We start from the raw sequence: 56,806 nt of genomic DNA on the forward strand, positions 1-56,806 counted from the left end.
GGTCGCATAGCGCGGATCGTCGATCAGGTCCGCGCGGCCGATCGCGCGGAACAGCCGCTCGGCCATCGCCTGCGTCGAACTCGACAGGCACAGCCATTTACCGTCACGGGTGCGATACGCATTGCGCGGCGCGGTGTTCGTCGAGCGGCTGCCGGTGCGCGGCTTGATCTCGCCGGTCATCACGTAGTTCGCCGCGGCCGGCCCGAGGATCGACAACAGCGGCTCGAACAGCGACACGTCGATCACCTGCCCGGCCGCACGCCGCGCGCCGCGCGCATGCAGCGCGACCAGCACGGCGAGCGCGCCGGACATCCCGGCCGTCATGTCGGCGAGAAACATCGGCGGAAGCACCGGCTCGCGATCGGCGAACCCGTTGATCGCCGCGAAGCCCGCATAGCCTTCGGCGAGCGTGCCGAAGCCCGGCTTGTGGCGATACGGCCCGGTCTGCCCCCAGCCGGAAATCCGCGCGATCACCAGTTCCGGGCGGATCGCGAGCAGGTCGTCGGGGCCGAGCCCCATCCGCTCCGCGACGCCGGGCTTGAAGCTTTCGACGAACACGTCCGCGTCGCGCACCAGCCGGCGCACGATGTCGACGCCCTCCGGCGTGCGCAGATCGACGCACACACTGCGCTTGTTGCGTCCGTACACCTTCCAGTTCGTGCTGATGCCGCCCGCGCCGACCGCGCGCAGCGTATCGCCGCGCTCGCTTTCGACCTTCACGACGTCCGCGCCGAAGTCGGCCAGCTGCACGCTCAGCATGTTGCCGGCCATCAGCCGCGACAGATCGACCACGCGCACGCCGGACAGCGGCCCGGCGGCGTCAGCATCGAACGATTTCGGATGGATCGGGCCGGTGGGCGCGCGACGATGCGCGCCGGCCGCGCGCGCGGCCTGCGGGTCGGGTACGGACATGATGTCTCCTGGTAGTTATCGGTCGGTGGGTCACGGATGCGCGCGCCGCGCGCCGGCGCTACTCGAACAGCACACCAAGCTGGTCGGTTGCGGGAAACGCCGCGCCCGTCGCGGGCAGATCGCCGCCGAGCGCGTGCGTCAGCTCGGCGGCGGCAGCCTGCACATGGGGCAGGTAATCGGCCAGCACTTTCTTGTTGAAGCGATAGCGCGGCACGCCGAGCGAGATCGCCCCGCTCAGCACGCGGCCGACGCCGAACGCCGGGCACGCGATCGCCGCGCTCTCCGGATCGCGCTCGGCAATCGACACCGCATAGCCCTGCTCGGCCGTCTTCTCGTACTCGCCGCCGCGCGTGCCGGAAAACGCGAGCAGCACGCGCCCCGCCGCGCCGACGTCGAGCGCAAAGCGGTCGCCTTCGCGCAGATGCGTGCTCACCGCGCGCTGCGCCTGGATGCGGAACAGGCAGACGCGCTGGTCGCCTTCGCGCACGTAGAGCGCGGCGGTCTCGCCGGTCTGCGCCGACAGCGTCGACAGGATCGGCATCACGTGCTCGCGCAACTGGAACGACTCGCGGTACATCACGCCGAGCTGGAAGACGGCCGGCCCCAGCACGTAGCGCCCGTCGGGCAGACGCTTGATGAAACGGAACTGTTCGAGGGATTCGAACATCCGCAGCAGCGTGCTCATGTTGAGCCCCGTCACGTCGCTGACCTGCGCGAGCATCAGCCCGCCGGGCGCGCCGGAGAAGGCCAGCAGCGCGGTCAGCGCGCGATTGACCGCGGCCACGCCGCCTTCTGCCTGATTGCTCGTCTCCACCTTGCTCATGTCCGCCTCGCGCTGGGCCGGGCGGCGTGAACGGCGCACCCGGAGCCCATCTAAAAATGAAAGTGACTTTCATTATACGCAGGACGGCCGTGACATCAACATGAATTCGCACAACGTCATTCGTTCATCTTCTTTCAATTTCTCTTAAATATAGGCGTTAACGATAATCTTGACGAATGGGCCCATCGATCACAAAAATAAAAGTGACTTTCATTTTCAGAGAACAACGATGAATTCCTCTTCCCAACCGGTCTGGCGCTCGCTTCTCTACGTCCCTGCCCACGTCCCCCGCTTCGTCGAGAAGGCCGCGACCAGCGCAGCCGATGCGCTGATCCTCGACCTGGAAGACAGCGTCCCGTTCGCGTGCAAGCACGACGCCCGCGACGGCCTCGCCGACGCCGTGCCGAGGCTGCGCGCCGCCGGCCGCGACGTGCTGGTCCGCGCCAACGGCCCGCTCGACCTGCTGGTGCCGGACCTGCGTGCGGCCGTGCAGGCGGGCGTGCACGGCATCGTGCTGCCGAAGGTGCGCGGCGGCTCGCATGTCGAGGCGATCGACGAACTGCTGGCCACGCTCGAGGATGAAGCCGGCGCCGCGCCCGGCAGCACCCGCATCGTCGCGATCATCGAAACGCCGCGTGCGTTCCAGGCGATGGACCGGATCCCGCGCGCGTCGCCGCGCGTCGTCGCGATGATGCTCGGCGGCGCCGACTTCGCGTTGAACTGCGAAAGCGGCACCGGCGCCGACGTGCTGCGCGTGCCGAAGCAGTTGCTGATCATCGCCGCGCGCGCGGCCGGCATCCTGCCGCTCGGCCTGCTCGGCGGCCTCGACGAACTGCGCGACCTCGATGCATTCGAGCGCATCGCGCGCACCTCTGCGGCGTTCGGCTACGCGGGCGCGACCTGCATCCATCCGCTGCAGGTCGATGCGCTGAACCGCGCGTTCCGGCCCGACGACGACGCGGTGCGCGACGCGCGCGCCGTGCTCGCCGCGTACGACGACGCGCGCGCCAACGGCCGCGGCGCGCTGCGCATCGACGGCCGAATGGTCGACGCGGCAGGCGTCGCGCAGGCGACGCGCGTACTCGCGCGCGACGCAGCCGTGCGGGCACGCGCGCGCTGACGATGCGCACGCCTCATCGCCGGCCCCCGCTGCCGAACGCCGTCCGCGTGCGTCGTGCGACGCACGCGAGCGGCCCGGCACGGCACGCGCCGTTCGTCGTCCGCCCCGGATAGCGACGCCGCGCCGCGCGCCCCGACCCGCGCGGCGCTCATGACGAACAACAATCCCAAAACAAGGAGACAGCCCCATGGGCAAGCGAATGTCCGCATTGTGCGGACTGGGCCTCGTATCGGCCGGCGCCTGCGCGCAGACCAGCCTCACGCTGTACGGCGTCGCCGACGTCTACACCGAATTTCTCACCGGCCAGGCCGCGCCCGACGGCAAGTCGTCGGCATCCCTCGCGCGGATGGCCTCGGGCGGCAAGAGCGGATCACGCTGGGGCCTGAAGGGCGTCGAGGCTCTCGGCGGCGGCTGGCAGGCGGCGTTTCGCGTCGAGAGCAGCATCAACCTGACCAACGGCGCCGGAGCCGGCACGGGCGGCTTCGACCGCTCCGCGTGGGTCGCGCTGCAACACGAGCGCTGGGGCGCGCTGCGGCTCGGCCGCCAGTACACGACGCTGTTCGACATCATGGAGCGCTATTCACCGACGGGCGCCTATTCGACGCTGTACGAGCCGGACGGCGCGATCGTCGGCATCAACTATCGCGAGAACAACGTCGTCAAGTATCTGGCGAAGCTCGGCGCGCTGACGCTCGAGGCCCACTATGCGTTCGGCGGCACGGCCGGCGCATTCCAGTCGAACGCCGCGTACGGCGCGGGCTTCGACTATGCGGGTAGCGCGTTCTCGTTCGCCGCGGCGTTCGACGACGTCCACACGCCGAGGCCCGGCGGCTTCGCGCATTTCCGCCGCTACGCCGCTTCGACGCTCGTGCCGCTCGGGCGCGCGCAACTGCTGGCCGGCGTCGAGCACGCGCACAGCGACATCGCCGCGCCGTCGGTCGTGACGAACTTCACGTTCTGGTGGGTCGGCGTCCGTTATGGCATCACCGATTTCCTGCAGGCGATCGGCGCCGTCTATTACGAAAAAATCCGCGCACGGAATCCGGCGAATGCGCAAACGCCGGCATCGCGCCCCCTCAGTCCGCAGCAGGTCACGCTGCAACTGAACTACTTCGTGTCGAAGACGGTGACGCTGTACCTGGCGGCCGGCTACGCGCACCGCGCCGCGCTCGATTTCGACAACGACAACTACAACTTTCTGCACTATTCGCTCGCCGCCGGTCGCTCCGGCAGCGCGGGCGTCGCGCTCGGCCTGCGCAAGGCGTTCTGACCTTGCCGCCCTCTTCCCGCACCTGGAACCTTCGGAGTCCAAAATCATGAATCGCCGCCACTTTCTTTCCGCGCTGACCGGCGCTGCCGTCGCGTTGCCGTTCGCTCACGCCCGCGCGGCCGCAACCGCCGATACCCGCAACACCAGCGAGCCCGAGCTCGCCCGGCAGCTCGCCGACTACGCAGCCGGGCTGCAGTATCACGACCTCGACGCCGCGACCGTCGAAACGATCAAGGCGCATCTGATCGACGCACTGGGCTGCGCGATCGCCGCCCACGACGAACCACCGGTGCGGATCGCGCGCACCGCGGCGCTCGCGTCGCCCGGAGGCATCTCGACCGTGATCGGGACGAACCAGCGCACGAGCCCCGATCTCGCCGCGTTCGCGACCGGCACGGCGCTGCGCTACTTCGATTTCAACGATGCGTATGCCGGCAAGGAAACCGGCCATCCGAGCGACAACGTCGCCGCGTGTCTCGCGGTCGCCGAAGCGCAGCACGCTACCGGCCGCGACCTGATCCTGTCGATTGCGATCGCGTACGAAATCGCCTGCCGGCTGATGGACGCCGCCGCGATCAGCCCGCGCGGCTGGGATCACACCTGCTACAGCCTGCCGGCCGTCGCGCTCGCCGCGGGCAAGCTGATGCGCCTGCCCGCGCCGCAACTCGTGCAGGCGGTCAACCTGTCGATCAACAGCCATCTCGCGCTGAACCAGACGCGGGTGCAGCAGTTGACCAACTGGAAGGCATTCGCCGACGCCGACGCGGCGCGCAACGCGGTGTTTTCGACCGAACTCGCCCAGGCCGGCCTCACCGGCCCCGCGCCGATATTCGAAGGAGCGGCCGGGTTCTTCGCGCAGGTGTCCGGGCCGTTCACGCTCGACACCGGCGCATTCGGCGGGCGCGGCGGCACGTTCCGGATCGGCCGGTGCTTCGTGAAGTTCTATCCGGCGCAAGGGCTCACGCAAACCGCGATTCCGGCCGCGCTCGCGGTCGCCGCGCAGGTTGGCGACCTGCGGCGCATCCGGCGCATCGAGATCCACACGACCGAAGTCGGCTACGTGACGGCCGGCCGCGATCCGGAAAAATGGGCGCCGTCGACCCACGAAACCGCCGATCACAGCCTGCCCTACATCGTCGCGCGGGCGATGCTCGACGGCGACATCACGACCCGCAGCTATGCGGGCGCCGCGCTGCGCGACCCGGCATTGCGCGCGCTGATCGGCACCATCACGGTCAACGCGGATCCGGCGCTGACGGCCCGCTATCCCGCACATGCGCCGAATCGCGTGACGGCCGTGTGCGACGACGGCGCGATCTATACGAAGCAGGTGGACGATCTGCCGGGCTCACCGACGCAACCGATGCGGCGCGACGACTACGAAGCGAAGTTCACGAAGAACTGCCGCCAGCACTGGAGTGCGGCGCGGATGCGTGCCGCACTCGATTTCCTGTGGCGACTCGATGAACAGCCCGACGTCGCGACGCTGCCGCCGCTGTTCGTCGTCGGCTGACCCGCGCGCGGCCCGCGGCGCGCGCCATCGCGCTCAGCCCACGCTGCACGCGTCCGCCGTGACGTCGTCGACGACGGATTCCGCAGCCGCGATGATCGCGCGACGCATCCAGCCATGCGCGTTGCTGGCATCGTAGCGGCGATGCCAGTACAGCGACCACGTGACCGGCTCCATCGAGAGCGGCAGCTCGCGGATCACGAGACGCCGATCGCCGAGGCTCAGCGCGTGCCGCTCCGACATGATCACGGCGTACGGCAGCGCATCGAGCATGTTCGGCACGACGAGCCAGTGCGGCACGTTGAGCACGATGCGGCGCGTACAGCCCATGTTCGCGAGCAGGTTGTCGATCAGGCTGTGGTCGACCGGATTGATCGAGACGTTGAGGAAGTCGAGCGCGAGGAACCGTTCGAGCGTCAGCGGCTTGTCCGCATCGGGATGGTTGCGGCTCAGCATGCACACCATCCGGTCGTGAAACACGGTTTCCGACGACAGCGTGCCGGAATGCTCGAGGCCCGCGCTGATCGCCATGTCGAGCCGCCCCGCGTCGAGCGCTTCGGCCGTCTTGGCCGCGCTCGGGTGCACGACGTCCAGGCTGATATTCGGCGCCGTCGCGCGCATGCGCCGCAGCAACGCGGGCAGCAAAAGCAATTCGGTGAGATCCGACATCCGGACCGTAAAATGACGCTCCGAAGTAAAAGGGTTGAATTGATAATCCGATTCAAATAATTCTTCGATTTGTTGCATGATTTGCCGGACCGGTGCGATCAGCGCCTGGGCGCGTGGTGTCAATTCCATCCCGATCGTGCTGCGCGCGAGGATCTCGTCCTTGAACAGATACCGCAGGCGCGACAGCGCATTACTGACGGCCGGCTGGGTCAGGCCGACCTTCAGGCCGGCCCGCGTCACCTGTTTCTCCGTCAACAGCGCATCGAGTATGACCAGCAGGTTCAGGTCGATCGAACGTAGATTCATGATTGTGACCATCCACTAAACGGGTTAATCGCCCCCCGGTTCACGATTATCGCAATGGGGAAATCCCCTGATATTTAGTGCAATAAAAGAGAATAGTCCAATCTTGACGTTTCAATATTTTTTAGATATCTCCCGTCATTGATTCTGTTTTTGATTTGAATGACCCGATTTTCAGTCACTTTTTCGATAATCGGGTCAATCGACGATCCCGGATCGACGCGTGGAAACGGTTCACCCCGGCCGATCGCGCGCCGGCAGCCGCCGCCTGCGCGTCAGACTGTCGCGACCGGATTCACCGGCGCACCGACCAACCCACGGATATGCAACGGCGGTGCAGTGAGCAGGAAGCGGCTGCGCCGATGCGCGCGCAGCCAGTTCGCGAGCGGCGTCAGGTGCCACAGCTCGCCGAGATGGATGCCGAGCTTGAACAGGCACAGCTCGTGCAGCGGCATCAGCGCACCCGGTTGCGCGAGCGGCTGCGCATGCTGCGGCCGCTCCTCGATCGCGTGGTTGTCGGCCACGAGCGCCGCGAGCCGCGACTCGTCGATCCACTGCAGCAGGCGGGCGTCGCTGCTGTCCAGCACGCAGGCGCTCGCGACGGTCGCGGGCGACCCGCTCTCGTCGTTCAACAGCAAATCGGCGAAACCGGTGTGAAGGCAGACGATGTCGCCCTGCTCGACGTGCACGTCGTCTGCTTCCATCACGCGCATCAGCTGCGCGTAGCCGACTTTCGTGCGGGCGTCGCCGAAGTGATGCCGCAGGTCGATCAGCACGCCGCGCCCCTGCACGCCGGTCCGCGCCATCACCTCGATGCCGAGCGAGCGCGCGCCGCCGGTGGCGTCGCCCTCCTGCGGCACTCGCAGATGCTCGCCCATCCGGAAGCCGTTGTAGAACACGATTTCGGGCACGCCGTCATCGTCCGCGTCGAACAGGCCGCCCACGTGCGACAGGCCGTCCCACTGCGTCGAGAACTGCGAGTGCATGCAGAACGAGTCGTCGCACACCACATCGGTTGCGTTCGCAACCTGTTCGTCCGCGCGATAGCCGAAGTACGGCTTGCCGCCCAGCAGCGCCGGCATGATCGCCGGCGGCCGGCGGCGCGCGTTCAGGCCGCCGCCGCGCGGCACGTCGAGCGGCAGGCTCAGCGAGAACGACAGGCCTTCGCGCACCTCGGCGACGCCCTGCCGCACCTTGTCCGGCGTCAGCCAGTTCAACCGTCCCTTCTGATCGTCCGGGCCGAAATCACCCCAGTTCGAGCCGGGCGGCCGCTTGCTCCAGCGTGGTGCATTCAAGATGGCTCTCCTCCTTTCCGGTTCGGATGCACGCCGGACGTCAGCGCCGCCAGCACATCCAGCGGCGTGTCGTCGGCCAGCGCCTGCACCGCGTCGCGCAGTTCGAGCGCGCGCGGCATGCCGATCGTCGAACTCGCGGCGAGCACGAACTTCGCGACGCGTTCCTGTTCGGTCAGCGGCCGCGAACGGGTGCCCTTGCTCGACTCGACGCGCGCCTCGTACTCCTGCCCGTCGCGCAGCGTCACGCGCAGCACGGCAGGCAGGCATTGCGGGAACCGCGCGTCGCACCACGGATCGGCGACGCAGCGGACTTTGGCGGCCAGCGCCCGGCGCGCGGGATCCTGCACGAGCGCATCGTCGAAATCGTCGAACCAGACGCCGAGCCCGCCGCCGCCGAGCAGCGCGGCCGCGATCGTGTACGGCCCCGAGAACGCCGCCGCATAACCGTTTGGCGGATTGGCCTTCAACTCGGCGGGCTCGCCGATCGTGCGCAGCGTCGACGTCGCGACCCGCAGTTCGGCAGACACCACGTCGTCGGCCGTCACGCCCTGCGCCTTCAATTGCAGCGCCGCGTCGATGCCCGGATGCGTGAAGTGGTTGCACGGGTACGGCTTGAAGATGATCCGGCTCGTCTCCCAGTCGTCACCGAGGTCGCGCAGCACGGCGTCGACGTCGGCCAGTTCGCCGCACCATGCGTGAAAGAAGCCGAAGCGGCCTTCGAGCGCGGTCGGCGGCGCGGTCACGCCCGCGCCCGCCAGTTCCGCCGCGCTCACGCCCGCATGCGCGGCCCAGCCGCAGTGGATCCGTTTCACGGAGCCGCCGGTTCGATTGGCCTCGAGCAGGCCCGCGCCCATGCTCGCGGCGATCCCGAGCGCCGCGGCGATCTGCGCGGCGTCGAGCCCGAACAGCATCGCCGCGGCCGCGGCGGCGCCGACCGTCCCGCAAATCGACGTCGCGTGCTGGCCGCGCTCGAAGAACACCGAATTGCCGAGCCGCTCGTTGTAGGCGGCCACGCCGAGCCGGATGCAGATCTCCGTGCCGACCGTGATCGCATCGAGCAGCGCCGCGCCCGATGCGCCACTCGCCTGTGCGGCGGCGAGCGCGGCCGGAATCACCGACGCGCTCGGATGCAGCACCGACAGCATGTGCGAGTCGTCGAAATCCATCGCATGCGCGAGCGTGCCGTTGACGAGTGCGGCGCTCGCGGCCGGCAGCCGGTCGGGCGCGCCGATCACGCTCGCACGGCCGTGGCCGCCCCAGCGCCGCGCGACCTGCAGCACGGATTGCGCGACGGGTTCGTCGTGCGCGATCAGGCTGTTGCCGACCAGGTCGAGCACACGGGCGGCAGCCTCGACGCGCAGCGTGCGGTCGAGCCCGTCGACGCGCACCGCCGCCGCGAAGCGGCCGAGCGCGCCGACGATACCGTCCGGACTCGCGGGCTTGACGGCAGCAGCCGGCGCGGAAAGCGTATCGGGCGCGCTCATGCCGCGACTCCGTCGCGCCGCAGATGGGTCGCCAGCGCGAGCGTCACGCGTGCGTTCGCGATCAGCGGCGGCGCCACCACGCGGCCGTCGGGCAGCACGAACACCGACGATTGCTCGTCCGCCGCATCGACCGCCTCCAGCACGCGCTCGGCCGCGCGGATTTCTTCGTCCGACGGCGTGAACACCGCGTTGATGACCGGAAGCTGGGACGGATGGATCGCGAAGCGGCCGACGAATCCCATCGATTTCGCCCGCAACGTCGATTCCTTCAGGCCGTCGAGATCGCCCAGCGTGTGATAGACCGTCTGGATCGGCCCGTTCAGCCCTGCCGCGCGCGACGCCACCACGCAGCGCGCGCGGCACACCTCGAGCGTGAAGTTGTCGACGCCGATCCGCAGGTCGGCGCGCAGGTCGCTTTCGCCGAGCCCGATCCGTTCGAGCCGCGGCGACGCGGTCGCGAGCTGGTAAGCCGTCTCCACGCCATATGCCGATTCGATCAGGATCTGGATCCCGGCGTCGCTGCCGAGCGCATCGAGCCAGCCCGCGACTTCCTGGATATGCGCGGGGAAATCGCATTTCGGCAAACGCAGCGCCTGCAACGCGGGCAAGGCGATCGCCTCGACGTCGTCGCGGCACCACGGACTCCCGATCGGGTTGACGCGCACGTAGGTCGGCTTCGGCGGGCCGCCCGCGAGGATCGCGGCGGCGGCCTGGCGGGCGTCGACCTTGTGGCTTGCTGGCACGGCGTCCTCGAGATCCAGCACGATCGCGTCGGCCTCGCTCGCGTAGGCCTTCTCGACCACCTGCGTCTTGTGCGCGGGCACGTACAGGTAGCTGCGGCAGGTTGCGCTCTGTTTCAAATCACACCTCGTTCGGTCAGGTCGGCAAGGTCCTGCTGTTCCAGTCCCAATGCGCCGAATACTTCATCGTTGTGCGCGCCGCGCGACGGCCCGCCCCAGCGGATCGCGCCGGGGGTGTCGGACAGCCGGAACGGCACGTTGTGCGTGCGGAACGCGCCCAGTTCGGCGTCGGGCACCGAGACGACCGAGCCGAGCGCCGCGTACTGCGGATCGCGCAGCACGTCGGCGACGTCGTAGATCGGCGCGACGGCCGCCTCCGCGCGCTCGAACGCATCGATCACCTCGTCGCGCGTGCGCTGGCCGATCCAGCCGCCGACCGCCGCGTCGAGTTCGTCCGCATGCTTCGCGCGCTCGACGCCGCTCGCGAACCACGGCTGGTCGATGAGGTCCGCGCGGCCGACGAGCCGCATCACGCGCTCCGCGATGCTGTGCGCCGACGTCGACAGCGCGACCCACTTGCCGTCCGACGTGCGATACACGCCGCGCGGCGCATTGTTCGGCGAGCGGTTGCCGGCACGCTCCGGTACGCGCCCCGTCTGGTCGTAGCTCGCAACCTGCGCGCCCATCGCCGCGAGCATCGTCTCGATGATCGCGAGATCGACCACCTGCCCGCGTCCGGTGCGATCGCGCGCCTTCAGCGCCGTCATGATCGCGAACGCGGCGGTGAGCCCCGCCACCGTGTCCGCCAGTGGAAACGACGGCAGCAGCGGCGGCCCGTCCGCCTCGCCGGTGGCGGCCGCCAGCCCGCTCATCGCCTCCGCGAGCGTGCCGAAACCGGGGCGGCGCGCATACGGGCCGAACTGGCCGAAGCCCGTCACCCGAACCAGCACGAGCCGCGGATTGATCGCGGACAACACGTCGTAGCCGAGCCCCCAGCGCTCCAGCGTGCCGGGCCGGAAATTCTCGACCACCACGTCGGCCTGCGCGGCCAGCTCGCGAAAGATCCGCTGGCCGTCGGCCGTGCCGAGATTCAGCGTGACCGCCCGCTTGTTGCGCGCGACCACCTTCCACCACAACGGCACGTCGTCGCGACGCGCGCCGTACTTGCGCGCCGGATCGCCCGTCGGATGTTCCACCTTGATCACGTCGGCGCCGTAGTCGGCGAGCATCGTCGCCGCGAGCGGGCCGGCAAACAGCGTCGCGGCGTCGATCACGCGAATGCCGCCGAGCGGCGCGCGGCTTGAGGTGTCCGACGCCGTGCCGGCGTCGACCTCCCCGGTTTCCACAGAGGCCATGGCGTTCTCCTGCCAGATAGGTTGCACGGCGCGCCACGCGGCTTCATCGTTTGCATCACTAATCATCATGCAACGATGCAGGCGCGGCGCGCGACCCGCGGCTCAGACCGCGTTGATCCGATAGATCGGGAAATACGTCTCGATCTTCCCGCCAAGGTAATCGGATGCAAGCTTCGGCACGTCGTCGAAATCGAAGATTTCGGTCGGTTCCTGGCCGATCCAGCCGGTCGATTCCTGGAAGTCCCGAATCGTGATGCTGTCGTCGTAGCGCCACGCGTGCGTGTGAATGTGCAGACGGCGGTTGATGCATTCCGTCGCGCGCAGGTTCCACAGACGCATCCCGGTTTTCCAGCCGACCGTCGCGACGATGCCGGTGCGGCCCGTCACGCGCATCGTCGCGCGATACAGCGCGCCGCCGAGATTGTCGAGGAAGATCGCGACGCCGCGCCCGCCGCTCAACTCGGCGATCGTCTCGGCGAATATGCGCTCCGACTCGCGGTAGCGTGCCTGATAGTCCGGATCGGCCCGATAACGCGCCTCGTCATACGCGAGATCCGGAAACTTGCGGCGGTCGACCGGCGTGATGCCGAGCTTCGCGAGCTCCTCGAGCCGGCGGTCGTTGCTCGCCGTCATCGCGACGCGAAAGCCTTCGCGCTTCGCGAGCTGCAGCTCGGCCAGCGTCGTGCCGCCGCCCCAGCCGAACACCAGATAGTCGGCCGGATCGACGTCCGGCAATTGCGAACGCCAGCAGGTCGACGCGACCTTCCAGTTGTCCCATGCGGTGAAGTAGCGGCCGTAGGTCGCCCATTGCAGCAGCGAGTGGCGGCTGTCGGTCGGCACCGGCACCAGGTTGTCGGCGCGCATCTTGGTGCGCTGCGCCATCACGCCGATCGTGCCGGGCGCGTCGTACGCGTAGACGAGCTCGGCGAATCCGTATTCGTCGCGCTTGCCGAACGGCATCACCATGCAGATCTCGCCGTCCTTCAGCGCGTGGGCCGCACTTCCGCGCTCCACGACGCGTACCAGCGCGCCGTTGCCCAGCACGATCTTGTCCTCGCGGCGCTGGCGGCAGATATCGACCGGATTGCGCGACAGCGCATGGTCGAGGTTCGCTTCCCACGATCCGTACAGCGGCTCGACGAGCACCTCGTCGGCTTCGAGCGGGGAAAATTCGAAGGTTTCGCGGCGCAGCTCGCCCGCAACGGGCGGCTGCTGGCGGGTCGGCTCCGGTCCCGCATAGAGAACCCATGCATCGGTCTTGATCATCGTCATTCCTCGGTAAACGACTGGTATCTGAAAAAGCGCGCCGAACGAATCGCCGGCTTCAGCGCGACTGCGTCTGCTCCAGTGCCGCCTCCACGTCCGCCGCCGCGGCGACCTGCCCGAGCTTCGGGAAGATCTGGGTCAGCGCGAACGTCTGCGCATCGGCCGACGAGGTGCTGACCGCGTCGCTCACGATGACGACGTTGTAGTTGTTTTCGTATGCCTGGCGCGCCGTCGATTCCACGCCGATGTTGGTCGCGATTCCCGTCAGCACGATGTCGGTGATGCCGCGGCGACGCAGTTGCACGTCCAGGTCGGTGCCGGTGAACGCGCCCCACTGATGCTTCGTCACGACGAGGTCGGACGGCGACACGCCGAGCGCCGGCGCGAACGCGCTCCATTCGGGATCGAGATTCGGCGGCGACGACGGCGCATCCGTCTTCACCTTCAGCGCCACGCCGCCGTCGGGCCGGTAGCTCGTGTGCACGTAGATGACGGGCAGCCCCCGCGCGCGGAAAACCGCCGCCAGTTCGACCGTCTTCGCGACGACCTGCGCGCCGGTATAAGGCGTGACCGGCAGCGACACGATGCCGTTCTGCAGATCGATGGCGACGAGTGCGGCGGTGCGATTGAGCGTCGGAATGGACATGTATCACCCTCACTTTTGTTGTGGAACGGAAGAAACGGCGGCGTCGAGGTGCCGGCTCGATACCGCATTGAGCAACAGCAGCACGCTGATCACCGCCAGGACGACGGCCAGCTCGCGCAAGCCGCGGTCGCTCGCCGGATGGCCGAGCGCGAGACCGACGAGCGCGAACGACAGGCTGCCGCCGACGTACTGCGCGGTGCGGTACAGCCCGGAAGCCGTACCGATCCGGCCGTGCGGCGTGCTCTGGTAGAGCGTGGCCTGATTGCCGAGATTGTTGAAACCATTAGGAATACCGAACACGACGGACAGCAGGACGATTGCCGCGATCGGCAGGCTGCTCGTCATCTGGCTCATCACGACGCTGCCGATGCAGAGCAGCGCGGAACCGATGATCAGCACCGGACGCGCGCCGTGGCGGTGCACGATGCGGGTCGCGAGCATCGTCGTGACGGTGCCGATGCCGGCGACCGGCAGCATCACGAGGCCGGCGTCGGCGGCCGATAGCCCCCTCGCCTCCTGCAGCCACATCGGCAGCGCATAGAAGATCGCGTAGAACACCGCATAGGTGCCGACGCAGCGCAGATACGTGCCGAGCAGCGGACGGTTGTCGGCCAGCATCCGGATGTCGATCAGCGGCGCCGCGGCCTGCCGCTCGCGGCCGATCAGCAGCGGCACCAGCACCAGCGTCGCGGCCAGCAGCAGCCAGTCGGGTGCGCGCGACACCGACTGCAGGAACAGCAGCAGGCTCGCGAGCGTCAGCACGAACAACGCCACGCCCGGCAGATCCAGTTCCGTCAGCGTGGCGCGCCGCGTGCTGCGCGCCTGCGCGCCGCGATAGGCCGGGTCGGCCGGGATCCACAGCCATGCGAACAGGAAGGCGGCCAGCACGATCGGCACGTTGATCCAGAAGATCGCGCGCCAGCCGGCGAACTGCACGAGTGCGCCGCCGAGCGGCGGGCCGAACGCGACGGCCACCTGCGCCGCGATCGAAATCGCGCCGAGCCCGCCCGTCGGCGTCGCGCCGTTCGCGTGCTGCTGCGACCACGCGCGGATCATCGCCATGCCGGCCGGATAGGCGGCGGACGTGCCGATGCCGAGCGCGACGCGCGATGCGACCAGCCAGCCGAGCGTCGGCGCGAACGGCGCGAGCGACGACGCGACCAGCACGATCGCGAGGCCGATGCAGAAGATGCGCTTCGCACCGAAGCGATCGGCGAGCCGCCCCATCGTCGGCTGGCCGGCGGCCGTCGCGAGATAGAGCCCCGACACGAGCCACAGCGTATCGATGCGCGCGTGCGCGGCGCCGGGCGGCGCGAACGCCTGCTGGATGCTGACGAGTGCGACCGCGATCATCGACGAATTCAGCGCGTTGAGCAGCGTGCCGAGCACGATCGGGCCCACCAGCTTCGCCGGCAGGCGCAGACCTGCGTCGCGTCGGTCGCCACCGCCTTCGGGCGCGCCGCCGGCGGTCGCACGGGCCGTGTGGCCGGATCGATCGTGAGTCGTTTTCATGGCGTCTTCGCGTGATGGATGTGCATCGGTCGACGAATATCGAACGTGCGTTCACCTTACCGCTCCGATCGCCGCGGATGAAATGGATTGTTGCGATGCACACATTCGCAACTTGAATGGGGAGTGTGCGCGGGACGCATGCGAGCGATGTACGCCGGCATGACCGCGCAACGCGGGATACGCCCGTCAGCCTTGCGTGACGGGCGTAGGCGCAGGATTCGGGAGGAGGACTTCAGTCAGCGCGGCACGCAGCGCGCACCGTCACCGCGCGCGCGGCATGACAGTTTTATGCCGCGCCGCGGCACGGGATCAGAGGGTGGCCTCTACAGGGATCGCGTCAGTGCCGCATTCGTGCAGAAAATGTCGAGGGCTGCGTGGCAATAAACGACACGCTGCCCGATCTGCCGAAGCAAATTCGACGCAGCGTGCGGGGATTTCGCTACCGCCGCGGCCAGCGCGGCACGATCCGGTCAGTGCACCCCGCCGCTCACGACGACGTGCTCGCCGGTCAGCCAGCGCGCATCGTCCGATGCGAGGAACACGGCGACCGACGCGATGTCGTTCGGCTCGCCGAGGCGGCCGAGCGGCGTCTGGCCGAGCACCTGCGCTTCGAGATCGGAACCGATGATGCCCGCGCTGTGCGTGCCTTCGGTCACGACCATCCCCGGGTTGATCGCGTTCACGCGGATCTTGCGCGGGCCGAGTTCGAGCGCGAGCACGCCGGTGATCGCGTCGACCGCGCCCTTCGTGCCGCTGTATACGGCGCTGGCCGGCGGCGTGACGCTGGTCACCACCGAGCTGATGTTGATGATGCTCGCGCCTTCGCCGAGATGCTTGACCGCCGCCTGCGTGGTCAGCAATACGCCGAACACGTTCGTGTCGAACTGCCGGCGGTAGTGCTCTTCGGTGATCGCCTCGATCGGCGCGAATTCGTACACGCCGGAGTTGTTGACGAGCACGTCGAGACGACCATACGTTTCGATGGCGGTATCGACGATGCGCTGCGCATCGGCGGCCTTCGACACGTCGCCGCCGACCGCGACCGCGTGGCCGCCCGCTTCGGTGATCGCGCTCACGACCGCATCCGCGCCCGCCTTGCTGCTCGCGTAGTTGACGACGACCGATGCACCTTCGTCGGCCAGTGCCTTCGCGATTGCCGCGCCGATGCCCTTCGATGCGCCCGTGACGATCGCTACCTTGCCTGCCAGCTTGCTCATGGTTTCATTCCTCAGTCCGAAGACGTTCGATGGATGGCGCCGGTTGCCGCAGCGATGCGGTGATGCGTCGGATGCATCGATGTGTTGCGATGGCGACCGGCCTGACTGGCAATGTAGTGTGCGGCACCGCAGCGATAAAGCGGCTCGAAGCGAATTGACTGGCGGAGTTTGCCGAACAATCGACCGGGCGTCGTCAGCCGGCGCTCAGCCACGCGTGGGCGACCTCGCCGCCCAGCCCGTCGAGCCCGCCGTCGTAGACGATCCGTCCCCGCCCCATGACCGCCGCGCGTCGCGCGAGCCGCGGCGCAAGCTGCAGCCGCTGCTCGATCAGCACGATCGAAACGCCGTCGGCCTGCAGCGCGGCGAGGCACGCGCCGACTTCGTCGACCGCGAGCGGCGCGAGCCCTTCGGCCGGTTCGTCGACGATCAGCACGCGCGGGCGGCCGGCGAGTGCGCGCACCAGCGCGAGCACCTGCTGCTCGCCGCCCGACAGCCGCCCGGCTTTCACGTCCGCGCGCGCGGCCAGCAGCGGAAAACGCTCGAACAGGCGGTCGAGCGCCGCGCGTTCGGCTGCGCCGCTTGCGCCGCGCAAACCGAGCCGCAGGTTGTCGCGCACGGTCAGCAGCGGGAACACGTCGCGGCTTTCGGCCACGTAAGCGACGCCGCGCCGCGCGGTCTCGAACGTGCGCGCCCCCGCGCATTCGGCGCCGGCGATGCGCACCGAGCCGGCCGTGCGTACGAGCCCCATCACGGCCTTCGCGAGCGTCGAGCGCCCCGAGCCGTTGCGGCCGAGCAGCGCGAGCGTCTCGCCCGGCGCGAGCGCGAGATCGACGCCGTCGAGCACGGGCTGCAACCCGTACCACGCGCGCAGCCCGCGAATGTCGAGCACGGCGCTCATGCCGCGCCCTCGCCCAGGTACGCGGCCCGCACGCGCGGATCGGCGCGGATCGCGTCGGGCGCGCCGGTCGCGACCACCGCGCCGCGCACGAGCACCGTGATGCGTTCGGCGAAACCGAACACCGCGTCCATGTCGTGCTCGATCATCAGCACGGTGCGGCCCTGCGTCGTCGCTCGGATCAGCGCGATCATCCGCGCCGCCTGCGCGCGGCTCATGCCGGCCGTCGGCTCGTCGAGCAGCAGCGTACGCGCACCGCTCGCGAGCGCGATCCCGAGATCGAGCGCGCGCTGCTCCGCATAGCTCAGCTCGGCGGCCGGCGTGTCGCGCCGCGCGTCGAGGCCGATGTCGTGCAGCACGCGCGCGGCCGCAAGATCGACCGACGCCGATTCGCGCAGCCGGTTCCACCAGCGCCGCCGTTCGGCCGGCGCATGCAGCGCCGCGCAACGCAGGTTGTCGAATACGCTCAGGCGCGCGAACGCGCTCGTCTGCTGGAAACTGCGGCCGATGCCGAGGCGGCTCGCGACGACCGGCCCGCGCCCGCGCAGCTCGACGCCGTGCAGCACGATGCGCCCGCGCGTCGGCCGCGTCGCCCCGGCGATCACGCCGAACAGCGTGGACTTGCCCGCGCCGTTCGGCCCGATCAGCGCGTGGCGCTCGCCGGCCGCGATGCTCAGATCGACACCGTCGAGCACGGTCTGTGCGCCGAAGCGCTGCACGACGCCGTGAAGCGCGATCGCGTTGCCGTTCATCGCGCGTCCTCCTGCGTGGCGGCCGCCGCGCCATGCCCGAGCCGCGCGCGCCAGCCCCACAGCAGCGTGCCAATGCCGGCCGCCGAACCCGCGACGGCCCAGCCGATCGGCGTATCGGCATCGATGCCCCATGTGCCGAACGCGAGGCCCGTGCCGTCGTCCTGCGCGAAGCGCCATGCATAGCCGAGTTCGGCCGCGCAGACGATCGCGACGCTCCAGAACGCGCACGCACCGATGGCGCACAGCAGGCGCCACCGCTCGGTCGCCGGCGCGCCGCGCCGCAGCGCATGCGCGAGCGCCTGTACGATGCCCGCGATCCCGCCGGGCGCGGCCACGACGATCGCGACGAACAGCACGCCGAGATACAGCGCCCACGCGCGCGACGCGCCCGCGACGACGATACTCAGCGCGGTCAGCACGGCCGCGCCGGCCGCGGGCCCGAAGAATGCGCCGGTGCCGCCGATCACCGCGGCGATCAGCACGGTCGCCGAGCGCGCCATCGATACGCTGTCGGGCGTCGCGATCTCGACGTCGATCAGCGTCAGCGTGCCGGCGATACCCGCGAAGAACGATGCGCAGGTGACCATCGCGAGCCGCACGCGGCGCGGATCGGTGCCGAGCGCCGCGACGCGCGCCGGGTTGTCGCGCACCGCGTTCGCGAGCCGCGCAAGCGGCGTGCGCGTCAGCGCATGCATCGCCCACGCCGACACGACGCACCACGCGGCGATCAGCGCATACGCATGCGCCGGCGCGCCGAAATGCCCGTTGCCCCAGGGCGCGCCGCCCGCACGGTCGATCGGCACGCCGCCGATACCGCCGAACCATGCGGGCACGCTCCACGCGGCGGCCGCGACGCATTCGCCGAGCCCGAGCGTGATCATCGCGAACGCGGTGCCGGAACGGCGCGTCGCCAGCAGCCCGGCGACGAACCCGAAGCCCGCGCCGGCCGCGCCGCCGACGAGCGGCAACAGCGGCAGCGGGCCGCCGACGTGGTTGAACCAGTGGGCGGCCGCGAACGCGCCGAGGCCCGCGAACGCCGCATGCCCGAACGACAGCAGCCCGGTCGTGCCGAGCTGCAGGTTGTACGACAGCGCGAGCACGACGAGCGCGGCCGTCTGCGCGAGATAGCCGAGCACCGCGCCATGCGGCCACAGCCACGCGGGCAGCGCGACGCACGCGGCGAACAGCGCCCAGCGCACGCATCCGGCCAGTGCGCGGCTATGCATCGACACGCTCGCCGAACAGCCCGCGCGGCCGCGCGACCAGCACCGCGACGAGCAGCAGGTACGGCACCAGCGGCGCCAGTTGTGCGATCGACACCGCGGCGACGCTGTCGGGCAGCGCGATGCCGGTCCATTGCGCGAGGTCGCGCAGCGACGTGTCGCTCGCGGCCGCGAAGGTCTGCGCGAAGCCAACCGCGAGCGACGCGACGAACGCGCCGCCGAGCGAGCCCAAGCCGCCGATCACGACGACCGCGAACACGACCGATCCGACGGTTTCGGCGAGCGCCGGTTCGATCACCGCGAGCGGCGCGCCGATCACGCCGGCCAGCGCCGCGAGCGCGGTGCCCGCGCCGAACAGCGCCGTCATCACGCGCGGCACGTCGTAGCCGAGCGCCTCGACCGCCGCGCGATGCGTGAGCGCCGCGCGCACGACGAGCCCGATGCGCGATGCACGCAGCAGCCCGCCGAGCGCGACCAGCATCGTCGCGGACATCGCCATCATGAACAGCCGGTAACGCGGCAAAGCGAGACCGAACACGGTCACCGGCGCGCCGTCGAACAGCGGCGGCACGGGCGCCGGCAGCGGCGCGAGGCCCCACACGAGTTTCGCGCCCTCGCCGATCAGGTACGCGAGCCCGAAGGTCAGCAGCAGCTCGCTCGTATGGCCGCGCGCCTGCACGCGGCGCAGCAACATGCGTTCGCAGCCGGCGCCGAGCAGCCCGACCGCGAGCGGCGCGAGCACGAGCGCGGGCCAGAAGCCCGCCCAGGCCGCGATGCTGTAGCCGACGTACGCACCGAGCATGTAGAAGCTCGCATGCGCGAAGTTGAGCACGCCCTGCACGCTGAAGATCAGCGTGAGGCCGGCCGACAGCATGAACAGCAGCAAGCCGTAGCTGAGGCCGTTGAAGGCCTGGAGCGCGAACGCGTGCACCGCGTCGCGTCAGGCAGCGAGCGGTTCGAGCGCGGCGCGCAGCGCGTCGGGCAGCGGCACCGGGCGGCGCGTGCCGCGATCGACGTACACGTGCACGAAATGCCCCTGCGCGGCGGGCGACGCATCGCCTTGTGCGAACAGCCCGACTTCGTAGCGCACGCTCGACGCGCCGAGCTTCACGACGCGCAGGCCCGCGTCGACCGATTGCGGAAACACGAGCGGCGCGAAGTAGTTGCACTGCGTCTCGACGACCAGCCCGATCGTCTGCCCGTGCTCGACGTCGAGCACGCCCGCGCGGATCAGGTACTCGTTCACGACGGTGTCGAAGTAGCTGTAGTAGACGACGTTGTTCACGTGCCCGTAGACGTCGTTGTCCATCCAGCGGGTCGTGATCGGCAGGAAGTGGCGATAGGCGTCGCGCGGACGCGGCTGCGGCTTGTCGGACATGGCGATGGCGGTCAGTGCGATGGAAACGATGTGGACGATGAGGAGGACGCGCGGCGACCGGAGAACGCGGCGCGCCGGTAAAAAACGCAGCGCAGCGCCGCGATCGCGCGCGCCACGGCGGATGACACCCTGCGGGCAGGCCGGCCCGTCACTGCCCCGGCCGATCGACGAATTCGAAATCGAGGCCGCGCGCGCGCATCCAGTCGGCGAGCGCGATGCCCGTGCCGGCGCGCCACGGGCGCAGCAGCGGCGGATCGACGAGCTTGTATTCGAGCAGTTCCGGCGACAGCGACACCGTGCCCGACGCGCGCACGTGGTACGCGATGATCAGCTCGTTCTTGCGCATGAATTCGTACACGCCGACGAGCGATACGTGCTCGGCCTTCAGCGCGGTTTCCTCGAACACCTCGCGCGCGATGCCGTCCTCGGGCGTCTCGCCGTTTTCGAGGAAACCGGTGATCAGCGCGAACATCCCTTCGGGCCACGCCGCGTTGCGCGCCAGCAGGATCTTGCCGTCGAGTTCGACGATCGCGGCAACGACGGGCAGCGGGTTGTTCCAGTGCACGTAGCCGCAGGCATCGTCGGGGCAGGCCTGGCGGATGCGGCCGCCCTCATGGTCGGGATCGGCACGCTCGGTCAGCGGGCTCGCGCAGCGCGGGCAAAAGCGGTAGTCGGCGATGGTCATCGATGGAGATCTGGCGAGCGCCGGACGGCCGTCTGCCGGCTGCCCGCGCACCCGCTCGGCGCGGGAAAGGCTTCATTCTAGCGAGTTTGGCCGCGCCCGAGACGATCCGGCCCCACCGGCGTCAGGGCGACCCGCGCCCGCGTGCGACGGTCGCCGCAAAGCCGGCGGCGCCGATCAGCAGCGCGGCCACCGCGACCCACAGCGCGGGTGTAAACGACCCGAAGCGCGCGGCCAGCGGCGCCGCGACGAGCGGCCCGAGGATCTGCCCGACGCCGTACGATGCGGTCGCATAGCCCATCAGCCCGGCCGCGCGCTCGCCGTGCAGGCGCCGCGCCTCGCGCATCGCGAACAGCGTGATCGCGGTGAACGGCAGGCCGAGCAGCGCGCTGCCGATCGAGAAACCGGCCGCGTTCGGCCACACGATCCCGGCCGCGATGCCGAGCGCCTGCGTCGCGCAGCCGGCCGCCAGCAGCAGCCGGTTGTCCCAGTGCCCGGGCAGCCGCGCGGCGGTGATCGCGCCGACGATCAGCGCCGCGCCGAACATCGGCCAGAACAGGTCGGGCCATGGTGAGGCGGCCGGCAGCGCGGCGCGCGCGATCACCGGCAGGAACGTCGCGGTGATGATGTAGCCGAAGCCCGGTGCGCCGTACAGCACGACGAGCCACGCGGCGTCCGCGCGATGGCTTCGCGTGCCGGCCCGCGCCGCCGGGGTGGCGGGCGCGACGGTGGCCGCATGCGGCGCGGCGGCCGGCGGCGCTGCCTGCGCGTGCGCCGAAGTCGGCGCCGCACCGAACGTGCGCCAGATCGCGACCGACAGCACGGCCGACAATGCCGCGAAACCCTGCCAGCCCACCGCCGCACGCTGGCCGGCCAGCGCACTGCCGATCAGCCCCGTCACCACGATGCCGACGCCCGGCCCCGCATAGATCACCCCGCTCCATTCGGGCGCATGCAGCTCGGCCAGGCGTCGCAACCCCCATTGCGACATGAACACGAACGTCCACGCGCTGACGACGCCCGCGACGAAACGCACGACGAGCCACACCGGCAGCACGTGACCGACGCCCATCGCGGCGGTCAGCAGCACGGTCGCGACGAGCCCGAAGCGCACCATCCGCGCCGGCGAGACGCGCAGCGCCGCGCAACTGACCGCGCCGACGAAGTAGCCCGCATAGTTCGCCGACGCGAGCCAGCCGCCGCCTTTCAGGCCGATCGAGCCGTCCGCAAGCATCAGCGGCAACAGCGGCGTGAACGCGAAACGGCCGACGCCGAGCACGACGGCCAGGCCGACCATGCAGGCCAGCGCGGCCGCGCGGGCACGGCGGTCGGCCTGGTCGGACGAAAGCACGCGGGCGGCGGCGGTCGGAGCATCGAAGCGGGACATGGCGGCATGGGCCGGCGCGTCGCGCGCCGGCCGGATCGGAAATCGGAATGGGTCCATCCTAGCTTGACCAACCATTCTCGAAAAATGAATAATTGAGAATCGACCCATCCCCTGGAGAGAATCATGGACCTGGCGGCGCTGGCGATCTTCCGGGCGGTCGTGCGCGAGAACGGCGTGACGCGCGCGGCGGCCAAGCTCAATCGCGTGCAGTCGAACGTCACGACGCGCATCAAGCAGCTGGAGGAGGAACTCGGCGCGGCGCTGTTCGTGCGCGACGGCCGCCGGCTCGTGCTGACGCCGGCCGGGCATACGCTGCTGCCGTATGCGGAGCGCCTGCTCGCGCTCGCCGACGAGGCGCGCGACGCGGTGCGCGAAGACACGCCGCGCGGGCGGCTGCGGCTCGGCACGATGGAAAGCACGGCCGCGAGCCGGCTGCCGACCCTCCTCGCGCGCTACCACCATGCGTGGCCCGATGTGTCGCTCGAACTGCTGACGGGCACGACGGGCTGTCTGATCGACCGCGTGCGCGACTTCGAGATCGACGCCGCGCTGTTCGCGCGCCCGCCCGAGCCGGACACGCTGCCCGACACGTTCGAGACGGTGCCGATTTTCCGCGAGGATCTCGTGCTGCTCACCCCGCGCGGCCATCCGCCGGTGCGCACGCCGCGCGACGTGATCCTGCCGACGCTGATCGCGTTCGAGCGCGGCTGCGCGTATCGCAAGTACGTCGAGCAGTGGTATGCGGCGCACGGCGTGAAGCCGGCGCGCGTGCTCGAACTCGGCTCGTATCACGCGATCGTCGCGTGTGTCGCGGCCGGCGCGGGCGTCGCGGTCGCGCCGCGTTCGGTGCTCGATCTGCAGCCCGAGACCGGCAACATCGCCGCGCACGCGATTCCCGAACTCGAAGGCATCGACACGCTGCTTGCGTGGCGGCGGGGTTATGCGTCGGCGGCGCTCGCCGCGCTGCGCGATGCGCTCACCGACGCCGCGCGGCAGCCGGGCGACGTGGCGAAGCCGACCGTGTCCGTGCCGGCCTGACCCGGGTTCGCGTGTCGCCGCGGCGATCGACGCGCACAACCTGCACAAACAAAACGACCCGACCGGCACCTGCCGATCGGGTCGTTTTTCGATTCACGCGATGCCGTCAGTGCGGCGGCATCGCATCGGTCGTGCAACGATCAGAGCCGTTCTTCGACCCAGCCCTTCACGCCGGCCAGCGCGCCCGGCAGGTTCGCCGGCTCGGTGCCGCCAGCCTGCGCCATGTCCGGACGGCCGCCGCCCTTGCCGCCAACCTGCTGCGCGACGAAGTTCACGAGCTCGCCGGCCTTGACCTTCTTGCTCGCATCCGGCGTAACGCCCGCGATCAGGCTGACCTTGCCGCCTTCGACGGCCGCCAGCACGATCGCCGCGCTCTTCAGCTTGTCCTTCAGCTTGTCGACCGTTTCGCGCAGCGTCTTCGCGTCGGCGCCGTCGAGCGTCGCGGCCAGCACGTACACGCCGCCGATTTCGACGGCCTGCTGCGCGAGCTCGTCGCCCTGGCTCGACGCGAGCTTCGACTTCAGCGCGCCCAGCTCCTTCTCGAGCGACTTCACCTGCTCCTGCACCTGCGCGATGCGCTGCGTGAGTTCCGACGGCTGCGCCTTCAGCGCGGCCGCGGCTTCGTTCACGCGCGCGTCGAGCTCCTGCACGTAACGCACCGCGTTGTCGCCGGTGATCGCCTCGACGCGGCGGATGCCGGCCGCGACGCCGCCTTCGACGACGATCTTGAACAGGCCGATGTCGCCGGTGCGGTGCACGTGCGTGCCGCCGCACAGTTCGCGCGAGAAGCCGAGATCGAGCACGCGCACTTCATCGCCGTACTTCTCGCCGAACAGCGCCATCGCGCCGCCCTTCACCGCTTCGTCGTACGGCATCACGCGCACGATGCCCGGCGCGTTGGCCAGGATTTCGTTGTTGACGATCTGCTCGACGCGACGGATTTCGTCGTCGGTCATCGGCGCGTTGTGCGCGAAGTCGAAACGGGTCTTTTCCGCGTCGACGAGCGAACCCTTCTGCTGCACGTGCGCGCCGAGCACTTCGCGCAGCGCCTTGTGCATCAGGTGGGTGGCCGAGTGGTTGCGCTGCGTGCGGGCGCGGCGATGCGCGTCGATTTCCGCGCGCAGCACGTCGCCCACCTTCAGCGTGCCCTGCTCCAGCGTGCCGTGATGACCGACCACGTCGGCCTGCACCTTCAGCGTGTCGGCCACCGCGAAGCGCGTCGCGGCGTTCGCGAGCACGCCCTGGTCGCCGACCTGGCCGCCCGATTCCGCGTAGAACGGCGTGTGGTCGAGCACGACGACCGCATCCTGGCCGGCCTTCACTTCGTTGACGGCCGAACCGTCGACATACAGCGCGACGACCTTCGCGTCGTCGAACGCGATTTCCTCGTAACCGTGGAACGTGGTCTTCGCGCCCGAGTATTCGAGGCCCTGCGTGGCCTTGAACTTGCCGGCCGCGCGCGCCTGCTCGCGCTGACGCGCCATCGCGTCGTCGAATGCCGGCTCGTCGACCGTCATCCCGCGCTCGCGGCACACGTCGGCCGTCAGGTCCAGCGGGAAGCCGTACGTGTCGTGCAGCTTGAACGCGAGCTCGCCGTCGAGCACCTTGCCGCCCTTCGCTTCGACGTCGGCCAGCGCGGCCTCGAGGATCGACATGCCGTGCTCGATGGTTTCGAAGAAGCGCTCCTCTTCCTGGCGCAGCACGTCGGTCACGCGCTGTTCGGCTTCCTTCAGCTCCGGATAGGCCGTGCCCATCTCGGCGACGAGGTCGGCCACCAGCTTGTGGAAGAACGCACCCTTGCGGCCCAGCTTGTAGCCGTGGCGGATCGCGCGGCGCACGATCCGGCGCAGCACGTAGCCGCGGCCTTCGTTGCCGGGGATCACGCCGTCGACGATCAGGAACGAGCACGCGCGAATGTGATCGGCGATCACCTTCAGCGAGTTGTTCGTGAGGTCGCTGATGTCGGTCACGCGTGCGGCGGCCTTGATCAGGTTCTGGAACAGGTCGATCTCGTAGTTGCTGTGCACGTGCTGCAGCACCGCGGCGAGACGCTCGAGGCCCATGCCGGTGTCGACCGACTGCTTCGGCAGGCGCGTCATGTTGCCCTGCGCGTCGCGGTTGAACTGCATGAACACGAGGTTCCAGATCTCGATGTAGCGGTCGCCGTCTTCTTCAGGCGACCCCGGCGGGCCGCCCCATACGTCCGGGCCGTGGTCGTAGAAGATTTCGGTACACGGGCCGCACGGGCCGGTGTCGCCCATCGTCCAGAAGTTGTCCGACGCGTAGCGCGCGCCCTTGTTGTCGCCGATCCGGATGATCCGCTCGGTCGGCACGCCGACTTCCTTCGCCCAGATGTCGTACGCCTCGTCGTCTTCCTGGTAGACGGTCACCCACAGCTTGTCCTTCGGCAGCTGGTAGACCGTGGTCAGCAGCTCCCACGCGAACTTGATCGCGTCGTGCTTGAAGTAGTCGCCGAACGAGAAGTTGCCGAGCATCTCGAAGAACGTGTGGTGGCGCGCCGTGTAGCCGACGTTCTCGAGGTCGTTGTGCTTGCCGCCCGCGCGCACGCTGCGCTGCGCCGTGGTGGCGCGCGAGTACGGGCGCGGGTCCGTGCCGAGGAAGACGTCCTTGAACTGGACCATGCCCGAGTTCGTGAACATCAGCGTGGGGTCGTTACCGGGCACGAGGCTCGACGAGCGGACAATCGTGTGGCCCTTCGATTCGAAGAATTTGAGGAATTTCTCGCGGATTTCGGCAGCTTTCATGGCGTGCGGGGACAGTCTGGCAAAGACGGCTTCAAACGCCGGCGCCCCAGGCGGGGCGCGCGGCGGCATGGATTCGGAAACGATCGATTATACGATACAGGCCGTCCGCCCAAGCGGCAGCGGCCCGCTGCGCCGGGCGACCGGCGTGGGCGACCGGCGTGGGCGGCCGGCGTTGGCGACCGGCCTGGGCCACCCGCGCGGCCGATTCGCCTTAAGATGCTCGGCATGCCAATCGGCCGTGCCGGCCAAGGCAGGCCAGCCATGAAAGGAGACGATTCGACGATGGGTGCCCTGAGCCATATCCGCGTGCTGGACCTCACCCGCGTGCTCGCGGGCCCGTGGTGCGCGCAGACCCTTGCCGATTTCGGCGCGGACGTGATCAAGGTCGAGCGCCCCGGCGCCGGCGACGACACGCGCCACTGGGGGCCGCCGTACCTGAAGGACGCGGACGGCGCGGATACCGCCGAAGCCGCGTACTACCTCGCGGCGAACCGCAACAAGCGCTCGGTGACGATCGACATCGCGACGCCGGAGGGGCAGCAGATCGTGCGCGAGCTCGCCGCGCAGAGCGACGTCGTGCTCGAGAACTACAAGGTCGGCCAGTTGAAGAAATACGGGCTCGATTACGACTCGCTGCGCGCGGTGAAGCCCGATCTCGTCTACTGCTCGGTCACCGGCTTCGGCCAGACCGGCCCGTACGCGCATCGCGCGGGCTACGACTTCATCGTCCAGGGGACCGGCGGCTTCATGAGCATCACCGGCGAACGCGACGGCGAGCCGGGCGGCGGCCCGCAGAAGGCCGGCGTCGCGATCGCCGATCTCGCGACCGGCCTCTATTCGACGATCGCCGTGCTCGCCGCGCTCGCGCACCGCGACCGCACGGGCGAAGGCCAGTACATCGACATGGCGCTGCTCGACGTGCAGGTCGCGCTGCTCGCGAACATGAACACCAACTTCCTCGCGAGCGGCAAGCCGCCGGTGCGCTGGGGCAACGCGCATCCGAACATCGTGCCGTACCAGACGTTCCAGACGAGCGACGGCTGGATCATCGTCGCGGTCGGCAACGACGGGCAGTTCCGCAAGTTCGTCGAGGCCGGCGGGCGGCCCGAGCTGGCCGACGACGAGCGCTTCGCGACGAACCCGTCGCGCGTGCGTCACCGCGACACGCTGGTGCCGATCCTCGCGGAGATGGTGAAGGCGCGCGAGAAGGCCGACTGGATCGGCGCGCTCGAAGCGGCCGGCGTGCCGTGCGGGCCGATCAACGATCTCGACGAGGTGTTCGACAACGAGCAGGTGGTCGCGCGCGGAATGCAGGTATCGCTGCCGCATCCGTGCGGCGCGGACGTGAAGCTCGTGCGCAACCCGATCCGGATGAGCGCGACGCCGCCCGACGCGCGCACGGCCCCGCCGCTGCTCGGCGCGCAGACGGAAGACGTGCTGCGCGACATGCTCGGCTACGACGACGAGCGGATCGCGGCGTTGAAGGCGAAACAGGCGATTTGAGCGCGCGTGACACCCGGCCCGACTGCCCACGTAAGCAGCGTCGGCCGGGTATATCGGGGGTCAGCGCTGCGCAAGCGTGTCGCAACCGCCCGCAAGCAGTGCGAGCGCGGCACGCGCGGCCGGATCGACGACGATTGCGCGACCACCCGCGCCCGGCAGGCCGGCGACTGCCACCGTATCCGTATCGGCCGCCCCCCTGAATACCAATGTCGGAAGCGGTTCGGAGGCGATACGATCACGCATTTCCAGCGTGCCGAGCGGCGCCGGGAACGCCGTCGCGAGCTCGGCGCCGGACACGCTACCGCGCGCGATCAGCGTGGTGAGCGGCGCGAGCCGGTCGGCCAGCCCAGGTGGCGCGACACACTGCCGGGAAGCACGGCCATCGGCAAACGTGACGCGCACGGAGAACGGCGCCGCCGGCTGCACGCGATGCGCGTTCACGCTCAGCGTCTCCGCGGTGTAGACAAACGACATCAGCTCATCCGGCTGCACGCTGAGTATTTCGGTACCCGGCACGATCAGCGCGGGACTGCCGGCGCTTCCGACCATGCTTCGCCAAGCCAATCCGACGAGCACGGCGACGAACACCACGCCAGCCGCGCGTACGACCCAGCCTGTTGCCGCGCGCGTCATGACACCTGCACCATGGTTCCGACCGGCGTCCATTCGTACAGTTGCCGCGCATCGGCTTCGCTCAGCCGCACACATCCATGCGAGCCGAACCGGTCACTCACCGAATTGCGAGCCAGCCGCACGACGCCGAGCGGCATCGGTCCGTGGTATTGATGAAAAGCCTTGCCATCCGTGGTGAAGAACATTGCATAGTCCATCTGCACGTTATACATGCGACTGCGATAAGGGTGATGCTTGCGGAGGATTCTGAACGTGCCCCGATCGGTCGGGTGCTCACGGTCGCCTGTCACGCAGTCGAAGCGGAGCACGCAAACGCGCCCCTCGTACGCTTCCACGCATTGCCGTGACAGATCAACCTGAATCCGTTTCGTCGCGGCTCCGTTCTTTTCTTTGGTGCGGTCGGATCGTGCGGGCTGGACTGGCATGGAGGCTTTCCGTCTGTTCGAATTGCCCGCCAGACTACCTACTACCAACTTCAAGCGATATGGGACACGTCAGAAATTCGGAGCGCTATCCAACGGCAGATGGCCTGCCGCCGCGCACGCCCACCAAGCGATGAGCCCGGATGGTGCGACGTGCTTCGGGGCCTTCCGATGCGCACGGCTCCGCCGCTGCTCGGCTACAACGACGAACGGATCGCGGCGTTGAAGGCGAAGCAGACGATCTGACGGTCCTGCACGACACGGTCAACCTGCGACCGCCAGCCCATCGAGCCAGCCGCGCGCTTGCGGCCAGTCGCCGAGCCCGCTGTCCGCGTTGATGTGGCCGCGCGGGCCGAGGTCATGGAACGTGCTGCCCCACGCGTTCGCGCAGCCGCGTGCGAACGCGAGCGAACCGTACGGATCGTCGCTGCTCGCGACGACGCAGGTCGGAAACGGCAACCGCTCGTGCGGCACCGGGCCGAAGCCGTGCGCGTCGGCCGGAAACGCCGGCCCGGCCGGATCAGGCAGCGCAACCAGCAGCGCGCCGCGCACTTTCGCGAGCGCGGCCGGCCGCGCATAGCGGGTCGCCCACCATGCGGCGGTCAGCGTGCCGAGGCTGTGGCCGGCGATCAGCACCGGCCCGCGCGCGGCTTCGACCGCTCGGTCGAGCGCGAGACACCAGCCGTTGCGAAACGCGCGGCTCCAGTCGGGCATCGCGACCCGCGAGAAGCGCGCATCGGCGCGCTCCCAGCGGCTCTGCCAGTGGAACGGACCGGAGTTGCCGTAGCCCGGCAGCACAAATACGAGGGGGTCGCTCATGAAAGGATTCGTCGACGAATGAAGTCGTTATGTGGCGTCGACGAAGTGTCGCACACCCGTTCCTCCCTGATGTTGCCTGTCGAAAAACGGAAGGGGTGTGCGGGCGGGCCGTTACGCGTACGCAACGGCATCACGCCCGGCCGGCGATCGCGCGGGCACCGAGGCCCGCACGCGCCGGCGTGAATCAGCGCACGCCGGCGCCGACCAGGCCGCCTGCCGCCGCGCCGGCCACCGTGCCGACCGGGCCGCCCGTGATCAGGTAGCCGAGCGCGCCGCCCGCAGCCGCGCCGATACCGGCATTGCGCTGCGTATGCGTCATCGCGCATGCGCCGAGTTGCGACAGGGCCGCGACGATCACCGCGGTACGAACGAGAAAAGTGGTCTTCTTCATCATGATTATTGGCTTCCTCCCGCCACGCAAAAATTGCGAATGGCGGCATTGAATCGGTGAAGCCATCATAGGAAAAGCCGAACGGCGCCGGCAATCCGATTTACGTCGTGTTACAGCCGACACACACTCGATATATTGCGGTACGCATCGCGAACGGACCGCGCCCGACGGGCAGGCCGCGCGGGACGGACCCCGGTCAGGTAGAATTACAGGATTAAACCGGCGCGACGCGCCGACACAACCCTGACGCCAACCGCATGAGCACCGAACGCAACGACGCCCCCGCGGCTTCCAATTTCATCCGCAACATCATCGACGACGACAACCGCACCGGCAAATGGGGCGGGCGCGTCGAGACGCGCTTCCCGCCCGAGCCGAACGGCTATCTGCACATCGGCCACGCGAAGAGCATCTGCCTGAACTTCAGCGTCGCGCGCGACTACGGCGGCGTGTGCCACCTGCGCTTCGACGACACGAACCCGGAAAAGGAAAGCGTCGAATACGTCGACTCGATCGTCGACGCGGTGCGCTGGCTCGGCTTCGACTGGCGCAAGGACGCGGTCGATCATCAGTATTTCGCGAGCGATTACTACGACAAGCTGTACGAATTCGCCGAGCTGCTGATCCAGCGCGGCAAGGCGTACGTCGACAGCCAGAGCGCCGACGAAATGCGCGCGAGCCGCGGCTCGCTGACCGAAGGCGGCAAGCCGTCGCCGTTCCGCGACCGCTCGCCCGAGGAAAACCTCGACCTGTTCCGCCGCATGAAGGCCGGCGAGTTCAAGGAAGGCGAACACGTGCTGCGCGCGAAGATCGACATGGCTTCGCCGAACATGAACATGCGCGACCCGGTGATCTACCGGATCCGCTACGCGCACCACTACCGCACCGGCGACGCATGGTGCGTGTATCCGATGTACGACTACACGCACTGCATCTCGGATGCGCTCGAAGGCATCACGCATTCGCTGTGCACGCTCGAGTTCGAGGATCACCGCCCGCTGTACGACTGGGTGCTGAACGAACTCGCGGAAGCCGGCGTGTTCGCGCGTCCGCTGCCGCAACAGATCGAATTCTCGCGGCTGAACCTCACGTACGCGATCACCAGCAAGCGCAAGCTGCTGCAACTCGTCACCGAAGGCCACGTCGACGGCTGGGACGACCCGCGGATGCCGACGATCGTCGGCGTGCGCCGCCGCGGCTTCACGCCGGAAAGCATCCACCTGTTCTGCGAGCGGATCGGCGTGACGAAGATCGATTCGTGGATCGACATGAGCATCTTCGAAGGCGCACTGCGCGACGACCTCGACGACAAGGCCGCGCGTACGGTCGCGGTGCTCGATCCGCTGAAGCTCGTGATCGACAACTATCCGGAAGACCTCGAGGAAGCCTGCACGGCGCCCGTGCATCCGCACCATCCGGACCGCGGCGTGCGCACGTTCCCGATCTCGCGCGAACTGTGGATCGAGCGCGAGGATTTCGTCGAGAATCCGCCGAAGGGCTATTTCCGCCTGTTCCCGGGCAACAAGGTGCGCCTGCGCTACGGCTACGTGATCGAATGCACGGGCTTCGACAAGGACGCCGACGGCAACGTGACGGCCGTGCACTGCAACTACTTCCCGGACAGCAAGTCGGGCACCGAAGGCGCGAACACGTACAAGGTCAAGGGCAACATCCACTGGGTCAGCGCGAAGCACGCGCAGCCGGCCGAAGTGCGGATCTACGATCGCCTGTTCAAGGAGCCGCACCCGGACGCGGGCGGCGCGAACTTCCTCGAAGCGCTGAACCCCGATTCGAAGAAGATCGTGCAGGCGTACGTCGAGCCGGGCAACGGCGACGTCGCGCCGGAAACGCGCCTGCAGTTCGAGCGCCACGGCTACTTTGTTGCAGACCGTGTCGATTCGAAGCCGGGCAAGCCGGTGTTCAACCGGATCGTCGGGCTGCGCGACAGCTGGGGCAAGCCGGCCTGACGGCCTGCTCCGCGCGGGTAGCGTGCGGCGTCGCAAGCAAGCCGCCGCTGCCTGACCATTGAAAAAACCGGCTCCAGGGCCGGTTTTTTCATGGGCGCGCGCCGAAGAACGGCAGGCGACAGCGGAAGCCGCGGCACCTGTTCACGCGCCCGACAACCGCCGATGCAGCTCCACCAGCGACAGCTTCGTGCGAAACAGCCGCGCGAGACTGCGGCTCGCATAGGTGTCGATGTCGGCCGGCACGGTCCAGCGGTACGCATCCATCTCGGGAATCATCGAACCGTCGCGACGGCTCGGAAACAGCGACGTACACGTGCAGTGCGCGGGATCGATCTCGCCTTCGGCCACCTGCACCGCGAACAGGTGCAGGTCCTTGTCGTGCCGGTACGCGAAGCGGCCGAGATCGAGCAACCGTGCCGGCGCGAACTCGATGCCGGTTTCTTCCAGCAGTTCGCGCAGCGCGGCGTCGGCCGGCGTCTCGCCCGGTTCGCCCTGCCCCTTCGGGATATCCCAGTGCGTGGTGTCCGTCGCGTGCGCGAGGAACACGCGGCCGGCCGCATCGAGGATCACGACGCCGCACGACACCGTGCGCGGCGCGCCGCCCCGCTTCATCACGCGCGTGCTCAGCGCTTCTGCAGTTGCCACTTGCCCGCGGCCGTCTTGCAGTAGACGGGCTTGAGCGTCATCGTCTGACCCTTCGCGGTGATTTCGGTCGCGACTTCGCGGCAGGTCTTGCCGTCGGTCTCGGTCGTGCTCGGCGTGAGCTTCGCGTCGATCTGCGTGCCGCGGCCGCTGCTCTGCCACGTCGTGGTTTCGCCGTCCTTGCCTTCGTCGCGCGCCTGCACGACCGCCTTGGAGAGCGACGCGCGATCGGTCTTGCTGAAATAGCTGATCGGCGTGTCGTTCAGGAAGTTCAGGTTGTTCTGTGCATGGGCGGGCAGCATCGCGGCTGCGCACGCGGCGCCGGCCAGCACACGCGTGACGATGGAAAGGGATGCACGCATCGACATGTTTTTCTCCTTGGATGTTCGATCGAACGGCGCGGCGCATGCCGGCGAACCGGCGGCCGGCGCTCCGGCACGCGCCACGCCCGTCAGCGAGCGAGCATAGCATGCGTGCCGCAAGGAACGTCTTCTAGCGCGCGGCCGACGTGGCCGACCTGGCCGCCGGTTGATATCCGTCAGTCAGCGTGCCGAGGAACGCGATCACGTCCTTGATCTCGGCCGCGTTCAGCGCCGGCGCGTCGCCGCGCTTGCGGTCGAACGGCGGCTCGCGGTTGATGTTCGGCCAGTAGCGCTTCGGCAAATCGTCGTAGATCTGCACCTTGCCGTGCACGACCGGGTAGAACTTCTCCGGATGGATGTCGCGCTCGACGTAGAAGCGCATCACGTCCTCGAGCGAGTGATACACGCCGTTGTGGAAGAACGTCTTGCGCAGCGCGACGTTGCGCAGCGACGGCGTGCGGAACAGCCCGCAGAATTCGTCGCGCCCCTTCAGGTCGGTGCGCTCGGGGCCGCATGCGCCGAGATCGTAAAAGCGCGGGTCGCGATTGACGGGCAGCGCGCGGTTGCGCGGCACCGCGACCGCGATCAGCCCGAAATCGCTGAACTGCGGCGGGCCGCCTTCGAGCGTGCGCTGGCTGATGTGGCAGCTCGCGCAGTTGCCCTTCTTCTCGTCGTTGAACAACTGCAGCCCGTGCAACTCCGCGGGCGTGAGCTGCGCGTGGCCGGCCAGATACGCGTCGTACTTGCTCGTGTACGGATCGAACAGCGCCGGCTGCTGCTGGAATGCGTCGAGCGCGCGCAGCACCGCATTGAACGTCGCCTGGTCGTCGCCGAGCACCGGGTCGCCGAACGCCTTGCGGAACGCGTCGACATACGGTGCGGCGCGAACCGCCTTCGCGACCCTTGCGGGCGAGCTGCTCATCTCGAACGGCGACGTGAGCGGAATGCGCGCCTGCGCATCGCGCGTATCGACGCGACCGTCCCACGTCAGCCCGCCGGTCGGACCCGCGTCGATGCTTTCGTCACCTTCGTCCGGCGAATCGTGGAAGTGCTCGCTGAACGGCGGGATGCCGCGCAGGTACTTCAGCGACGGTACCGCGCGAAAGCCGGTACGGTGCATGTCGTCGCCGCCCAGCTGCACCGACAGCGCGTTCGGCGGCCCGAACGCATGCTCGGCGCTATGGCACGACGCGCAAGCGAGCTTGCCGGACCCGGACAGCGACGGATCGAAGAACAGCTGCTTGCCGAGTGCCGTCATCTGCTTCACGCCCTCGAACACCTGCGCGCGCGTCTGCGGCTGGCTGGCCGGCGCGACCGCCGGGGCGGCCGGTGCGGCCTGGGCCGCCGGTACGACGGACGCGGCCGACGCCGTCGTGCCGGGCTGCGCATCGCAACCGGCGAGCGCCGCGAGCGCGCCGACCATCGCGAGCGTCGCCGCGGCGGGAATCAGCGATCGCGCGGACGCGAAGGATTTCAAAAGGGTGTGCATCGTCGTTGTTCTAGTAGCGGTGGGCAATCGGCCGGAGCTTATGTCAGTTCCGTGACCGTTGAATGACGTTCGACCGACAGTCAATTGAAAGCGGCCCTACACCCGGCTGTCAAATCGGTTCCAGATAATGCGCGCAGCCGGGCGGTACCGCGAGGTTCGTGCGTCGGCCCTCCCGCCACCCGGTTCCCACACGCGACCAACGACGAATGAGAGAGAACATCGCATGAAGAAGCACGCCTGGATTCGTTACACGCCGATCGCCCTTGCGGCCGCGCTCAGCCTGACCGCCTGCGGCGGCGACGACGTCACGCAGCAGGGCCTGTCGGCCGTCAAGAACGTCGTCGTGATCTACGCGGAAAACCGCAGCTTCGACAACCTGTACGGCAACTTCCCGGGCGCGAACGGTCTGCAGAACGCGACGGCCGCGAACTCGGTGCAGAAGGATCGCGACGGCTCGACGATGGCGACGCTGCCGAAGATCTGGGGCGGCCTGACCGCGACCGGCATCACGCCGGCGGTGACCGAGGCGATGACGGCGAACCTGCCGAACACGCCGTTCGCGATCGACGATCCGAAAGGCTTCAACCAGTCGATGAGCATCGCGACGCGCGACATCGTGCACCGCTTCTACCAGGACCAGATGCAGATCAACGGCGGCAAGAACGACATGTACGCCGCATGGACCGACGCGGGCGGCCTGACGATGGGCCACTACACGGCCGATCCGGCGAAGCTGCCGCTGTGGAAGATCGCGCAGCAGTACGTGCTCGCGGACAACTTCTTCATGGGCGCGTTCGGCGGTTCGTTCCTGAACCACCAGTACCTGATCTGCGCGTGCGCACCGTACTACGCGAACGCCGACAAGAGCCCGGCGGCCGGCAAGATCGCAGTCCTGAACGCCGACGGCAAGTCGCTGAAGGTCGCGACGAACTCGCCGGCTTCCGCGCTGAGCGGCCCGCCGAAGTTCGTCAACGACGGCGCGCTCACGCCTGATTTCTACGGCATCAACACGATGCAGCCGGCGTATCAGCCGAGCGGCAACAAGGCAGCCACGGGCGGCGACCCGCTGCTCGCCGACCCGGCCAATCCGTCGACGATGCCGCCGCAGACGGCGACCAACATCGGCGACCTGATGACCAACGCGGGCGTGTCGTGGGCATGGTATGGCGGCGCATGGGGCCAGGCGCTGCAGGCGAGCCAGAACGGCACGTCGAACGTGATCTACGGCGCCGACCTGTCGACGCCGAACTTCCAGCCGCACCACCAGCCGTTCAACTACTTCGCGAACCAGGCGCCGGGCACCGCCAACCGTGCGCAGCACCTGCTCGACGGCGGCGCGAACGGCGCCGAGTTCATCAAGGCGATCGACGCGGGCACGCTGCCGCAGGTCGCGTTCTACAAGCCGCAAGGCAACCTGAACGAGCACCCGGGCTACACGGACGTGACATCCGGCGACCAGCACATCGCCGACGTGATCGCGCACCTGCAGGCCAGCCCGCAGTGGAAGAACATGGTCGTGGTCGTCACGTACGACGAAAACGGCGGCTTCTGGGATCATGCGACGCCGCCGAATGCCGATCGCTGGGGCCCGGGCACGCGCATTCCGGCGCTGATCGTGTCGCCGTATGCGAAGAAGGGCTTCGTCGACCACACGCAGTACGACACGGGCTCGATCCTGCGCTTCATCACGCGCCGCTTCTCGCTGCCGCGCCTCGCGGGCCTGCAGCAGCGCGACGACGCGCTGAAGGCGAACGGCGCGCAGCCGATGGGCGACCTGACGAACGCGCTCGCGCTGTCGCCCAACCTGTAACGGCATCGCCATCACCGCGAACGGGCCGGCCGAGCTGCCGGCCCGGACGAACGAAGGGCAGCCCCGCAGTTCACGGGGCTGCCCTTTTTCACGCCGCGTGCGGGTGGCCGCGCGCCGCCGTCACCAGCCGTACTTCAGCTCGACGCCGACGTAATCCGCGTTGTGCCCGCCCGCCTGCCGGATCGCGTCGCCGACCTGGAAATGCACGGCCTCGATCGCGCCGATCAGGTTCGCGGCGATCGTCCAGTCCGCGCGCAACTGCACGTACATGCCCGTCCACAACCCGCCCTTGCCTGCCGTGCCCGGCACCGGGATGTTCGGCTGCTGATAGACGGCGTCGCCGGTCGTCTCGCGCCACTGGAAACCCAGCGCGCCGAGCAGCGACAGGTTCGCCGTCGGCTTCAGCGTCACGGACGGCTTCACGTGAATCAGGTTCGCGTAACTCGTATAGCCGGCCAGCGTGAAGTAATAGCCGTTCGGAAACAGCGGATTGAAGGTGCCGACGCGGCCGTCGTGCGGATGGCGGTCGCCCGATGCCGCATCGACCTGCAGCGCGATGCGCGGCGACCACGGCGCATCGAGCTTGTAGCCGGCGATCGAGCCGACCGCCCATGCGCGGATCGTGTTGTTGCCCACGGTGCCGGTCTGCAGCATCGTTTCGAGATCCCAGTCGAAGCGGCCCTGCGTGCCCGTGTAGCGCACATCCCACACGTCGCGATGCTCGGGGCCGCTCGCATCGAGGAAACGCGCGTTGTTGCGGTTGTAGCGCGACCAATAGCCCGACAGGTCGCCCGGCCCGACCGACTGCCGCTCGAAGCGCACGCCGCTGAACGTGAGATCACGATTCGACACGTCGTCGAAATCGGACGCGTTGCGGTTCTGCACCGGCTGCGTCGCATAGCCGATGAAGCGCCACTTGCCGTATTCGTAATCGGCCCACACCGCATCGAACGCCAGCCGCACGTTCGGGCCGTCGCGCGCGGCGATGAAGCGCTGCAGGTCGAACGCCATCTCCTGACGGCCGACGCGGAACTTGACCGTGCCGCCGCCGAGCGCGCCCGTGTATGTCGCGAACGCCTGTTCGAGATCGAGCGGGTTCCTGTCGACCGGCGACACCGTGTTCTTGCCGAACGCGCGTGCGTCCTGCAATTGCGCGAAGAACTGCCAGTGCGGGCCGAGATGCGCATCGGCGTGCACTTCGACGCGCTGGATCAGGTACGTGTCCGATTGCGCGGAGCCGATGCCGAACAGCGGCGCGTCGTTGGTCTCCAGGCGTTCGCGCAGGTTCACGCCGAGTGATAGATAGGATGACGGATCGTCGCCGAGCCGCACGTATTTCAACGCGTCGAACGGCTTGCGCGGCACGCACGGATTCGCGAGCACCGACCAGTCTTCCTGCCAGCGGTTGAACAGCACCGTCGGCCGCTTGGCGGTGCACGTCGAGGCGGTGGTGGCTGCGGACGTCGAGGCCGGCGTCGAAGCCGATGACGCGGTCGACGCCGGCGTCGGTTCTTGCGTCGGAGTCGAGGCCGACGCATCTGCCGTTTCCGCGAACGCAGCGTCGGCGCCCGCGAACATCAGCCCCGCGACGACCGACACGCGCGCGGCCCGCTCGAAGCGGCGGCCGTGGCGCCGCCTCCGTCGCTCGATCATGCGCGCTCCTGCGTGGTCGTACCGGACGCTTGCGCCGCGCACAGCGCAAGCGTCGCGAGCGCACCGACGGGAACCAGCAGCGCCAGGAATCCGACGTAGCGGAACCCGAGCGCACCGCACGCCGCGCCGAGCGCGAACGCGACGATCGCCGGCAGCATCTTCGCGAAGCGTGCGCGCGCGGTGGCGCGCACGCTGTCCGCCGTACCGGGCGACAGCATGTCGACGGCATCCAGGATCGCCTGCGTGACGTTGCCGGTCATCACCGTATTCGGTACGCCGCCCGCGCGCGCGATCACGCGCGGATGCGCGTTCTGCACGCCCATCGCGAACGTGCCGACGATGCCGGCCACCAGCGCCGCCAGGCTGTCGGGCTGCGTGACGGGCGTCGCCCACACGCCGGCCGCGCAGAAGCCGAGCAGCAGCACGGCCTGCACCGTGTGCAGCACACGCGTGCCCTGCCAGGCGGGCCGCGCGGCCATCGACCGCGCGATCAGGCTGCTCGCGATCACGCCGCACACGAATGCGGGAAACACGCTGAGCTTCAGCACGACGCCCTGGCCGAAGCCCGCGATGCCCGCGCCGATCAGCACGAAGTTGCCGGTCACGTGCGCGGTGAACAGCCCGAACAGCGCGACGAAGCTCAGCGTGTCGACGAAGCCGGCCACCGCGGCTAGGATTGTGTCCTCGTGCTTCATCGCGCCGCGCTCGCGTGGATCTCGGCGACGTAGCCGCCCGGGAACTGCACGAGCGCCGCGTCGCGGCCATCCGACTTGAACGGCGGCACGAGCACGGTCACGCCCGCGGCTTCGGCCTGCTTCAGCATCGCGGTGAGATCGGATACTTCGTAGCCCGTCATTTCGCGCCCGAACGGGTAAGGCAGATGGCCGTCGGTCACCAGCACGGTCATCTTGCCGAAGCCCGATTCGATGCGAATGCGGCGGTAGGTATCGTCCGGCCGGCCGATCTCGACGCCCGGCGCCTTCAGGTTGTCGGACACCACCTTGCCTTTCGAGAACTTGACGAAATCGTGCACGAACTTGCGTACGCTTTGCGGCGACACGTACACGCGATTCTCGGGGATGGTCTGCAGCGCGTCGTAATGCGGCGCCTGGGTATGCCAGTAGAGCTGCATGTTCACGCCGCCCGCCCACGTGACGATCGCGTCGCGGCCGATCGGATCGGGAAACGTGTCGACGATCACGTCGGCACCGTGCTCGCGCGCGGACTTCACGGCGACGTCCATGTCGGTCACGAGATAGCCGGTGCGCTCCGCGCAGAACGGATACGGGATCGGCGTCTTGAAACCGAATACCGAGATCGTGCCGACCGGCGTCAGCACGAGTTGCGACATCGTCTGGCTCGGCGTCGGTGTAACCTGGAACACGCCCTGCTTCGACTTCTTGCCGCCGAACGTCGCGACGAAACTGTCGGTGAAGCGATCGAAGTCTTCGGGTGCGACGCACACGTGGGTCGTGTCGTACTGTGGACCGACCGCCACCGTCGGCGCGACTGCCGGCGGCACCGGCGGTTTCGCGAACGCCGTCGGCGCGCAGGCAAGGCCGCCCGCGAGCATCGCGGCGAGCAGCACGGAACGAACAGATTTCATCACAGGATTTCCTGGTTGTTGCATCGTCATCGAATGGAACGGCCATCATCGGCCGGTTGCCGCGCATCGTCGAGCACGGTCGCGAGCACGAGTGCCGCGATCAGCCCAAGATGCTCGAAAAAGCTGTTGAGCGCCATGAAATGTTCGGCGCCCGAACGGTTCCAGAAATCGTTCGCCACGCCCATCGCGACCAGCGTCAGCATGCCGAGGCTGCCGGCGCCGAGCCACGTGAAGCGGCGAAACACCACGCACAGCGAGCCGGCGATCTCGACCGCGATCGCGAACACCGCCCACAGCGCGGCCGGATGCAGGCCGAAATGCGCCTGCTCCGCGACCGCGCCGTTGAAGTCGAGCGCCTTCGCGACGCCGCCGAGCAGATAGGCGGACACCAGCGCGAGGCGCGCGAGCGGCAGGACCCACGGCTGCGACAGCAGCACGCGGATCCACGCGGGGTTGCCGTAAGCGATGCGCGTCGCCATGTCAGACCGCCCAGCACGAACAGCCGAACGCGCCCCAGAAGCCCTTCGCATCCGGCGTCGGCAACGCACGGCCCCACGCGCCCGCATGCGCATGCCCGTGCACGTTGCACGCGCTCGAACAGCCGCACGCCGCGGCGGCCGCCGCCGCGCGCTGCAACGGCGCGCCGTTGCGCTGCGTCGCGCCCCAGCCGCCATAGCCGCCGTACTCGCGCACCGGCGACCAGTCGGGCATCGCCGGCGGAATCGGCGCATCGTGCGACGCGAACGGCCCCGCGCCGCACACGATCTTGCCGCCGACCACCGTCAGCAACGCGCTCGTGTCGACGATATCGTCCTCCGCGCATGTGAAGAAATCGCGATCCGGGACCATCAGGTCGGCCAGTTGCCCGACCGCGATGCGCCCTTTCTTGCCTTCTTCGTTCGAGAACCACGTCACGTACTCGGTCCACATCCGCAGCGCGGTTTCGCGATCGAGCAGGTTGCGCTGCGGATACAGGCGCAAACCGCCGACCGTCTTGCCCGTCACGAGCCACGCGAGCGACACCCATGGGTTGTACGACGCGACGCGCGTCGCGTCGGTGCCGGCCGACACCTTGAGCCCCTTGCCGAGCATCTTCGCCACCGGCGGCGTCGCCTCCGCGGCTTGCGTGCCGTAACGCTCGACGAAGTATTCGCCCTGGTACGCCATCCGGTGCTGCACCGCGATGCCGCCGCCGAGCGCAGCGATCCGGTCCATCGATTTCTCGGAGATGGTTTCCGCATGATCGAAGAACCAGTTCAGCCCTTCGAGCGGGATGTCTTCGTTGACCTTCTCGAATACGTCCAGCGCGCGGCTGATGGTTTCGTCATAGGTCGCGTGCATGCGCCACGGCCAACGGTTTTCCGCGAGCACGCGCACGACGCCTTCCAGGTCGTCTTCCATCTGCGCCGGCAGGTCCGGCCGCGCGACGCGGAAGTCCTCGAAGTCGGCCGCCGAAAACACCAGCATCTCGCCCGCGCCGTTGTTGCGGAAGTAGTCAGTGCCGTCGTGATACTTGACACTCTTCGTCCAGTTCACGAAGTCTTCCTTCTCCGCATTCGGCTTCTGCGTGAACAGGTTGTACGCGATCCGCACCGTCATCTCGCCCGCGTCGTGCAGCTTGCGGATCACTTCGTAATCGTCGGGATAATTCTGCGACCCGCCGCCCGCATCGATCACGCCGGTCACGCCGAGCCGGTTCAGCTCGCGCATGAAGTGGCGCGTCGAGTTGTACTGGTAGTCGAACGGCAGCTTCGGGCCCTTCGCGAGCGTCGCGTAGAGGATCGTCGCGTTCGGGTTCGCGAGCAGCAGCCCGGTCGGGTTGCCCGCGTCGTCGCGCAGGATCGTGCCGCCCGGCGGCTCCGGCGTGTCCTTCGTGTAGCCGACCACCCGCAGCGCCGCTGCGTTCAGCAGTGCGCGGTCGTACAGGTGCAGGATGAACACGGGCGTATCGGGCGCGACGGCATTGAGTTCGTCGATCGTCGGCAGCCGCTTCTCGGCGAACTGGTGTTCGGTGAAGCCGCCGACCACGCGCACCCACTGCGGCGCGGGCGTGATCGCGACCTGCCGCTTCAGCATCTCCATCGCGACCGCGAGCGAGCGCACGCCGTCCCAGCGCAGCTCCAGGTTGTAGTTCAGGCCGCCGCGAATCACGTGCGTATGGTTGTCGATCAGGCCCGGCAGCACGGTACGGCCGTCGAGGTCGACGACCTTCGTCGCGCGGCCCGCGAGCGGCACGATCTCCGCGTTGCCGCCGACCGCGACGAAGCGACCGTCCTTGATCGCGACGGCGGTCGCGACCGGGTTCGCACGATCGAGCGTCGTGATGCGCCCGTTGTGCAGGATGAGATCGGGTTGGGTATCGGTTGCGCTCATGAAATGTCCTCGATGCGGTCAGAAGCCGAGCCAGTGACGAACCGGCGCAATGGCCTGCGCGCCGACCAGCATGCCGGCGAGGCCCACCAGCGCGATCAGCGGCGGCGCCGGCGAGCGCACCCTGATCACGCTGTACACGACGCCGATCAGCACGCCGGCGCCCAATGAAAGTAGATAAGATTCCATAACGATTTTTCTCCCGGCCGGATTAGAATGATCCGCATCGCATCGGCCGCATGCTGCGCTGCCCCCGCATCCGTTTCGCTTCCCTGCCATCCGTTCCGACCATGCAACACCTTCCTGATCTCGAAGCCTGGGCCATCTTTGCGCGCGTCGCGGAGACGGGTTCGTTCGCGAAAGCCGCCGACCTGCTCGGCGTATCGCAACCCACCGTGTCGAAAGCGATCGCACGCCTCGAAAAGCGCCTCGGCGCGATGCTGCTGTACCGCACGTCGCGCAAGCTGTCGCTCACGCCGACCGGTGAACTGCTGCGCGACCGCGCGATCCGCCTGCTCGCCGATGCGGAGCTGATCGAAAACGAAGCGACTGCGCAGGCGCTCGAACCGCACGGCCTCGTGCGCGTGAATGCGCCGATGTCGTTCGGGGTGCACCATCTGTCGCCGGTGCTGCCCGCGTTTCTCGAGCGCTATCCGCGCGTCGACATCGATCTCGTGCTCACCGATCACATCGTCGACATCGTGTCGGGTGGCTTCGACGTCGCGATCCGCATCGCCGAGCTGAGCGATTCGACGCTGCGCTCGCGCCGTCTCTGCGCGGTGCGCCGGCCGCTCGTCGCGTCGCCCGCGTATCTCGACCGGCGCGGCCGCCCCACGCATCCGCGCGACATCGAACAGCACGTGTGCCTCACGTACACGAACCTGCCGACGCCCGAGCACTGGCGCTTCCATCATCCGGCATCGGGCGACGAAGTCGGCGTGTCCGTCCACGGGCGTATCCGCACCAACAACGCGGACGTGATCCTCCCCGCGCTCGTCGGCGGTCACGGCCTGGCGCTGCAGCCCGAGTTCCTCGTGTGGGACGCGATGCAGCGCGGCGAGCTCGAGGAAGTGATGAGCGACTGGAAGATCGCGGACATCAACGTGAACCTCGTCACGCCGCCCGGCATGCTGCGCGCCGCGCGCGTGACGGTGCTGCTCGACTTCCTCGCGGAACACTTCGCGCACGCGCCGTGGGCGCTGCCCGTCGCCTGAACGCGCGACGGCCGATGGCAGGCGATCGCCGCATCCAGCGCGACGATCGCGGCCGGCGGCCCGTTACTTCGCCGGTACGGCCGGAATCGACTCGTGCGGCGTCGCGGTGCGCTGCGGTGCCTTGTGGACCATCGTGTACGCGTAGTCGACGCCCATCCCGTATGCGCCCGAATGCTCCTTCGCGATCGCCATCACAGCGTCGTACGAGTCGCGGCGCGCCCAGTCGCGCTGCCATTCGAGCAGCACCTGCTGCCACGTGACCGGCACCACGCCGGCCTGCACCATGCGCTGCATCGCGAAATCGTGCGCGGCCTGCGACGTGCCGCCCGATGCGTCGGCGACCATGTAGATCTCGTAGTCGCCTTCGAGCATCGCGCACAGCGCGAACGTCGTATTGCAGACTTCGGTCCACAGACCCGACACGACCACCTTCTTGCGGCCGTTCGCGGCGAGCGCGTCGCGCACCTTCTGGTCGTCCCACGAATTCATCGACGTGCGCTCGAGCGTCTTCTGGTTCGGGAATACGTCGAGCAGCTCGGGATAGGTGTGGCCCGAGAAGCTGTCGCTTTCGACCGTCGTGATCGTGGTCGGGATGTTGAAGACCTTCGCGGCCTTCGCGAGCCCGACGACGTTGTTCTTCAGCGCCTGGCGATCGATCGACTGCACGCCGAACGCCATCTGCGGCTGCTGGTCGATGAAGATCAGCTGGCTGTTCTGCGGCGTCAGTACTTCAAGTTTCGGGTTGCTCATGGCGGATGGATCCTGTGAACGGGAAAAGGGAAGCCTGCCTCGACCGTGAAAACGGGAGGAGCCGGGAATGCGTCGGCGCCGGATCGTCATCATCCGGGCCGAAACATTTAAGCCGCAAACGCGCGGCGCGAACACCCAAGAAACGGAATCGATCCGATTCCTGAATGGATGCCCGTTCGGGGCGCCCCGCTCTTTTTTTCTTCACGCAAACCCGCTACGCTTTCAAGACTCTGACGGCGCCGTTCCGGTGCCGCTCGGCCATCACGAGGCGCACCCCATGAAACCGTATGTCTTCTCGCTGCTCGCCGGCGTCCTCGCCGGCGTCATCTACGGCGCGATCGGCGTGAACTCGCCCGCGCCGCCGATCATCGCGCTCACCGGCCTGCTCGGCATGCTGGCCGGCGAACAGATCCTGCCCGTCGCGCGCCGCATGCTGTCCGGCCATCGGCTGAACACCGCATGGCGCGACGCGCAGTGCAGCCAGCACATGTTCGGCGCGCTGCCGGGCGGCGCCGCGAACGACCGCAAGCCTTCGTAATCCACCCCATCGCCGCCGGCCGCGCATGACCAACGTCGAGCTGTTCCATTACCTGCTGCTGTTGATCTGCGGCGCGGGCGCCCTCACGTGGCTCGCCGAGCGCGTCTCGATTCCGCCGGCCGTCGTGCTGCTGCTCGGCGGCTGCGTGGTCGCCGTCGCCGGCAAGCGCGTGCCCGACATGGACCCGGCGCTGCTGCTCGCGGCCGTGCTGCCGCCGCTCCTGATGTCGAGCGGCTTCTACACCGCCTGGAAGGAATTCCGGCAGGAGCTCGCATCGATCGCATCGCTCGCGCTCGGGGCCGTGGCGTTCACGACCGTCGCGGTCGCGCTCGCCGTGCATGCGGCGAATCCCGCGCTGCCGTGGGCCGCGTGCTTCACGCTCGGCGCGATCGTGTCGCCGCCCGACGCGGTCGCCGCGAAGGCGATCCTGCAGCGCCACCCGCTGCCCGCGCGGCTCGTCGCGGTGCTCGAAGGCGAAAGCCTCGTCAACGATGCGTCGGGCCTGCTGCTGTACCAGATGGCCGTGTCGGCCGCGCTCGCCGTGTCGATCACGGCGGCGAGCGCGACCGGCCTGTTCTTCTCGCTCACGCTGATCGGCATCGCGGTCGGCCTCGCGTGCGGCCATGCGATGTGCTGGGTGCTGCAGCGCCTGCGCGAGCCGATGCTCGGCATCGTCGTGACGTTCGCGATGACATGGGGCAGCTACGGGATCGCGGAAGCCGTCGGCGGCTCCGGCGTGCTGTCGGTCGTCACCTGCGGACTCGTGCTCGGCGTGCGCCAGCATCGCGTGTTCGACGCCGACATGCGGATCAAGGCGAAGGCGACGTGGGAAGCGATCGTGTTCGTGCTCGACGCGCTCGTGTTCATCCTGATCGGCCTCGCGCTGCACGCGATCCTCGCCGGCGTGAACCACGAAGGCGCGGTGCTGATGGCCGGCCTGCGGGTCGCGCTGCCGGCGACGGCCGCCGCGATCGGCGCGCGCGTGGTGTGGGTGTTCGTCGCGATGTGGCTGCCGGGCCACCTGCGCGCGCGGCGCGCGGGCCACGCGCCGTGGTCGTGGCGCGAGGCCGTCGTGCTCGGCTGGTCGGGCATGCGCGGCGTCGTGAGCCTCGCGGCCGCGATCGCGCTGCCTGCCAACTTCCCCGGCCGCGACCTGATCCTGTTCAGCACGTTCCTGCTGATCATCGCGACGCTCGTCGTGCAGGGCGGCACGCTCGCGCCGCTGATCCGCGTGCTGAAGCTGCGCCCGGCCGCGCGCCGCACGATGTCCGAGCACGCGGTGCGTGCGCACACGTTCGGCGCGGCGCTCGCCGAACTCGATGCGCGCGAGCAGCGCGGCGCCGGCCTCGAACGTGCATCGCTCGACCGGCTGCTGACCGAATACCGGAGCCGCGTCGCATTCAACGAACGCGCGCACCGCGACGGCGCGGCGCCCGCGGACGTGCGCGCGCGGATGCTGCGCGTCGAGCTCGAGCTGGTCGGCGTGTCGCGCGACGCGCTGCTCGACCTGCATCGCGACGGCCGGGTCGACGACGCGGTGCTGCACCGCATAGAATCGGAACTCGATTTCGAGGAGCTGCGGCTGCAGCGCCTGCTCGAACCATAATGCCCGGCCTGCCCGGCCCTGCCCGCCCCCTTTCCCATCTGGAATTTCAATGAGCGAACTCACCGTCGAAGCGAGCATCGGCCCGGTCGATTACCTCGTCCACTTCAGCGATGGCGTCCACCAGTGGCGCGCCGACGAACCCGCGTCGCTCGGCGGCGGCGATGCGGCTCCGACGCCCGTCGCGCTGCTGCTGTCGAGTCTCGGCGCGTGCACCGCGATCACGCTGAAGATGTATGCGCAACGAAAAGGCTGGCCGCTCGACGAAGTGCACGTGAAGCTCGCGCACGAATCGGGCAGCGCGGGCAGCACGATCGTGCGCCGCATCACGCTCGACGGCGACCTGACCGACGAGCAGCGCGAACGCCTGCTGCAGATCGCGAATGCCTGCCCGGTGCACAAGATCCTCACGCATCCGATCGCGATCGACACGGCGATCGCCTGAGCGCGTCCCGCCATCGCCCCCGCCACCGTCACGAGATTCCCGTCATGTCCGCCTCGATCAAGACCCTGCTCACGCCGCGCGAAAGCGACATCGGCAACCTCGTCGTGCGTCGCGTGCTGCCCGCGCGCGCCGCGCGCCTCGTCGGCCCGTTCATCTTCTTCGACGAGATGGGGCCGGCCGTGCTGCCGGCCGGCCGCGGCATCGACGTGCTGCCGCATCCGCACATCGGCCTCGCGACCGTTACCTACCTGTTCGACGGCACGCTGATGCATCACGACAGCCTCGGCTTCCGGCAGAAGATCGTGCCGGGCGACGTGAACTGGATGACGGCCGGCCGCGGCATCGTGCATTCGGAGCGCTCGCCCGACGAGGATCGGCCGCGCGAGCAGCCGGTGCACGGGATCCAGACCTGGGTCGCGCTGCCGGTCGAGCATGAGGACACCGCGCCCGCGTTCGTTCATCACGCGGCCGATACGCTGCCGTCGTTCACGCGCGACGGCGTGACCGTGCGCGTGATCGCGGGCACCGCGTTCGGGCTCGCGTCGCCGGTCGCCGTGTTCTCGCCGACGCTCTATGCGTATGGGGAATTCGCGTCGGGCGGGCAGCTCGCGCTCGATGCGGAGCACGACGAACGCGGCGTGTATCTCGTCGACGGCGACCTCACCGTCGACGGCACGCCGCTCGCGCCCGCGACGATGGCCGTGCTCGAACCGGGCGCGACCGCCGCACTCGCGAGCGCGCACGGCGCACGCGTGATGCTGCTCGGCGGCGCACACCTGCCGGGCGAGCGGTTCATCGAATGGAATTTCGTGTCGAGCGAACGCGCGAAGATCGACGCGGCGCGCGCCGCGTGGGCCGATCAGACGTTCGGCAAGGTGCCGGGCGAAGAAGACGAATGGACGCGCCAGCCGGAGCGCAAGGCGTAACGCAAAGCGCAACGGGCGGCCGCGGCCGCCCGCCGATGCGGGCTCAGCACGGCACGCGGCCCACGACCCCACCACCCGACTGCGTACACCAGCGCTGTTCCTGCTGAGGGCCGGCTTGCGGTTGCGGCGCCGAATACGGCACGGCCCTCGCCACGGCAAGCGCGTTGGCCAACTGTTTGGCCTCGATCTGCCGCTGTTGCTCGAACGACGCACGCTGCGCGTCGTCCGCCTGCTTCGTCAGCGCAACCAGCCTCGCATAGCGGGGATCTCGCGCGTCCTGGAATGGCGGCAGCGGCGGCGCAACCGGTACGGCAGGCGCGGAGCCACGGTATCGGGGGATCGACATCTTCGAGGTGTTCCCCCAGATCGCCGCCGCGCCGATATCCCACATCGCCACGCGCATCTCGAGCGCGTGTTCATAGCCGCGATCGACATCGGCCGTCGCAGGCATCCCCGTCGGCGCGGGAAGCGGCTGCAGGGACGGCGGCAGCGGCTGCAGCGTCGGATGGACGAGCCGCACCCAGCTCACGGCGGCCACCGAGTATTGATACAGGACACGCTGGTAAGCCTCGAGGATTCTGGCGCGACTGTCGGGCGTGGAGGACGGGGTGTTCGACACCAGGGCGATGAACGACGCCAGCGTTTGGGTGTAGCGGGCGCCTTCTTCCTTCTGCGCCGCAACGCGTTCCGGCTGCGGACCGGGCGATCCGCTCAACATCCCCGCACACCCTGACAGGGCAGCGACCACGGCCGCGCACACCCCAACCGTTCGACACGCGATCCGAATTTGATACGACATGGCAGCCCCCACCGACACACGATCAGTACCCAACGAATCCATACGGTGTCCGCCGCCGGCAGCCGCGACCCTGGACCGTCCGGCCCGGGCGCCGGCGCCGGTCAGAGGGCAGACCGCCCGACCTTTACATTCAAGAGAACGGGCCGCCCTGGCGCGGCTGCCCTTTCCGGTTGCAAACCGGCGGGTTCGTCATGCCGAAAGACAGCAGATTGCCGCCATTGATCGTGCACGCAAACTCCTTGCCGTCCCTGGCCTTCAGGTTGACGTAGGTATTCGTCCCTTCGGTGCGGCGGTTGACAATGACGAGCTCATCGGGCGAATACCCCAGCGTGCCGGCGGTACTGGACTTGATCTTGTCGTCGGTCAGCATGTTGGTGCTGCCGGCGATGCCCGCGCAGCCGGAAACCAGCAAAACCGTCAGCCCCACGAGAAAAGCGCTTGCCGAACGCATAAACCCTCCATTATTCGATTTTTATCGCCCATTTACCGAATAAACATACGCCCCGCTCGCGGCGCTATTCAACGGAATAGTCGGAATCGCCTGAAGCGTATGCCCGGTGGACTGCGCCAAATGATATAGACCGGTCTAGTTTCGTGTCAATCATGCCCGATTAAAACCCGGCATCCAGCCGGCCGCCGTTCCTTCAGGCCTTCAATCCCATCAGCTTCGCGAGCACCGGCCAGCGATCGAGCGACGCGTCGAACGCGCGGCGCGCCTGTTCGTCGACATAGCGTTCGGGATCGAGCGCGGGCAGATGCCGCGCGAGGCCGATCACGTCGTTCGGTTGCGACAGGCGATCGTCGTCGCCTTCGCCGGCCATCGTTACTGTTCGTCGATCCATACGCCATCCGGAGTTTTCACCGCGTAACCCGCGGCCGTCTGCATCGTCACCGTGCCCTCGTTCTCGCCGATCATTCGCGTGCGCGGCAAATCGGCCGCATATTGCGCGAGCGTCGCGCCCGGCTTGAACGGGCTGTTCGACACGAGGTTCGACAGCAGTTGCGCGAGCGCGAGGAAGCTGGTCGGCTGCTCGATCACGGTCGTCGCGCCGTGATTGCCGGCGAAGCCGACGAGCCGCACGCCGACCGGCCCGTGCACGATGCGCGGCGTCGGAATCTCGCGCAGCCCCGCGACCTGGTTCTTGTCGCCGCGCAACGCGGCGCCGTGCTCGGGCACGAACACGATCACCGCGCGGCGGCCCGATTGCGCGATCAGGTCGGCGAGACGGTCGAAGTCGGTCATCAGCTTCGTCGCGCGCTGCGGATACGAGTCGATGCTCGTCAGCGCGCTGCCGACGACGCGGTTGCCGTCGTGCAGGCTGATCGTGTTGTAGTACAGCGCGACCGGCCCCGGCACCGCCGCGCGCTGCGCGTACCAGTTCGCGAGCGTCGAGTAGTCGTCCTTGATCGCCGAACCGTCGAACGCGTGCATCGCGACCGGCGCGGCCGCGTTCGAGATCATCGGCGCATCGGCCACGCCGATGTTGTCGTGGATCACCTGCAGGAAGTTGTCGAAATGGCCGTCGTGGTTCAGCAGCGACTGCACCGTGTAGCCGGCGCCCGCCAGTTGCGAGAACAGGTGGCACTGCTGCGGCGCGGGCTTGTACAGGTCCGCATGCGCTTCCTGCCCGCAGCTCGCGCGCAGCACGCGGATCGCCGCCGGGCCGCTGTAGCTCGCGGCCGTGCTGAAGTTCGTGAACAGGTAGTCGAAGTGGCTCAGCATCGGATGGTTGCGCACCTTCGCCGCATCGAGGTCGTCCCACGACAGCGAGCAGATGTGCAGCACGATCACGTCGAACTGCGCGGCCGGATCGCTGCCGAGATGGCCGAACGCGACCTGCCGCTGCGACTCCTGCGCGCGGAACGTCGCGAGCGCCGCGTTGTGGTCCTCCGGCTGGTCGACGCGCGTGGCCCCCGCCGCGTTCGCCTGCGGCTGGGCCGGCGCGACGACGCGCGCCATCAGCCCGCTGCCGGCCTGCCACAGCGGCATCACGACCAGCACGGCCAACACGAACGTCGCGACGCGCAGCCAGCGATTGACGATGAAATAGACGATCAGCACGCCGACGATCGTCAGCGCCAGCACGGGCGGCAACAGGCGCGGCAGCAGCTCCATCCAGTAGTCGAGACGGAACGTGCTGACTTCGCGCGCGGCCTCCGCGAGACGGGCGAGCGGCGGCGCATGCAGCTCGCGCGCGAGCAGCGGCACCGCGATCGCGATCGCCACGACCTGCCGGACGATGCGCCACGCGCGCGCCCGGATCGGCGCGCTCGCCGCGAGCGCCACCGCGAACGCGAGGTTCGCGAGCCAGAACGGCTGCAGGTGCCCGGTCGCGAACAGCGCGAACTTCAGGATGAAATACAGATTCCAGAACGTCATCTAACCCACTCCATGATGCGCGCCGCGTCAGTCGCGCGCGCGATCGAGTTTCGGCGCGAGCATGGCCTGCAAGCCGCGCGCCGCACCCTTCCACATTCGTACGTAACCGTCCAGCCCGATCCGCAGCACTTCCTTGAGCCCGCCGAGCGGCGTGTCGGGCCGCGCGCCTTCGTGCCAGTCGAGCCACGCATCCGCGCGGCCGAACGTGCATTGCACGAGCTGGCGTTCCTGCTCGAGCGTCAGTTCCTCGAAGCTCACGCCGACATGGGTCGGCGTCGCACGGGTCACGCGCACCGGGAACGGAAACGCGCGGTCGCCGCGCGTCACGCACACCGTCAGCGTATCGCCGACCGCGAGCGGCAGCCCCGGCACCGCTTCGAGGCCGAGGCCGCCGGTCGAGTAGTCGCTCGTGAAGCACGCGGCGGTCGAGCCGTCGGCGAGCAGCAGCATCGCCGGCACGCGCATCGCGATCCGGTGCGTGACGCGCACCTGCTTCGTCTCGCGCGCGACGGCCAGCGCCGCGCCGAGCATCGCGAGGTTGTACACGGTCCAGCCGAGCGTGATCAGGATCGTCGACGCCTCGTCGCCCTGGTCGGCCACGAGCCGCCACAGGCCAGCGACGATCGCGAGCACGTTCAGCGCGAACAGCACGAGATACGGCTTCGACGTCAACCAGTCGACGTAGCCTTCGTCGATCTTGCCGCCCTTGTCGGTCACGTTGAACTTGCCATGCTTCGGGCTGAAGAACGCGACGGTGGTCGGCAATGCGATGTACCACGCGAGCACCGATTCGTAGACCTCGGCCCAGAACGAATGACGGTAACGCCCCTGCATCCGCGAGTTCGCGATGTTCGCGAGCACGAGATACGGGATCACGTAGCTCGCGAGCGCGAGCGACGATGCGTTGATGAAGTACAGGTGGAAGAACAGGTACGCGAGCGGGATCGTCAGGAACACCAGCCGCGGAATCCCGTAGAAGAAATGCAGCATCGCGTTGCCGTAGCAGATCCGCTGGATGAAACCGAGCCCGCGCCCGAGGAACGGATTGTCGATGCGGAAGATCTGCGCCATCCCGCGCGCCCAGCGCGTGCGCTGCTTCACGTGGCCGGCAAGGCTTTCGGTCGCGAGGCCGGCCGCCTGCACGGTCGGCAGGTACGCCGACGTATAGCCGCGCCGATGCAGCTTGAGCGCCGTATGCGCATCCTCGGTCACGGTCTCGACCGCGACGCCGCCGACCTCCTCCAGCGCGCTGCGCTTGAGCACCGCGCACGAGCCGCAGAAGAACGTCGCGTTCCACAGGTCGTTGCCCGACTGCACGAGGCCGTAGAACAGGTTGCCCTCGTTCGGGATCTCGCGGAACGTGCCGAGGTTGCGCTCGAACGGATCGGGCGAGAAGAAATGGTGCGGCGTCTGCACCAGCGCGCACTTCGGGTCGCGCAGGAACACGCCCATCGTCGTCTGCAGGAACGAGCGCGTCGGCACGTGATCGCAGTCGAAGATCGCGATGTACTCGCCGTGCGTCTTCGGCAATGCACGGTTGATGTTGCCGGCCTTCGCGTGGCGGTTGTCGTCGCGCGTCAGGTAGTCGATGCCGGCCTCGGCCGCGAATGCCGCGAATTCGGGGCGCCGGCCGTCGTCGAGCAGGTACACGCGCAGCTTCGCGCTCGGCCAGTCGATGCTCTGCGCGGCGAACACGGTCGGCTTCACGACCGACAGCGGCTCGTTGTAGGTCGGGATATAGACGTCGACGGTCGGCCAGGTGTCCGGATCGTCGGGCAGCGGCACGATCGGCCGGTCGAGCGGCCACGCGGTCTGCACGAAGCCGAGCAGCAGGATCATCCACGTATAGGCTTCGGCGCCATACAGCAGATAGCCGGCGACGGCTTCGACCGGGCTGCGGAAGTCGAGCGTCTGGGTCGTGCGCCACCACACGTAGCGGACGGTGGCGAGCAGCGCGAGCGATGCGAGCGCGAGCGTCGGCAGATGGCCCGGCAGGCGGCGCAGCGCGAGCGCCAGCACCGCGACGATCGCGAAGAACGCGAACTGCGCACCGGGCATCAGCGGCGACATCCCGGCCGCGGCCCACAGCACCGCGCCGGCCACGAGCAGCAGCGGCGCGAGCCAGCGGCGCCGGCCGACGCCGTTCGCGCGCGCATCGAGCCAGCCGCCCCAGCGCGCCCACGGCAGACGCTCGAGCATCGCGTTGATGCGCCGGCCGACCGCGCGCCCGGCCACGTAGACGGGCACCACGAACGTGTCGAACCACGCGAGCGGATCGCGCGCGGGCCGGCCGTCGGCCGCGCGCGGTGCGCGCACGATCGCGCGCCACAGCCATTCGCGCACGCTGAGCGGCTGCAGCACGCCCCAGTCGTGCGCGAGCCGCAGGAACGCGACGCGCACCCAGCGGCGCACGTGATCGGGCCGGCCGGGCGGCGGTGCGTGGAAGAACAGCCGCACGAGCCAGTCCACCCGCGTGCGTTCTGCCGGCAGCCCGATGCCGCGTGCGCACCAGTCGGCCGCCCGGCGGCCGAACGCGCGCAGTCGCGACGCGAACGCGGCCTTCACCGCGCCGCTCCGGTACGACCCGCGACGGCCGCCGTGAGCCACGCATCGACCCAGTTCGCGACGCCGTTCAGGTCGTGCGACGCCTGCGAATACGGCGCATCGTCGAAGATCCAGCTGCCCCGCGCAAGCGCTTCGGGCACCGCCGCGTCGACGTGGATGCGCTGCTCGAGCATCGACGCCGGGCCCGCGACCGCGCGCAGCATCGCCAGCGCGTCGCGCTGCATGTCGCGCGCCGGGTTCAGCCGGTTCACGACGATCTGCAGTTCGCCGCCGCCGGCCCGCAGCGCGCCGAGCCGCGCGGCCGTCGTCGCGCAGGCGACCGGCTCCGGCGGCACGACGACGAGCGTCAGGTCCGCGCAACCGGTCGCCTGCCCGGCCTGCGGCGACGGATAGCGAGGGGTGTCGACCAGCACGACGCCGTCGGCCGGCAGCGCGATCTCGTCGAGCGCGCGCGACAGCCAGGCCGGATCGGCCACGAGCCGCGCATCGCACGCGGCGGCCCCGGCCGCATCGACCTGCCCGTACGGCACGAACAGCACGCCGTCGGCGTTGCGCCACGTGTGCGCATGCCACGGTTCGGCGCCGCCCAGCAGGCCGTGCGCAAGACCGTGTTCGGCCAGCGTATCGAGGCCGAGCGTCGCACCCATCAGGTTCTGTGCATCGAATTCGACGGCGACGACCGGCCGGCCGCGACGCGCAAGCAGCACCGCGAGCGCGGCGGCAAGCGTCGTGCGGCCCGCGCCGCCTGTCGTCGACGTGAGGGCGATCGTCTTCATCGTGCCGCCTTGCTGTCGCGCTTGCCGCGTTTGTCGCCTTCGTCGCCTTCGTCGTCGCCGACGCCCGGCAGCAGGCGGCCGCGCAGCGCGACCGGCACGAGTTCGCACGGCACCGCGTCGCGCCGGTCGATGCCGCGCGGCGCGTGGAAGCCGCGGCCGATGCCGAGGTGCTGCGCGACGATCCACACCGGCACCGCAATCGCGATACCGACGATGAAGCCGATGACGAGTTCGGCGATCATGCGTCCTCCTGCTTGCGCAGCGGCATCGCGCTGCGGACGGCGCCGCGCGCACGCGCGGCGGGAATGACGGGGTCCGGCGCCGAGGCGTCGTCGACTGCGGCGGGCGCGGACGCCTGCGGCACGCCGATCGCGTCGAGCGCGACGACGGTATCGATTGCATCGATCGCGTCGCTCACCTCGCCCGCATCGGGCAACACCTCGCCGGGAGCGGTGGGAGCGGCCGCTGTGCGCGCGGCGCCCGGCGGCTGCGTCGCCGCGAACAGGTCGCTGTAGTCGGCGATCGGCGCGCGCCGGTTCTCGGCCTTCAGCGCATCGAGCTCGGTGTCGATGCTGCCCTGCCCGAGGCACACGACGCGATCGGACAGCGTATCGACCGGCACGTCGAAGATCCGCGCGAGCGCGTCGTCGGCGTCGACCGGCTCGCAGGCGAACAGGAACATGAACAGGTGCCCCGCATCGGCTGTCACGATGTCGCCCGTGCGGCGCGGCCGGCAGTGCCGCAGCGCGTCGACGTGCGACACGCCCGGCAACAGCGTGAGCTTCGCGAGCGTATGCGGCAGCGCAAGCACCGCGCCGCGGTCGAGCACCGCGCGAATCCGCTGGCAGAACGCGCCGACCGGCAGATAGCCGAGCACCGAATCGCCGAGCGCGGCCGCGAGCGCCGCGCGATAGTCGGCCGCGACGGGCCGTGCGTAGAGCTGGCCGTGCAGCGCGTGCACGGCGGCCTGCATCCGCGAGACGGGCAGGTCGCGCGCGACGACCCGGTTCGCGCCGACGCTCAGCACGAGCACCTCGAACTGCTGGCGCAGCACCTCGCCGCGTTCGACGACCGCGATCTTCAGCGCGCCGCCGCACTGCCGGCGCAGCGCGTGCACGTCCGCGCACAGCGCTTCGAGCTGCGCATGCGAGCGGAACACGAGCACCGCGGTCGCGGCCTGCGCGTGCGCGCACGCGGCGACGACGGCCGCGTTGTCGTCGACGATCTCCCAGGCGTCCGGCACGCGGCTCGCGCCGTCGAGCACCGCGCGGCTGACCACCACGCGATCCTCGTCGCTCGCGAGCTTCATCCGGTGCGCCGGTTCGGTCGCGCCGCCATCGACGCTCGCCGACAGCCGGCCGTCCGGCGCGAAGCGCAGCGGCCGCACCTCGCCGGCCGCGAGCGTGTCGCCCGCGCGCCAGAAATCGACGACCCACAGCAGCTCGCCGTGCGTGCGCTGCAACTGCGCGACGCCCGAGCAGATCCCGTGGAAGCCGCTGCGCGGCGTGCGATTGGCCTCGCGCACGAGCGGCGCATCGTCGGCGCGTGCGTCGCCGCCCGCGCGGGTTGCTTCGGGGTCGAGCAGCAGCACGAGCGCGATCCGGCGCGTGCGACACCAGTCGGCCAGTGCGTACGCTTCATCCGCGAGCGCGACCGGATCGTCCCAGCTGAACCAGCGCTGGGCGCCTTCGACGAAATACAGCGAACGGGCATGCAGCCCGTAGCGCTTCATCGCGCGCAAGCCGCCGGTCAGCCGCGCGAACGGGCCCGGCGCCGCGTGGCGCGGCGCGTTGCCGGCCACGCCGGCGTCGGCGCCGTCATCGGCCGGCGTGGCCGCCGGCGGCATCGCCAGCACGTTCAGGTTGCGTGGCCAGCCGGCCGGCTGCGCGCCGCCCGCGAAGCCAAGCGATTCCATCTGCGCGGCGACGCGCGCCGGATCGCGTGCCAGCACGATCGTGACGTCGCGCGTGCGCGCCTGGCGCGCGCTTTCCCACACGAGCGCATCGCAGGCCGGCGTGCCGCCGGCCGCGTAGATCGCGTAAAGGCCGCCGGCTTCCAGTTGCGTCCAGGTATCGGGCAGGCCGTCGATCGCGAGCCGGCTCAATGCGCCGGCGCGGCTACCCGCCGGCGCCACGCGCAGCAGCGCTCGCAGGCGGTCGGTCAGGCCGGTGGCGCCGGGCGCTGGGCGGGCGGCATCGAATTCCGTATTCACGGCGGTCCCCTAGTAATCCGAATAAAGCCGCACGGGCGTCGGCGTGACGAGCCAGCTGCGCGGCGCGCGCGCGTCGAACGCATAGCGCAGGTACACGAGCGCCGAACTCGGCGCATAGTCGTGCGACCGGTCGATGTGCAACTGCGCGCCGACGCTCAGGTGCGGGTTCACGCGATACTCGACGATGCCGTTCACGCCGTACGAGAACGACACGCCGCGCGTCGAACTGCCCGCGTACACGAACCCGGCCGCCACCTGCGCGGCCCGCTGGTCGGAGAACGTCGGGTAATACAGCGAATCCTTCTCGTAGCTGTTCGAGATCCCGCCCGTGACGGTCAGATCCCACGACAGTGCATCGTGCCGCCCCGCCCATTCGATCGGCACGCCGAGCGACAGATAGCGCTGCGGGCTGTAGTAACCGCCCTGCCCGTACGTGTAGTAGCGCAGGTTCTGCGCGTAGTGCCACGCATTGCCGACGAGCCCCGTGCTGACCTTCATCGTCGCGCGCTCGTACACGGGCACCGTGAAACCGGTGCGCAGCGTGACTTCCGCGTTGCGTTCGACGTTGCGGCCGGACAGCACGCCCGCGCCGAGTTCCGCGAACAGGTTCGTGCGGCCGACGTCGACTGACGCGCGCAGGTTCACGCCGTCGCGGCGCACGCCACCCCACACCGCGCCGGTCCACGGGT

54 protein-coding genes (2 of these 54 only partly in view) are annotated in these 56,806 nt (G+C 69.0%); 12 read left to right on the top strand and 42 right to left on the bottom strand.

All coding sequences use genetic code 11. The annotated features are described in order from the left end of the window. Positions 1–912, bottom strand: the 5' portion of a protein-coding gene (locus tag HWW87_RS09135; protein WP_175820022.1) for a CoA transferase. It extends 369 nt beyond the left edge of the window; 912 of the gene's 1,281 nt are visible here — the first part of the coding sequence; the start codon lies at positions 910–912; its stop codon lies off the left edge, out of view. 58 nt (positions 913–970) lie between these two features. Next, positions 971–1,735 carry an IclR family transcriptional regulator gene (locus HWW87_RS09140; RefSeq protein WP_175820023.1) on the bottom strand — a complete coding sequence of 255 codons (765 nt, stop codon included), beginning with the start codon at positions 1,733–1,735 and terminating at the stop codon, positions 971–973. A gap of 229 nt (positions 1,736–1,964) precedes the next feature. Here HWW87_RS09140 and HWW87_RS09145 point away from each other — a divergent pair, with 229 nt between their 5' ends. From HWW87_RS09145 to HWW87_RS09155, 3 genes are all read left to right on the top strand, one after another. After that, the gene (locus HWW87_RS09145) at positions 1,965–2,855 is read left to right on the top strand and encodes a CoA ester lyase (RefSeq protein ID WP_175820024.1); all 891 of its coding nucleotides are present in this window, start codon (positions 1,965–1,967) and stop codon (positions 2,853–2,855) included. A gap of 187 nt (positions 2,856–3,042) precedes the next feature. Continuing rightward, the gene (locus HWW87_RS09150) at positions 3,043–4,125 is read left to right on the top strand and encodes a porin (protein WP_175820025.1); all 1,083 of its coding nucleotides are present in this window, start codon (positions 3,043–3,045) and stop codon (positions 4,123–4,125) included. Between the two features lie 46 nt (positions 4,126–4,171). Further along, entirely contained in the window at positions 4,172–5,638 is a 1,467-nt protein-coding gene (locus tag HWW87_RS09155) for an MmgE/PrpD family protein (protein ID WP_175820026.1), read from the top strand. 33 nt (positions 5,639–5,671) lie between these two features. Here HWW87_RS09155 and HWW87_RS09160 read toward each other — a convergent pair whose 3' ends face one another. The 16 genes from HWW87_RS09160 to HWW87_RS09235 form a co-directional block, all read right to left on the bottom strand. Further along, a complete protein-coding gene (locus HWW87_RS09160) occupies positions 5,672–6,610 on the bottom strand; it encodes a LysR family transcriptional regulator (protein ID WP_174432040.1) in 939 nt (312 codons plus the stop codon). 272 nt (positions 6,611–6,882) lie between these two features. Continuing rightward, positions 6,883–7,902: a cyclase family protein gene (locus HWW87_RS09165; protein WP_175820027.1), complete on the bottom strand. Its 1,020-nt coding sequence runs from the start codon at positions 7,900–7,902 to the stop codon at positions 6,883–6,885. Further along, entirely contained in the window at positions 7,899–9,386 is a 1,488-nt protein-coding gene (locus HWW87_RS09170) for an MmgE/PrpD family protein (RefSeq protein ID WP_175820028.1), read from the bottom strand. Before HWW87_RS09170 ends, HWW87_RS09165 begins: the two co-directional genes overlap by 4 nt. Beyond that, positions 9,383–10,246 carry a CoA ester lyase gene (locus HWW87_RS09175; RefSeq protein ID WP_175820029.1) on the bottom strand — a complete coding sequence of 288 codons (864 nt, stop codon included), beginning with the start codon at positions 10,244–10,246 and terminating at the stop codon, positions 9,383–9,385. Before HWW87_RS09175 ends, HWW87_RS09170 begins: the two co-directional genes overlap by 4 nt. Further along, a complete protein-coding gene (locus HWW87_RS09180) occupies positions 10,243–11,481 on the bottom strand; it encodes a CoA transferase (protein ID WP_175820030.1) in 1,239 nt (412 codons plus the stop codon). The genes HWW87_RS09175 and HWW87_RS09180 overlap by 4 nt, the downstream gene beginning before the upstream one ends. Before the next feature lie 102 nt (positions 11,482–11,583). Next, positions 11,584–12,747, bottom strand: coding sequence for a zinc-binding alcohol dehydrogenase family protein (locus HWW87_RS09185; RefSeq protein ID WP_175820031.1), 1,164 nt, complete (start codon positions 12,745–12,747; stop codon positions 11,584–11,586). Between the two features lie 58 nt (positions 12,748–12,805). Beyond that, positions 12,806–13,393, bottom strand: a complete 588-nt coding sequence (locus HWW87_RS09190; RefSeq protein WP_175820032.1) for a hydrolase — start codon at positions 13,391–13,393, stop codon at positions 12,806–12,808. A gap of 9 nt (positions 13,394–13,402) precedes the next feature. Beyond that, positions 13,403–14,905, bottom strand: a complete 1,503-nt coding sequence (locus tag HWW87_RS09195) for an MFS transporter (RefSeq protein ID WP_208449931.1) — start codon at positions 14,903–14,905, stop codon at positions 13,403–13,405. A 470-nt stretch (positions 14,906–15,375) separates the two neighbouring features. Further along, on the bottom strand, positions 15,376–16,122 hold the full coding sequence (locus tag HWW87_RS09200) for a glucose 1-dehydrogenase (RefSeq protein WP_175820033.1): 747 nt from the start codon (positions 16,120–16,122) through the stop codon (positions 15,376–15,378). Between the two features lie 193 nt (positions 16,123–16,315). Next, positions 16,316–17,020: an ABC transporter ATP-binding protein gene (locus tag HWW87_RS09205; RefSeq protein ID WP_175820034.1), complete on the bottom strand. Its 705-nt coding sequence runs from the start codon at positions 17,018–17,020 to the stop codon at positions 16,316–16,318. Further along, positions 17,017–17,769, bottom strand: a complete 753-nt coding sequence (locus HWW87_RS09210) for an ABC transporter ATP-binding protein (protein ID WP_175820035.1) — start codon at positions 17,767–17,769, stop codon at positions 17,017–17,019. Before HWW87_RS09210 ends, HWW87_RS09205 begins: the two co-directional genes overlap by 4 nt. Next, on the bottom strand, positions 17,766–18,995 hold the full coding sequence (locus HWW87_RS09215; protein ID WP_175820036.1) for a branched-chain amino acid ABC transporter permease: 1,230 nt from the start codon (positions 18,993–18,995) through the stop codon (positions 17,766–17,768). Before HWW87_RS09215 ends, HWW87_RS09210 begins: the two co-directional genes overlap by 4 nt. Then, positions 18,988–19,923, bottom strand: coding sequence for a branched-chain amino acid ABC transporter permease (locus tag HWW87_RS09220; RefSeq protein ID WP_175820037.1), 936 nt, complete (start codon positions 19,921–19,923; stop codon positions 18,988–18,990). Before HWW87_RS09220 ends, HWW87_RS09215 begins: the two co-directional genes overlap by 8 nt. A gap of 9 nt (positions 19,924–19,932) precedes the next feature. Next, positions 19,933–20,370: a thioesterase family protein gene (locus HWW87_RS09225; RefSeq protein ID WP_175820038.1), complete on the bottom strand. Its 438-nt coding sequence runs from the start codon at positions 20,368–20,370 to the stop codon at positions 19,933–19,935. 148 nt (positions 20,371–20,518) lie between these two features. Then, on the bottom strand, positions 20,519–21,055 hold the full coding sequence (locus HWW87_RS09230; RefSeq protein ID WP_175820039.1) for an NUDIX domain-containing protein: 537 nt from the start codon (positions 21,053–21,055) through the stop codon (positions 20,519–20,521). Positions 21,056–21,176: 121 nt separating this feature from the next. Then, positions 21,177–22,439, bottom strand: coding sequence for a YbfB/YjiJ family MFS transporter (locus tag HWW87_RS09235; protein WP_175820040.1), 1,263 nt, complete (start codon positions 22,437–22,439; stop codon positions 21,177–21,179). 123 nt (positions 22,440–22,562) lie between these two features. On the opposite strand from HWW87_RS09235, the gene HWW87_RS09240 reads away from it, so the two are divergent. Continuing rightward, positions 22,563–23,477 carry a LysR family transcriptional regulator gene (locus HWW87_RS09240; RefSeq protein WP_175820041.1) on the top strand — a complete coding sequence of 305 codons (915 nt, stop codon included), beginning with the start codon at positions 22,563–22,565 and terminating at the stop codon, positions 23,475–23,477. A 140-nt stretch (positions 23,478–23,617) separates the two neighbouring features. On the opposite strand, the gene alaS is transcribed toward HWW87_RS09240, so the two are convergent. Beyond that, a complete protein-coding gene (gene alaS, locus HWW87_RS09245; protein ID WP_175820042.1) occupies positions 23,618–26,242 on the bottom strand; it encodes an alanine--tRNA ligase in 2,625 nt (874 codons plus the stop codon). Between the two features lie 282 nt (positions 26,243–26,524). On the opposite strand from alaS, the gene HWW87_RS09250 reads away from it, so the two are divergent. Then, positions 26,525–27,745, top strand: coding sequence for a CaiB/BaiF CoA-transferase family protein (locus HWW87_RS09250; protein ID WP_175820043.1), 1,221 nt, complete (start codon positions 26,525–26,527; stop codon positions 27,743–27,745). Between the two features lie 60 nt (positions 27,746–27,805). On the opposite strand, the gene HWW87_RS09255 is transcribed toward HWW87_RS09250, so the two are convergent. From HWW87_RS09255 to HWW87_RS09270, 4 genes are all read right to left on the bottom strand, one after another. Further along, positions 27,806–28,378, bottom strand: a complete 573-nt coding sequence (locus HWW87_RS09255) for a hypothetical protein (protein WP_244107157.1) — start codon at positions 28,376–28,378, stop codon at positions 27,806–27,808. After that, entirely contained in the window at positions 28,375–28,803 is a 429-nt protein-coding gene (locus HWW87_RS09260; protein ID WP_175820044.1) for a L,D-transpeptidase, read from the bottom strand. The genes HWW87_RS09255 and HWW87_RS09260 overlap by 4 nt, the downstream gene beginning before the upstream one ends. Before the next feature lie 261 nt (positions 28,804–29,064). Further along, positions 29,065–29,619 (bottom strand): alpha/beta hydrolase, encoded by a 555-nt coding sequence (locus HWW87_RS09265; protein WP_175820045.1) that lies wholly within the window; start codon positions 29,617–29,619, stop codon positions 29,065–29,067. A 184-nt stretch (positions 29,620–29,803) separates the two neighbouring features. Continuing rightward, entirely contained in the window at positions 29,804–30,013 is a 210-nt protein-coding gene (locus HWW87_RS09270) for an ornithine acetyltransferase (RefSeq protein WP_006497729.1), read from the bottom strand. A gap of 254 nt (positions 30,014–30,267) precedes the next feature. On the opposite strand from HWW87_RS09270, the gene HWW87_RS09275 reads away from it, so the two are divergent. Continuing rightward, complete coding sequence (locus HWW87_RS09275; RefSeq protein WP_175820046.1) at positions 30,268–31,977, top strand: glutamine--tRNA ligase/YqeY domain fusion protein; 1,710 nt, start codon at positions 30,268–30,270, stop codon at positions 31,975–31,977. 141 nt (positions 31,978–32,118) lie between these two features. Here the strand turns inward: HWW87_RS09275 and HWW87_RS09280 are convergent, their stop codons facing one another. From HWW87_RS09280 to HWW87_RS09290, 3 genes are all read right to left on the bottom strand, one after another. Further along, positions 32,119–32,589, bottom strand: a complete 471-nt coding sequence (locus HWW87_RS09280) for an NUDIX hydrolase (protein WP_174390661.1) — start codon at positions 32,587–32,589, stop codon at positions 32,119–32,121. Positions 32,590–32,600: 11 nt separating this feature from the next. After that, positions 32,601–32,987 (bottom strand): hypothetical protein, encoded by a 387-nt coding sequence (locus HWW87_RS09285; RefSeq protein ID WP_175820047.1) that lies wholly within the window; start codon positions 32,985–32,987, stop codon positions 32,601–32,603. A gap of 124 nt (positions 32,988–33,111) precedes the next feature. Continuing rightward, positions 33,112–34,470: a cytochrome c peroxidase gene (locus tag HWW87_RS09290; RefSeq protein ID WP_175820048.1), complete on the bottom strand. Its 1,359-nt coding sequence runs from the start codon at positions 34,468–34,470 to the stop codon at positions 33,112–33,114. Positions 34,471–34,693: 223 nt separating this feature from the next. Here HWW87_RS09290 and HWW87_RS09295 point away from each other — a divergent pair, with 223 nt between their 5' ends. Then, positions 34,694–36,280, top strand: coding sequence for an acid phosphatase (locus tag HWW87_RS09295; RefSeq protein ID WP_175820049.1), 1,587 nt, complete (start codon positions 34,694–34,696; stop codon positions 36,278–36,280). A 120-nt stretch (positions 36,281–36,400) separates the two neighbouring features. Here the strand turns inward: HWW87_RS09295 and HWW87_RS09300 are convergent, their stop codons facing one another. From HWW87_RS09300 to HWW87_RS09325, 6 genes are read right to left on the bottom strand one after another with little or no spacing between them, the layout of a single operon-like run. Then, positions 36,401–37,933, bottom strand: a complete 1,533-nt coding sequence (locus HWW87_RS09300) for an alginate export family protein (protein WP_175820050.1) — start codon at positions 37,931–37,933, stop codon at positions 36,401–36,403. Then, positions 37,930–38,628, bottom strand: a complete 699-nt coding sequence (locus HWW87_RS09305) for a YoaK family protein (RefSeq protein ID WP_175820051.1) — start codon at positions 38,626–38,628, stop codon at positions 37,930–37,932. Before HWW87_RS09305 ends, HWW87_RS09300 begins: the two co-directional genes overlap by 4 nt. Next, positions 38,625–39,539, bottom strand: coding sequence for a glyoxalase (locus HWW87_RS09310; protein WP_175820052.1), 915 nt, complete (start codon positions 39,537–39,539; stop codon positions 38,625–38,627). The genes HWW87_RS09305 and HWW87_RS09310 overlap by 4 nt, the downstream gene beginning before the upstream one ends. A 26-nt stretch (positions 39,540–39,565) precedes the next feature. Beyond that, a complete protein-coding gene (locus tag HWW87_RS09315; protein ID WP_175820053.1) occupies positions 39,566–40,018 on the bottom strand; it encodes a DoxX family protein in 453 nt (150 codons plus the stop codon). A 1-nt stretch (position 40,019) separates the two neighbouring features. Continuing rightward, complete coding sequence (locus HWW87_RS09320; RefSeq protein WP_175820054.1) at positions 40,020–41,912, bottom strand: amidohydrolase; 1,893 nt, start codon at positions 41,910–41,912, stop codon at positions 40,020–40,022. 18 nt (positions 41,913–41,930) lie between these two features. After that, positions 41,931–42,098, bottom strand: a complete 168-nt coding sequence (locus HWW87_RS09325) for a DUF1427 family protein (RefSeq protein ID WP_174432067.1) — start codon at positions 42,096–42,098, stop codon at positions 41,931–41,933. Positions 42,099–42,199: 101 nt separating this feature from the next. On the opposite strand from HWW87_RS09325, the gene HWW87_RS09330 reads away from it, so the two are divergent. Next, on the top strand, positions 42,200–43,123 hold the full coding sequence (locus tag HWW87_RS09330; RefSeq protein ID WP_175820055.1) for a LysR family transcriptional regulator: 924 nt from the start codon (positions 42,200–42,202) through the stop codon (positions 43,121–43,123). Positions 43,124–43,186: 63 nt separating this feature from the next. Here HWW87_RS09330 and HWW87_RS09335 read toward each other — a convergent pair whose 3' ends face one another. Then, on the bottom strand, positions 43,187–43,873 hold the full coding sequence (locus HWW87_RS09335; protein WP_175820056.1) for a hydrolase: 687 nt from the start codon (positions 43,871–43,873) through the stop codon (positions 43,187–43,189). A gap of 277 nt (positions 43,874–44,150) precedes the next feature. On the opposite strand from HWW87_RS09335, the gene HWW87_RS09340 reads away from it, so the two are divergent. From HWW87_RS09340 to HWW87_RS09355, 4 genes are read left to right on the top strand one after another with little or no spacing between them, the layout of a single operon-like run. After that, positions 44,151–44,411 carry a XapX domain-containing protein gene (locus HWW87_RS09340; RefSeq protein WP_175820700.1) on the top strand — a complete coding sequence of 87 codons (261 nt, stop codon included), beginning with the start codon at positions 44,151–44,153 and terminating at the stop codon, positions 44,409–44,411. Between the two features lie 25 nt (positions 44,412–44,436). Next, entirely contained in the window at positions 44,437–46,017 is a 1,581-nt protein-coding gene (locus tag HWW87_RS09345; protein ID WP_175820057.1) for a sodium:proton antiporter, read from the top strand. 49 nt (positions 46,018–46,066) lie between these two features. Next, a complete protein-coding gene (locus tag HWW87_RS09350; RefSeq protein WP_174386506.1) occupies positions 46,067–46,459 on the top strand; it encodes an OsmC family protein in 393 nt (130 codons plus the stop codon). 44 nt (positions 46,460–46,503) lie between these two features. After that, positions 46,504–47,385, top strand: coding sequence for a pirin family protein (locus tag HWW87_RS09355; RefSeq protein WP_175820058.1), 882 nt, complete (start codon positions 46,504–46,506; stop codon positions 47,383–47,385). A 43-nt stretch (positions 47,386–47,428) separates the two neighbouring features. On the opposite strand, the gene HWW87_RS09360 is transcribed toward HWW87_RS09355, so the two are convergent. The 9 genes from HWW87_RS09360 to HWW87_RS09400 form a co-directional block, all read right to left on the bottom strand. Further along, entirely contained in the window at positions 47,429–48,103 is a 675-nt protein-coding gene (locus tag HWW87_RS09360; protein ID WP_244107159.1) for a hypothetical protein, read from the bottom strand. A gap of 211 nt (positions 48,104–48,314) precedes the next feature. Continuing rightward, positions 48,315–48,635 (bottom strand): hypothetical protein, encoded by a 321-nt coding sequence (locus tag HWW87_RS09365; RefSeq protein ID WP_124477481.1) that lies wholly within the window; start codon positions 48,633–48,635, stop codon positions 48,315–48,317. A gap of 193 nt (positions 48,636–48,828) precedes the next feature. Continuing rightward, complete coding sequence (locus HWW87_RS09370; protein ID WP_175820059.1) at positions 48,829–49,026, bottom strand: hypothetical protein; 198 nt, start codon at positions 49,024–49,026, stop codon at positions 48,829–48,831. Then, on the bottom strand, positions 49,008–50,564 hold the full coding sequence (gene bcsG / locus HWW87_RS09375) for a cellulose biosynthesis protein BcsG (RefSeq protein ID WP_175820060.1): 1,557 nt from the start codon (positions 50,562–50,564) through the stop codon (positions 49,008–49,010). Before bcsG ends, HWW87_RS09370 begins: the two co-directional genes overlap by 19 nt. A 27-nt stretch (positions 50,565–50,591) precedes the next feature. After that, positions 50,592–53,129 carry a UDP-forming cellulose synthase catalytic subunit gene (bcsA, locus tag HWW87_RS09380; protein ID WP_175820061.1) on the bottom strand — a complete coding sequence of 846 codons (2,538 nt, stop codon included), beginning with the start codon at positions 53,127–53,129 and terminating at the stop codon, positions 50,592–50,594. Further along, positions 53,126–53,905: a cellulose biosynthesis protein BcsQ gene (gene bcsQ, locus HWW87_RS09385; protein WP_175820062.1), complete on the bottom strand. Its 780-nt coding sequence runs from the start codon at positions 53,903–53,905 to the stop codon at positions 53,126–53,128. Before bcsQ ends, bcsA begins: the two co-directional genes overlap by 4 nt. Then, complete coding sequence (locus HWW87_RS09390; RefSeq protein ID WP_175820063.1) at positions 53,902–54,147, bottom strand: hypothetical protein; 246 nt, start codon at positions 54,145–54,147, stop codon at positions 53,902–53,904. The genes bcsQ and HWW87_RS09390 overlap by 4 nt, the downstream gene beginning before the upstream one ends. Further along, a complete protein-coding gene (gene bcsE, locus HWW87_RS09395) occupies positions 54,144–56,117 on the bottom strand; it encodes a cellulose biosynthesis protein BcsE (protein WP_175820064.1) in 1,974 nt (657 codons plus the stop codon). Before bcsE ends, HWW87_RS09390 begins: the two co-directional genes overlap by 4 nt. Positions 56,118–56,126: 9 nt before the next feature. Then, a protein-coding gene (locus HWW87_RS09400) for a cellulose synthase subunit BcsC-related outer membrane protein (protein WP_175820065.1) crosses the window boundary here: on the bottom strand, positions 56,127–56,806 show its 3' portion. Its footprint extends 3,205 nt past the window's final position; 680 of the gene's 3,885 nt are visible here — the last part of the coding sequence; the start codon falls outside the window, past its right edge — the gene reads right to left on this strand; its stop codon occupies positions 56,127–56,129.

Origin of the sequence: Burkholderia sp. BCC0419, assembly GCF_902830285.1 — a bacterium.
GTDB lineage: Bacteria > Pseudomonadota > Gammaproteobacteria > Burkholderiales > Burkholderiaceae > Burkholderia.

Bases quoted from the DNA above. Each gene is read 5' to 3' on its own strand.
- HWW87_RS09155 (WP_175820026.1), top strand. From the start codon at position 4,172: ATGAATCGCCGCCACTTTCTTTCCGCGCTGACCGGCGCTGCCGTCGCG.
- HWW87_RS09260 (WP_175820044.1), bottom strand. From the start codon at position 28,803: ATGCCAGTCCAGCCCGCACGATCCGACCGCACCAAAGAAAAGAACGGA.
- HWW87_RS09275 (WP_175820046.1), top strand. From the start codon at position 30,268: ATGAGCACCGAACGCAACGACGCCCCCGCGGCTTCCAATTTCATCCGC.
- HWW87_RS09360 (WP_244107159.1), bottom strand. From the start codon at position 48,103: ATGTTGAGCGGATCGCCCGGTCCGCAGCCGGAACGCGTTGCGGCGCAG.
- HWW87_RS09355 (WP_175820058.1), top strand. From the start codon at position 46,504: ATGTCCGCCTCGATCAAGACCCTGCTCACGCCGCGCGAAAGCGACATC.
- HWW87_RS09145 (WP_175820024.1), top strand. From the start codon at position 1,965: ATGAATTCCTCTTCCCAACCGGTCTGGCGCTCGCTTCTCTACGTCCCT.
- HWW87_RS09280 (WP_174390661.1), bottom strand. From the start codon at position 32,589: ATGAAGCGGGGCGGCGCGCCGCGCACGGTGTCGTGCGGCGTCGTGATC.
- HWW87_RS09305 (WP_175820051.1), bottom strand. From the start codon at position 38,628: ATGAAGCACGAGGACACAATCCTAGCCGCGGTGGCCGGCTTCGTCGAC.
- HWW87_RS09270 (WP_006497729.1), bottom strand. From the start codon at position 30,013: ATGATGAAGAAGACCACTTTTCTCGTTCGTACCGCGGTGATCGTCGCG.
- HWW87_RS09235 (WP_175820040.1), bottom strand. From the start codon at position 22,439: ATGTCCCGCTTCGATGCTCCGACCGCCGCCGCCCGCGTGCTTTCGTCC.
- HWW87_RS09300 (WP_175820050.1), bottom strand. From the start codon at position 37,933: ATGATCGAGCGACGGAGGCGGCGCCACGGCCGCCGCTTCGAGCGGGCC.
- HWW87_RS09180 (WP_175820030.1), bottom strand. From the start codon at position 11,481: ATGGCCTCTGTGGAAACCGGGGAGGTCGACGCCGGCACGGCGTCGGAC.
- HWW87_RS09255 (WP_244107157.1), bottom strand. From the start codon at position 28,378: ATGACGCGCGCGGCAACAGGCTGGGTCGTACGCGCGGCTGGCGTGGTG.
- HWW87_RS09345 (WP_175820057.1), top strand. From the start codon at position 44,437: ATGACCAACGTCGAGCTGTTCCATTACCTGCTGCTGTTGATCTGCGGC.
- alaS (WP_175820042.1), bottom strand. From the start codon at position 26,242: ATGAAAGCTGCCGAAATCCGCGAGAAATTCCTCAAATTCTTCGAATCG.
- HWW87_RS09350 (WP_174386506.1), top strand. From the start codon at position 46,067: ATGAGCGAACTCACCGTCGAAGCGAGCATCGGCCCGGTCGATTACCTC.
- HWW87_RS09315 (WP_175820053.1), bottom strand. From the start codon at position 40,018: ATGGCGACGCGCATCGCTTACGGCAACCCCGCGTGGATCCGCGTGCTG.
- HWW87_RS09200 (WP_175820033.1), bottom strand. From the start codon at position 16,122: ATGAGCAAGCTGGCAGGCAAGGTAGCGATCGTCACGGGCGCATCGAAG.
- bcsQ (WP_175820062.1), bottom strand. From the start codon at position 53,905: ATGAAGACGATCGCCCTCACGTCGACGACAGGCGGCGCGGGCCGCACG.
- HWW87_RS09370 (WP_175820059.1), bottom strand. From the start codon at position 49,026: ATGGATCGACGAACAGTAACGATGGCCGGCGAAGGCGACGACGATCGC.
- HWW87_RS09335 (WP_175820056.1), bottom strand. From the start codon at position 43,873: ATGAGCAACCCGAAACTTGAAGTACTGACGCCGCAGAACAGCCAGCTG.
- HWW87_RS09265 (WP_175820045.1), bottom strand. From the start codon at position 29,619: ATGAGCGACCCCCTCGTATTTGTGCTGCCGGGCTACGGCAACTCCGGT.
- HWW87_RS09215 (WP_175820036.1), bottom strand. From the start codon at position 18,995: ATGCATAGCCGCGCACTGGCCGGATGCGTGCGCTGGGCGCTGTTCGCC.
- HWW87_RS09160 (WP_174432040.1), bottom strand. From the start codon at position 6,610: ATGAATCTACGTTCGATCGACCTGAACCTGCTGGTCATACTCGATGCG.
- HWW87_RS09150 (WP_175820025.1), top strand. From the start codon at position 3,043: ATGGGCAAGCGAATGTCCGCATTGTGCGGACTGGGCCTCGTATCGGCC.
- HWW87_RS09210 (WP_175820035.1), bottom strand. From the start codon at position 17,769: ATGAACGGCAACGCGATCGCGCTTCACGGCGTCGTGCAGCGCTTCGGC.
- bcsG (WP_175820060.1), bottom strand. From the start codon at position 50,564: ATGACGTTCTGGAATCTGTATTTCATCCTGAAGTTCGCGCTGTTCGCG.
- HWW87_RS09285 (WP_175820047.1), bottom strand. From the start codon at position 32,987: ATGTCGATGCGTGCATCCCTTTCCATCGTCACGCGTGTGCTGGCCGGC.
- HWW87_RS09225 (WP_175820038.1), bottom strand. From the start codon at position 20,370: ATGTCCGACAAGCCGCAGCCGCGTCCGCGCGACGCCTATCGCCACTTC.
- HWW87_RS09240 (WP_175820041.1), top strand. From the start codon at position 22,563: ATGGACCTGGCGGCGCTGGCGATCTTCCGGGCGGTCGTGCGCGAGAAC.
- HWW87_RS09390 (WP_175820063.1), bottom strand. From the start codon at position 54,147: ATGATCGCCGAACTCGTCATCGGCTTCATCGTCGGTATCGCGATTGCG.
- HWW87_RS09230 (WP_175820039.1), bottom strand. From the start codon at position 21,055: ATGACCATCGCCGACTACCGCTTTTGCCCGCGCTGCGCGAGCCCGCTG.
- HWW87_RS09190 (WP_175820032.1), bottom strand. From the start codon at position 13,393: ATGTCCATTCCGACGCTCAATCGCACCGCCGCACTCGTCGCCATCGAT.
- HWW87_RS09205 (WP_175820034.1), bottom strand. From the start codon at position 17,020: ATGAGCGCCGTGCTCGACATTCGCGGGCTGCGCGCGTGGTACGGGTTG.
- HWW87_RS09320 (WP_175820054.1), bottom strand. From the start codon at position 41,912: ATGAGCGCAACCGATACCCAACCCGATCTCATCCTGCACAACGGGCGC.
- HWW87_RS09365 (WP_124477481.1), bottom strand. From the start codon at position 48,635: ATGCGTTCGGCAAGCGCTTTTCTCGTGGGGCTGACGGTTTTGCTGGTT.
- HWW87_RS09195 (WP_208449931.1), bottom strand. From the start codon at position 14,905: ATGAAAACGACTCACGATCGATCCGGCCACACGGCCCGTGCGACCGCC.
- HWW87_RS09325 (WP_174432067.1), bottom strand. From the start codon at position 42,098: ATGGAATCTTATCTACTTTCATTGGGCGCCGGCGTGCTGATCGGCGTC.
- HWW87_RS09170 (WP_175820028.1), bottom strand. From the start codon at position 9,386: ATGAGCGCGCCCGATACGCTTTCCGCGCCGGCTGCTGCCGTCAAGCCC.
- HWW87_RS09330 (WP_175820055.1), top strand. From the start codon at position 42,200: ATGCAACACCTTCCTGATCTCGAAGCCTGGGCCATCTTTGCGCGCGTC.
- HWW87_RS09290 (WP_175820048.1), bottom strand. From the start codon at position 34,470: ATGCACACCCTTTTGAAATCCTTCGCGTCCGCGCGATCGCTGATTCCC.
- HWW87_RS09250 (WP_175820043.1), top strand. From the start codon at position 26,525: ATGGGTGCCCTGAGCCATATCCGCGTGCTGGACCTCACCCGCGTGCTC.
- HWW87_RS09185 (WP_175820031.1), bottom strand. From the start codon at position 12,747: ATGATCAAGACCGATGCATGGGTTCTCTATGCGGGACCGGAGCCGACC.
- HWW87_RS09295 (WP_175820049.1), top strand. From the start codon at position 34,694: ATGAAGAAGCACGCCTGGATTCGTTACACGCCGATCGCCCTTGCGGCC.
- HWW87_RS09310 (WP_175820052.1), bottom strand. From the start codon at position 39,539: ATGAAATCTGTTCGTTCCGTGCTGCTCGCCGCGATGCTCGCGGGCGGC.
- HWW87_RS09140 (WP_175820023.1), bottom strand. From the start codon at position 1,735: ATGAGCAAGGTGGAGACGAGCAATCAGGCAGAAGGCGGCGTGGCCGCG.
- HWW87_RS09340 (WP_175820700.1), top strand. From the start codon at position 44,151: ATGAAACCGTATGTCTTCTCGCTGCTCGCCGGCGTCCTCGCCGGCGTC.